Source organism: Arcobacter sp. CECT 8985 (genome assembly GCF_004116495.1).
Classification (GTDB): Bacteria; Campylobacterota; Campylobacteria; order Campylobacterales; family Arcobacteraceae; genus Malaciobacter.
Genome location: NZ_PDKC01000008.1, coordinates 1 through 57,671 on the forward strand (window position 1 = coordinate 1; position 57,671 = coordinate 57,671).

At 25.0% G+C, this 57,671-nt stretch carries 52 protein-coding genes and 1 pseudogene (1 of these 53 running past the window's edge); 40 read left to right on the forward strand and 13 right to left on the reverse strand.

Annotated elements, in window-relative coordinates; genetic code table 11:
* Window positions 1-221 precede the first annotated feature (221 nt).
* The 5 genes and pseudogenes from CRU93_RS14390 (at window position 222) to CRU93_RS05105 (ending at window position 5,780) form a co-directional block, all read left to right on the forward strand.
* Window positions 222-1,013 (forward strand): methyl-accepting chemotaxis protein, encoded by a 792-nt coding sequence (locus tag CRU93_RS14390; protein ID WP_309109275.1) that lies wholly within the window; start codon window positions 222-224, stop codon window positions 1,011-1,013.
* Window positions 1,014-1,073: 60 nt separating this feature from the next.
* Window positions 1,074-1,199 (forward strand): annotated as a pseudogene (locus tag CRU93_RS14395) (hypothetical protein); the annotation flags it as partial.
* Between the two features lie 526 nt (window positions 1,200-1,725).
* Window positions 1,726-2,265 (forward strand): hypothetical protein, encoded by a 540-nt coding sequence (locus tag CRU93_RS05095; RefSeq protein WP_129103109.1) that lies wholly within the window; start codon window positions 1,726-1,728, stop codon window positions 2,263-2,265.
* A gap of 40 nt (window positions 2,266-2,305) precedes the next feature.
* On the forward strand, window positions 2,306-3,424 hold the full coding sequence (locus CRU93_RS05100; RefSeq protein WP_129103110.1) for a DNA repair exonuclease: 1,119 nt from the start codon (window positions 2,306-2,308) through the stop codon (window positions 3,422-3,424).
* Complete coding sequence (locus CRU93_RS05105; protein ID WP_129103111.1) at window positions 3,411-5,780, forward strand: AAA family ATPase; 2,370 nt, start codon at window positions 3,411-3,413, stop codon at window positions 5,778-5,780. Before CRU93_RS05100 ends, CRU93_RS05105 begins: the two co-directional genes overlap by 14 nt.
* 14 nt (window positions 5,781-5,794) lie before the next feature.
* Here the strand turns inward: CRU93_RS05105 and CRU93_RS05110 are convergent, their stop codons facing one another.
* From CRU93_RS05110 to CRU93_RS05120, 3 genes are all read right to left on the reverse strand, one after another.
* Complete coding sequence (locus CRU93_RS05110) at window positions 5,795-6,553, reverse strand: hypothetical protein (RefSeq protein ID WP_129103112.1); 759 nt, start codon at window positions 6,551-6,553, stop codon at window positions 5,795-5,797.
* A 165-nt stretch (window positions 6,554-6,718) separates the two neighbouring features.
* On the reverse strand, window positions 6,719-7,405 hold the full coding sequence (locus tag CRU93_RS05115) for a DNA-binding response regulator (protein WP_129103113.1): 687 nt from the start codon (window positions 7,403-7,405) through the stop codon (window positions 6,719-6,721).
* Window positions 7,377-9,239 carry a 7TM diverse intracellular signaling domain-containing protein gene (locus tag CRU93_RS05120; RefSeq protein WP_129103114.1) on the reverse strand — a complete coding sequence of 621 codons (1,863 nt, stop codon included), beginning with the start codon at window positions 9,237-9,239 and terminating at the stop codon, window positions 7,377-7,379. Before CRU93_RS05120 ends, CRU93_RS05115 begins: the two co-directional genes overlap by 29 nt.
* Before the next feature lie 190 nt (window positions 9,240-9,429).
* On the opposite strand from CRU93_RS05120, the gene CRU93_RS05125 reads away from it, so the two are divergent.
* Together CRU93_RS05125 and CRU93_RS05130 are read left to right on the forward strand one after the other, a co-directional pair.
* On the forward strand, window positions 9,430-10,206 hold the full coding sequence (locus CRU93_RS05125) for a hypothetical protein (protein WP_129103115.1): 777 nt from the start codon (window positions 9,430-9,432) through the stop codon (window positions 10,204-10,206).
* A 71-nt stretch (window positions 10,207-10,277) separates the two neighbouring features.
* Window positions 10,278-10,793 carry a 3'-5' exonuclease gene (locus CRU93_RS05130; RefSeq protein ID WP_129103116.1) on the forward strand — a complete coding sequence of 172 codons (516 nt, stop codon included), beginning with the start codon at window positions 10,278-10,280 and terminating at the stop codon, window positions 10,791-10,793.
* Between the two features lie 16 nt (window positions 10,794-10,809).
* Here the strand turns inward: CRU93_RS05130 and CRU93_RS05135 are convergent, their stop codons facing one another.
* Genes CRU93_RS05135 through CRU93_RS05145 form a run of 3 tightly spaced genes read right to left on the reverse strand, consistent with a single transcriptional unit; the run spans window position 10,810 to window position 13,458 of the window.
* Window positions 10,810-11,310 carry a DUF2721 domain-containing protein gene (locus CRU93_RS05135; protein ID WP_258238838.1) on the reverse strand — a complete coding sequence of 167 codons (501 nt, stop codon included), beginning with the start codon at window positions 11,308-11,310 and terminating at the stop codon, window positions 10,810-10,812.
* Window positions 11,311-12,597 carry a DEAD/DEAH box helicase gene (locus CRU93_RS05140; protein WP_309109276.1) on the reverse strand — a complete coding sequence of 429 codons (1,287 nt, stop codon included), beginning with the start codon at window positions 12,595-12,597 and terminating at the stop codon, window positions 11,311-11,313.
* A gap of 36 nt (window positions 12,598-12,633) precedes the next feature.
* Entirely contained in the window at window positions 12,634-13,458 is an 825-nt protein-coding gene (locus CRU93_RS05145) for a LysR substrate-binding domain-containing protein (protein ID WP_129103118.1), read from the reverse strand.
* Window positions 13,459-13,550: 92 nt separating this feature from the next.
* On the opposite strand from CRU93_RS05145, the gene CRU93_RS05150 reads away from it, so the two are divergent.
* Together CRU93_RS05150 and CRU93_RS05155 are read left to right on the forward strand one after the other, a co-directional pair.
* Window positions 13,551-14,726: a YbfB/YjiJ family MFS transporter gene (locus CRU93_RS05150; RefSeq protein ID WP_129103119.1), complete on the forward strand. Its 1,176-nt coding sequence runs from the start codon at window positions 13,551-13,553 to the stop codon at window positions 14,724-14,726.
* Entirely contained in the window at window positions 14,713-14,922 is a 210-nt protein-coding gene (locus CRU93_RS05155; RefSeq protein WP_129103120.1) for a 2-hydroxymuconate tautomerase family protein, read from the forward strand. Before CRU93_RS05150 ends, CRU93_RS05155 begins: the two co-directional genes overlap by 14 nt.
* A 12-nt stretch (window positions 14,923-14,934) precedes the next feature.
* On the opposite strand, the gene CRU93_RS05160 is transcribed toward CRU93_RS05155, so the two are convergent.
* Window positions 14,935-15,258, reverse strand: a complete 324-nt coding sequence (locus CRU93_RS05160) for a hypothetical protein (RefSeq protein WP_129103121.1) — start codon at window positions 15,256-15,258, stop codon at window positions 14,935-14,937.
* Between the two features lie 79 nt (window positions 15,259-15,337).
* On the opposite strand from CRU93_RS05160, the gene dgt reads away from it, so the two are divergent.
* Window positions 15,338-16,810 (forward strand): dGTPase, encoded by a 1,473-nt coding sequence (gene dgt, locus CRU93_RS05165; protein ID WP_258238839.1) that lies wholly within the window; start codon window positions 15,338-15,340, stop codon window positions 16,808-16,810.
* Window positions 16,811-16,824: 14 nt separating this feature from the next.
* On the opposite strand, the gene CRU93_RS05170 is transcribed toward dgt, so the two are convergent.
* Window positions 16,825-17,829, reverse strand: a complete 1,005-nt coding sequence (locus CRU93_RS05170; RefSeq protein WP_129103122.1) for an adenosine deaminase — start codon at window positions 17,827-17,829, stop codon at window positions 16,825-16,827.
* Between the two features lie 453 nt (window positions 17,830-18,282).
* Between CRU93_RS05170 and CRU93_RS05175 the strand changes: the two genes are divergently transcribed.
* Together CRU93_RS05175 and CRU93_RS05180 are read left to right on the forward strand one after the other, a co-directional pair.
* On the forward strand, window positions 18,283-19,134 hold the full coding sequence (locus CRU93_RS05175; RefSeq protein WP_258238843.1) for a radical SAM/SPASM domain-containing protein: 852 nt from the start codon (window positions 18,283-18,285) through the stop codon (window positions 19,132-19,134).
* 2 nt (window positions 19,135-19,136) lie between these two features.
* Window positions 19,137-19,934 carry an EI24 domain-containing protein gene (locus CRU93_RS05180; protein WP_129103124.1) on the forward strand — a complete coding sequence of 266 codons (798 nt, stop codon included), beginning with the start codon at window positions 19,137-19,139 and terminating at the stop codon, window positions 19,932-19,934.
* On the opposite strand, the gene CRU93_RS05185 is transcribed toward CRU93_RS05180, so the two are convergent.
* Window positions 19,927-20,610 (reverse strand): response regulator transcription factor, encoded by a 684-nt coding sequence (locus tag CRU93_RS05185; RefSeq protein ID WP_129103125.1) that lies wholly within the window; start codon window positions 20,608-20,610, stop codon window positions 19,927-19,929. The genes CRU93_RS05180 and CRU93_RS05185 overlap by 8 nt on opposite strands.
* A gap of 29 nt (window positions 20,611-20,639) precedes the next feature.
* Here CRU93_RS05185 and CRU93_RS05190 point away from each other — a divergent pair, with 29 nt between their 5' ends.
* Window positions 20,640-22,250: a cache domain-containing protein gene (locus tag CRU93_RS05190; protein ID WP_258238840.1), complete on the forward strand. Its 1,611-nt coding sequence runs from the start codon at window positions 20,640-20,642 to the stop codon at window positions 22,248-22,250.
* Window positions 22,251-22,415: 165 nt separating this feature from the next.
* Here the strand turns inward: CRU93_RS05190 and CRU93_RS05195 are convergent, their stop codons facing one another.
* Window positions 22,416-22,778, reverse strand: a complete 363-nt coding sequence (locus CRU93_RS05195) for a hypothetical protein (RefSeq protein ID WP_129103126.1) — start codon at window positions 22,776-22,778, stop codon at window positions 22,416-22,418.
* Between the two features lie 206 nt (window positions 22,779-22,984).
* On the opposite strand from CRU93_RS05195, the gene CRU93_RS05200 reads away from it, so the two are divergent.
* From CRU93_RS05200 to CRU93_RS05270, 16 genes are all read left to right on the forward strand, one after another.
* Complete coding sequence (locus CRU93_RS05200) at window positions 22,985-23,674, forward strand: response regulator transcription factor (protein ID WP_129103127.1); 690 nt, start codon at window positions 22,985-22,987, stop codon at window positions 23,672-23,674.
* Complete coding sequence (locus CRU93_RS05205) at window positions 23,664-25,091, forward strand: DUF3365 domain-containing protein (RefSeq protein ID WP_129103128.1); 1,428 nt, start codon at window positions 23,664-23,666, stop codon at window positions 25,089-25,091. Before CRU93_RS05200 ends, CRU93_RS05205 begins: the two co-directional genes overlap by 11 nt.
* Window positions 25,092-25,277: 186 nt before the next feature.
* A complete protein-coding gene (locus tag CRU93_RS05210; RefSeq protein WP_129103129.1) occupies window positions 25,278-27,389 on the forward strand; it encodes a multiheme c-type cytochrome in 2,112 nt (703 codons plus the stop codon).
* Window positions 27,390-27,464: 75 nt separating this feature from the next.
* Window positions 27,465-28,262, forward strand: a complete 798-nt coding sequence (locus tag CRU93_RS05215; RefSeq protein ID WP_129103130.1) for an FKBP-type peptidyl-prolyl cis-trans isomerase — start codon at window positions 27,465-27,467, stop codon at window positions 28,260-28,262.
* Between the two features lie 17 nt (window positions 28,263-28,279).
* Window positions 28,280-28,963 (forward strand): 4Fe-4S dicluster domain-containing protein, encoded by a 684-nt coding sequence (locus CRU93_RS05220; protein ID WP_129103131.1) that lies wholly within the window; start codon window positions 28,280-28,282, stop codon window positions 28,961-28,963.
* Complete coding sequence (gene nrfD / locus CRU93_RS05225) at window positions 28,956-29,894, forward strand: NrfD/PsrC family molybdoenzyme membrane anchor subunit (protein WP_129103132.1); 939 nt, start codon at window positions 28,956-28,958, stop codon at window positions 29,892-29,894. Before CRU93_RS05220 ends, nrfD begins: the two co-directional genes overlap by 8 nt.
* Before the next feature lie 29 nt (window positions 29,895-29,923).
* Window positions 29,924-32,599, forward strand: coding sequence for a cytochrome c biogenesis protein CcsA (gene ccsA / locus CRU93_RS05230; RefSeq protein ID WP_129103133.1), 2,676 nt, complete (start codon window positions 29,924-29,926; stop codon window positions 32,597-32,599).
* A 12-nt stretch (window positions 32,600-32,611) separates the two neighbouring features.
* Entirely contained in the window at window positions 32,612-33,880 is a 1,269-nt protein-coding gene (locus tag CRU93_RS05235; RefSeq protein ID WP_129103134.1) for a coproporphyrinogen III oxidase family protein, read from the forward strand.
* Window positions 33,881-33,890: 10 nt separating this feature from the next.
* Window positions 33,891-34,727: a tetratricopeptide repeat protein gene (locus tag CRU93_RS05240; protein WP_129103135.1), complete on the forward strand. Its 837-nt coding sequence runs from the start codon at window positions 33,891-33,893 to the stop codon at window positions 34,725-34,727.
* Between the two features lie 11 nt (window positions 34,728-34,738).
* Complete coding sequence (locus CRU93_RS05245) at window positions 34,739-35,587, forward strand: SEL1-like repeat protein (RefSeq protein ID WP_129103136.1); 849 nt, start codon at window positions 34,739-34,741, stop codon at window positions 35,585-35,587.
* Window positions 35,584-36,636, forward strand: coding sequence for a nitrous oxide reductase accessory protein NosL (locus CRU93_RS05250; protein WP_129103137.1), 1,053 nt, complete (start codon window positions 35,584-35,586; stop codon window positions 36,634-36,636). Before CRU93_RS05245 ends, CRU93_RS05250 begins: the two co-directional genes overlap by 4 nt.
* Window positions 36,633-36,818 (forward strand): hypothetical protein, encoded by a 186-nt coding sequence (locus tag CRU93_RS14125; protein ID WP_164967621.1) that lies wholly within the window; start codon window positions 36,633-36,635, stop codon window positions 36,816-36,818. The genes CRU93_RS05250 and CRU93_RS14125 overlap by 4 nt, the downstream gene beginning before the upstream one ends.
* Window positions 36,808-37,908 carry an ABC transporter permease gene (locus tag CRU93_RS05255; protein WP_164967622.1) on the forward strand — a complete coding sequence of 367 codons (1,101 nt, stop codon included), beginning with the start codon at window positions 36,808-36,810 and terminating at the stop codon, window positions 37,906-37,908. Before CRU93_RS14125 ends, CRU93_RS05255 begins: the two co-directional genes overlap by 11 nt.
* Entirely contained in the window at window positions 37,905-38,582 is a 678-nt protein-coding gene (locus CRU93_RS05260; RefSeq protein WP_129103139.1) for an ABC transporter ATP-binding protein, read from the forward strand. The genes CRU93_RS05255 and CRU93_RS05260 overlap by 4 nt, the downstream gene beginning before the upstream one ends.
* Window positions 38,579-39,532: a hypothetical protein gene (locus CRU93_RS05265; protein ID WP_129103140.1), complete on the forward strand. Its 954-nt coding sequence runs from the start codon at window positions 38,579-38,581 to the stop codon at window positions 39,530-39,532. The genes CRU93_RS05260 and CRU93_RS05265 overlap by 4 nt, the downstream gene beginning before the upstream one ends.
* A complete protein-coding gene (locus CRU93_RS05270; RefSeq protein ID WP_129103141.1) occupies window positions 39,529-40,113 on the forward strand; it encodes a nitrous oxide reductase accessory protein NosL in 585 nt (194 codons plus the stop codon). Before CRU93_RS05265 ends, CRU93_RS05270 begins: the two co-directional genes overlap by 4 nt.
* A gap of 51 nt (window positions 40,114-40,164) precedes the next feature.
* Here the strand turns inward: CRU93_RS05270 and CRU93_RS05275 are convergent, their stop codons facing one another.
* Genes CRU93_RS05275 through CRU93_RS05285 form a run of 3 tightly spaced genes read right to left on the reverse strand, consistent with a single transcriptional unit; the run spans window position 40,165 to window position 43,131 of the window.
* The gene (locus CRU93_RS05275; RefSeq protein ID WP_129103142.1) at window positions 40,165-41,445 is read right to left on the reverse strand and encodes a TRAP transporter large permease; all 1,281 of its coding nucleotides are present in this window, start codon (window positions 41,443-41,445) and stop codon (window positions 40,165-40,167) included.
* On the reverse strand, window positions 41,442-42,068 hold the full coding sequence (locus CRU93_RS05280) for a TRAP transporter small permease (protein WP_129103143.1): 627 nt from the start codon (window positions 42,066-42,068) through the stop codon (window positions 41,442-41,444). Before CRU93_RS05280 ends, CRU93_RS05275 begins: the two co-directional genes overlap by 4 nt.
* Before the next feature lie 4 nt (window positions 42,069-42,072).
* On the reverse strand, window positions 42,073-43,131 hold the full coding sequence (locus tag CRU93_RS05285) for a TRAP transporter substrate-binding protein (protein WP_258238841.1): 1,059 nt from the start codon (window positions 43,129-43,131) through the stop codon (window positions 42,073-42,075).
* Window positions 43,132-43,623: 492 nt separating this feature from the next.
* Between CRU93_RS05285 and gltB the strand changes: the two genes are divergently transcribed.
* The 11 genes in view from gltB to CRU93_RS05340 are tightly spaced (at most 44 nt apart) and all read left to right on the forward strand, a layout consistent with a single transcriptional unit that may run on beyond the window.
* A complete protein-coding gene (gene gltB, locus CRU93_RS05290; protein ID WP_129103144.1) occupies window positions 43,624-48,060 on the forward strand; it encodes a glutamate synthase large subunit in 4,437 nt (1,478 codons plus the stop codon).
* 1 nt (window position 48,061) lies between these two features.
* Window positions 48,062-49,438: a glutamate synthase subunit beta gene (locus tag CRU93_RS05295; RefSeq protein WP_129103145.1), complete on the forward strand. Its 1,377-nt coding sequence runs from the start codon at window positions 48,062-48,064 to the stop codon at window positions 49,436-49,438.
* Entirely contained in the window at window positions 49,438-50,166 is a 729-nt protein-coding gene (locus tag CRU93_RS05300; protein WP_129103146.1) for an inositol monophosphatase family protein, read from the forward strand. The genes CRU93_RS05295 and CRU93_RS05300 overlap by 1 nt, the downstream gene beginning before the upstream one ends.
* A gap of 44 nt (window positions 50,167-50,210) precedes the next feature.
* Entirely contained in the window at window positions 50,211-50,468 is a 258-nt protein-coding gene (locus CRU93_RS05305; protein ID WP_129103147.1) for a YfhL family 4Fe-4S dicluster ferredoxin, read from the forward strand.
* Between the two features lies 1 nt (window position 50,469).
* On the forward strand, window positions 50,470-51,939 hold the full coding sequence (locus CRU93_RS05310) for a Ppx/GppA phosphatase family protein (protein WP_129103148.1): 1,470 nt from the start codon (window positions 50,470-50,472) through the stop codon (window positions 51,937-51,939).
* Entirely contained in the window at window positions 51,939-52,961 is a 1,023-nt protein-coding gene (waaC, locus tag CRU93_RS05315) for a lipopolysaccharide heptosyltransferase I (RefSeq protein ID WP_129103149.1), read from the forward strand. Before CRU93_RS05310 ends, waaC begins: the two co-directional genes overlap by 1 nt.
* Entirely contained in the window at window positions 52,945-53,859 is a 915-nt protein-coding gene (locus tag CRU93_RS05320) for a lipid A biosynthesis lauroyl acyltransferase (protein WP_129103150.1), read from the forward strand. The genes waaC and CRU93_RS05320 overlap by 17 nt, the downstream gene beginning before the upstream one ends.
* Before the next feature lies 1 nt (window position 53,860).
* Window positions 53,861-54,217 (forward strand): diacylglycerol kinase, encoded by a 357-nt coding sequence (locus CRU93_RS05325; protein ID WP_129103151.1) that lies wholly within the window; start codon window positions 53,861-53,863, stop codon window positions 54,215-54,217.
* On the forward strand, window positions 54,210-54,995 hold the full coding sequence (locus CRU93_RS05330; RefSeq protein ID WP_129103152.1) for a kinase: 786 nt from the start codon (window positions 54,210-54,212) through the stop codon (window positions 54,993-54,995). The genes CRU93_RS05325 and CRU93_RS05330 overlap by 8 nt, the downstream gene beginning before the upstream one ends.
* Window positions 54,992-57,001 (forward strand): LTA synthase family protein, encoded by a 2,010-nt coding sequence (locus CRU93_RS05335; RefSeq protein ID WP_129103153.1) that lies wholly within the window; start codon window positions 54,992-54,994, stop codon window positions 56,999-57,001. Before CRU93_RS05330 ends, CRU93_RS05335 begins: the two co-directional genes overlap by 4 nt.
* On the forward strand, window positions 56,998-57,671 hold the 5' portion of the coding sequence (locus tag CRU93_RS05340; RefSeq protein WP_129103154.1) for an O-antigen ligase. It continues 664 nt past the right edge of the window; only the first 674 of its 1,338 coding nucleotides appear in the window; it begins with the start codon at window positions 56,998-57,000; its stop codon lies off the right edge, out of view. The genes CRU93_RS05335 and CRU93_RS05340 overlap by 4 nt, the downstream gene beginning before the upstream one ends.

Genomic DNA, 57,671 nt, shown 5'->3' on the forward strand with positions numbered 1-57,671 from the left:
CTGATAATACTGCACCTTTCAGGTGTGGAAACGTAGGTCTCTGCCAGCTCTTGAGTTTTGTTTTTACTTTTTACTAAGCCTTTATCTATAACAACTTTTCTCTTGTTATTGATATGGGCTTTTTTTTATACCCCTTACTTATCCCCTTTTCTTTTTCCCTACTGTTTATTTTTTACTATACTTTTTAATTTGCATATTTATAATTAAATGGCGCTACTGTTATGGGGTATGAAATTATATTGATGAGTACTAACTGTAGTTGGTTATTTACCTTTATTCATATTATAGTATTTATTTTTGAAGAAATAGTTCTTGTTTATATTGTTTATTCAGTAATAAAACAGTTTATTGAAGTTAAAAAACTTCAATTAGAATCAACAGCTTCTTTTGAAAAGTTACAAAAAGAAACTTTACTAAATAAAAGTATTATAGATGTAACTATTGAAGTAGCAAATAGTGTTAATGATGGGAAACTAACAAAAAGAGTTCATTCAAATACTACAGATGAGAATATTAATTCATTAAAAGAGATTATAAATAATATGATGGATAATTTAGAAAATAAAATTGCAGATGATATTAATAAAATTTCAAGCGTATTGGAAAACTTTACAAATTATAATTTTACTACAAAAGTTGATTCTAAAGGTGAAACTGCTGAGAACTTAAATAAGTTAGCAGATGGTATTACTAAAATTCTAATAGAAGATAAACAAAATGGACTTTTTATTCAAAATAGTGCTATGGTATTATCTTCAACTGTAAACACGTTAAATGATTCCTCAAATCAAGCTGCAGCAATTGAAGAAATAACATCTATTATAAAATCAAGTAATGAAAATATAAATAAAATGTTTACTCTTGCAAATAATTTAAATACTTCTACACAAGAAGGAGAGAATTTAGCAACAAAAACAACTACAGCTATGGAAGATATAAATACACAAGTTCAAGCTATTAATGAATCAATCACAGTGATTGATCAAATTGCTTTCCAAACAAATATTCTTTAACTAAATGCTGCTGTTGAAGCTGCTACTGCAGGTGAAGCTGGTAAAGGTTTTGCAGTTGTTGCACAAGAGGTAAGAAACCTTGAATCATGTTCAGCAGAAGCAGCCAAAGAGATAAAAGATTTAGTGGAAAATGCTACAATTAAAGCAAATGAAGGTAAAATAATTGCATCTGATATGATAGGTTGATATAGTGATTTAACTAGTAAAATTACTCAAACAATTGAATTAATCACAAATGTTACAAATGTAAGTAAAGAGCAAGAAACTGGAATTGTTCAAATTAATGATGCAATTAATTTTTTAGATAAACAAACTTAGCAAAATGCTTCATTAGCAAATCAAACTCAACAAATTGCAGAGGGAATTTTAAAAAGTGCTGATGAGAAAGAGTTTATTGGTAAACAGAGTGTTCAAGTACCAAAACTTGAAAAAGTAAATAGTGTTGAACCTCAAAAGAAAAAAGAGTAAGTTAAAACAAAAACTACAGTAAATTCGAATAATGATGAATGGGAAAACTTTTAATAAAAGTTTTCTCATAAAAAAGTATTATTTAATATAATATCTTTATTTTTTTAAATGACAATTTCTGTTTTTGATTGCTCTTTTTGTAGGCTTTTTAACCTTTTATTTTACTACTTTTTTTTATCTATTTTTATTCATACTTTATTAATCTTTTACTGTTATAATTCATTACAATAAAAAAAGGAAATATATGAAAGATAGGCTACATGAAATTATTGCAGAAATTTCAATATTACATAATGAATTTATTAAAAATGATAAAATATTAGATGCAAATATTATTGTTGATGAAATATCTACTCAAAGTGAAGATTTGCAAGAACATTATTTAAAATTACTTTTGCAATATTATTTTCAACAAAATGATTTAGAAAATGTAAAAAAACTATTATTATTAGGTTATAAGTTTGATATTAGGTTTGATGATATAAAACAAGCATTTACTAAGATTGTTTCTAATAAAGAGAATGTAATAGAGTTTTTTGATGATGCAGTTGTTTTTGTAAATGATAACAATATAAAAGAGCCTTTGAATATAATGTATGATTATTATAATGCTAATGAATCTAATAAAGTTAATTTAGAGCAAGCTGTAGATATTATAAGAAAAAATAGATATATTTGTGCATTTTGTTATAAGCATATTGGTGAGTTGCCTTTTTGCGAGTTTTTTATAAATGAAGATTTATTAGAGAGTCTAAAAAGAGATTTGCCATATCTTTTAAAATAAAATTTTGTGAATAAATAAAATTAATTAAATTGGAAATGATTTGAAAATAGTACATTTTAGTGATACACACTTGGGGTTTAGTGATCTAGATATTATAAATGATGAGGGTATTAATCAAAGAGAAGCAGATTTTTATAAAGCATTTGATGATATTATCGATGAAATAATTAATTTAAATCCTGATTATATTATACATACGGGTGATTTATTTCATAGGAGTAGTCCTTCTAATAGAGCAATATCATATGCATTGAAAAAATTTACAATATTAAATGATCTTAATATTCCAATTATTTTAATTGCGGGAAACCATTCAACACCTAGAACTAATTACTCTTTGCCTATTTTATCTATATTTGATAATTTTAAAAATGTATATTGTGCTTATAGTAGTAAATATGAAATGTTTGAATTTGATAATATTATTTTTCATGCATTGCCACATTTAAATGATGAAAATAAAATATATGAAGAATTAGAAAAAATTGAAAAGAATATAAATAAAAATAAAAAAAACATTATGATGCTTCATTGTAGTGTAGGAGCTTCTTATTTGATGAGCGAGTTTGGAGAGTTTGTTTACCCTCATGACAAAGAATATTTATTTGATAAAATGGATTATGTGGCATTAGGTCATTGGCATGGTTTTTCTAGTGTTAAAAGTTATGAAAATGTATTTTATAGTGGAAGTAGTGAACGTACATCTTTAAATGATAAAAGAAGTAATAAAGGGTTTATATATTTTGATTTATCAAAGGATGATTTGATAGTTGATTTTAAACAAATTAAAATAAGAGACTTTGTAAGTTATGAAATTGATGCAAACGAATTATTTATTAAATTAGAAGAGTTAAGTTATTTAAACTTAAAAGATTCAATTGTACAAATTACTATTAAAAATTTAAATGCACTTGATTCTATAAATATTTCAAATAAACAAATTAAAAGTTATTTTTCATCTTCTTTATATGTTGTTGTTAAAAGAGAGTTTATTTCTACAAATTCTACAACAATAGAAGATATTCAAGCTGTTTCTTTAAAAGAATATTTTACAGACTTTTTGAAGGACAATTCATTGGAAGATGAATTTTCAAGATTAAAATTGAAAAGTGATGAGTTATTTGATAAATATGAGGATAATATTGATGATACTATCTAAATTATATTTAAAAAATTTTAAAAAATATGAAGAGTTTGCAATTGAATTTTTTGATGGCTTAACAGGAATTATTGGTAAAAATGGAAGTGGGAAATCTACTATTTTTGAAGCTATTTTATTTGCTTTATATGGAGAATTAAGAATTAAAGGTTCAAAAGAGTTAATTAAAAATATAAATGCAGATGAAAAAGATGAACTAAGAGTTGAGCTTACTTTTGAATTTGATTCTTTTGAATATAAAGTTGTAAGAGAATTTAGAGGAAAAAATTTAACTGCAAGTGCAAAAATTTTTAAAAATGAACAATTACTTTGTAATGGTTCAAAAGAAGTGACAAAAGAGATAATAAAACTTACTAAAATGAATAAAGAAGCATTCTTAAGTACACTTTTTGCATCTCAAAAGCAGTTAACTAAATTGAGTAGTTTAGACAAAGAAGAACGAAAAAAAATGATAAGAAGGCTACTTGGTTTAGAAAAAATTGATTTTATTGAAAATTATTTAATATTACAAATAAGAGAATTAAATAGAGATATAAAAAACTTTTCTTCTTATTTATTGAATATTGAAGATATTGATGAGTTTTCAAAAAAGTTAAAAAATCATAATGATAATTTAAAACTAATAAACATTCAAATTGTAAATGAACAAAATAATAAAGAGAAATTATTAAGTGAAGAGAGTGGTAAAAAAACTCAACTTGAAACTTTTAATAAAGTTAAAGAACAAAAACAAAATTTAGAACATAATATAAAACTTGAAGAGTCAAATTTTAAGTTAGTATCTGAAAATATAAATAAATTAAATGAAGAATTAAAACAGTTAGAATTAAAAAAAATAGAGTTTGATAATATAAAAGATATAAAAGATAAATATGAAGGACTTTTATCGTCAATAAAAGAACAAGATTTTTTAAAAGAGAAGTATTTAAAAAAACAAGCTTTGATTAAAGAAAGAGATGAATTAAGATTATCATATAAAAAACAAAAAGAGGATATTTCTAATATTCAAGAGCAATTAAAAGATGAAAAGAGTGTAGAAAAACAGCATTTACAATTAAAACATGATATTTCTGATTTACAAAAACAACTTCAAGATAAAAAGATTACAGATAGAGAATTAAGAGATAAAATTGCTGGACAAGAAAATCTAATTATAGATACAAAAAATAAAATTGATACTATTCAAAGTTTAGGACGAAATTCAAAATGTCCAACTTGTACTAGAGATTTGCTTGATGATTATGACATGGTTTTAGAAAATTTATATAATTTAGTTGAATCAAATTATCAAAAAAATATTGATAATTATAAAATAGAGTTAGAAGAGCTAACTAAAAAAATAGAAATAAAACAAGAAAATCTTGAAAAAGTAATAAAAGAAGAAAAACAATTACATACTCAAATTTATCTGTTTGAGGAAAAGAAAAAGGATTTAGCAAATAGCTTAAATTATTTACAAGACATAGAGTTAAGAGGAAAAAGTAATAATGAGCAAATTGAGAAACTAAATTCTTATGTTTATAATGAAAAGAAACATTTACAAATAAAAGAAGAGTTAGAATTAATAAGAAAAGATTATGATAAATTTTTGTCTTTACAAACTCAGTTAAAAAGAGAAAATATAATTTTACAAAATATTAAAGAGTTAAATAAAAATAAAGAAATTTATGAAATAAATATTAAATTAAGAAAAGATCAATTATTAACAATAAATTATGATGAAAATAAACATATCTCTTTGGAAAAACAAATTGATGATATACAAAAAAGAAAAGATGAATTATCAGAAATAATTCATAATAAAAGATTGGAAGAGTCAAGAATAAAAGGTGAAATAAAAAATATTAATAGACAGCTTGAAGAGAATGAACAGAAAAATAAAAAATTACAGACTAAAATTGATGATTTAAATGATTATACAAAAATTAAAATCGCACTACAAGAATTTAAAACAACAATAAATTCTAAAATTGCTCCAAGGATTTCACAAATTGCTTCAAATATGTATGCAAAAATTACAAAAGGAAAGTATCAATTAATTGAAGTTTCAAATGATTTTGATTTTTTTATTTTTGATGAAAATAAAAAATACCCAATTGAAAGATTTAGTGGAGGAGAGATTGATTTGGCAAATTTAGTATTAAGAATTGCAATCTCAAAAACACTTCAAGAATTAAGTGGAAATGCTCAGATATCTTTTCTTGCTTTTGATGAAATATTTGGAAGCCAAGATGAAAATAGAAGATTAGAAATACTTGAAGCTTTTAGTACAATAAAAGAGCAATATAGACAAATATTTTTAATTAGTCATGAATCTGAAATTAAAGAGATGTTTGAACGTGTTATTGAGCTTTAAAGTAGTCTAGAAGACTACCTTAAAAAAGCTTTTTGGAAAAATTTTGAGATTTTTGAAATATCCCATGATGTAATTATAAATATTTTATTTAATTCTCCATATGAAGTTAATTCTTTTTCAATATTAAAACCACCAAATTTTGAATATAATTTGTAATGCTCTTTACTTATTACTGAAATTGTCCCATTTATATTATTTTGTTTTATTATTAAATAAATTCCTTGTGTTAGATTTTTGAAATCAAGGTTAAGACTATTTTTATTATGTTTTATTGTAAGTCTTGAAACTTCAGCAATATTTTTGTATTGTTTTCTAATATAATCTAAATCTATCTTTTCTTCTATTGGGAGTTTTCTTTCAGAATCAAAGATTAGTCTACAAGTACTTGTTATTGTATTTTCTGTTTTAGTATATATTATTGCAGAATTTTTATCATAATTATCAAAGTTAAGCCCTTCAATTATTTCTGGAAATTCTTTATTATAATTTAATTTAGTATATATCTCACTTCTTAGTTTGTATACATTAATTAAATCTTCAACACTTTTTATAATAAACAAGTTTTTGTTGTTATTCTCAAAATTTAGATCTTTATTAAACTTAACTGTCTTCTCTACAACTTCTTCAAGGAAAAGCCTATTATTAAATAGTTCAAGTGCTTTTAATTGCTGTTCATTAAAGCTTTTTGGCATGTACTCTAAAGAGTTATTTATTTTACTTTGGATAAGCAACTGCAATTGTTCAATTGATTCGTTTTTGTTTATGTTAAACATATTCTACCCTTTTTTTTAAGATAAAATATAATAAACAAATGTTGTCAAATAAATCGTCACATTTAATATTTATAAAAAATTAGAATGATTTTAAAAGTATAAAAAGAGAATAAAATTAGATGTTTTTATATATGTAAAATTTTAAGTGCAAAAGTTGTAGGTAAATTATTTTATATTTAGTCTACAACCAAAAGATTGTATAGTTTCAATTAACTCAGGGTCAATTTTATTTCTTAGTCTGTAAAGTAAAGTTCGAAGAGAACTATCTGAAACAGTGCTATTTGGCCATATTTCATACTCGATATCCGCAAATTCAATAATATTTCCTTTTGCTGCAATTAGTAATGAAAATAGTTTTGTTTCTTGTTTGCTGAGTTTTATAAACTTTTCGTTGTAATAGAGGGTATTATTTTTTGTATCGTATTTATAACCATTTTTTAATAACACTATATTATTATCTAATTCATTTAAATTATTTAATCTGTTTTTTGCCACTAATAATGCAGGTGCAATGGATTCTCTATTATATGGTTTTGTCAGATAAGTTGCAACAAAATTTCCATCTATTGCTTTTTGCATTGTTTGTTCATCAGAAAAAGCTGTTAGAAATATTACAGGAGTATATTTTATCTTTTGAATATCTTTTGCTGCTTCAATTCCATCCTTACTATATTTTCCTAAATCAATGTCCATGATTGCAATATCAGCAGGGTTGTCCTTTTGTGATTTTATAGTTTCTTCATAATTTGTAACACATTTAGTAACTTCATATCCAAGTGCTTGAACACTTCTTTTTATATCAAACCCAACTATTGTATTATCTTCAAGTATTAATACTTTTGTATTCTTCATTGTCCCTCCAAATTATTTTAACAGAAACACTATTCTCACTTTCAATAGTTATATTTCCTTTTAATTGATCACAAGCTAAAGTATTTATTAACATTAATCCAAGTGAGTTAGTTGGTTTTGTTGAATCATATCCTTTTCCATTATCTTCTACAATCAATATATATTTATTATTAACTTTTTTTAATTTTATATCTATTTGTCCATTCATTTTATCATCAAATGCATATTTAAATGAATTGGATATAAGTTCATTTATAATTAATCCACAATATATTGCTTCTTCTATTTTTAAGTTTGTTTCGATTTGGAAATTGATTTTAACATTTTCACAATTATAGCTTTGCATTACTTCATTTACTAAGATTTTAAAATATTTAACAGTATTTACATTTGTTAAATTATCTTGCTTATATAATAGTTCATGAAGATGTCCCATTGCATTAATTCTATTTTGTATAGTTGTTAATACATCTTTTAATTTTTCATCTATAATATCATCACTTTGAAGTCTAATTAATGAAACTATAGTTTGCATATTATTTTTTACTCTATGATTTAATTCTTTTAATAATAGTCCTTTTTCATCTAATGCATTTTTTAGATCTTTTGTTTTTTCCTCCACTTTCAATTTCAAACGAGCTTTCTCATCTTTTTGTTGTAAAATAAGTTTTTCTTGTGCTTCTTGTTTATCTTTTTCAAGTATCTTAATTCTATCTGCAAGGGCGATTGAAAAAACTATTGCTTCTATCAATAATGAAATTTCTATATAATAAGGAAAATTTATGAAGACATTATACATACCAATACTAGATAAATACATAAACATTCCAGCAGTTAAAAATATTGACCATCCAAATAAAACAAAATAAGCTTGTCTATTTCTTTTTATACTTGTATATATAGTTATTATAACTAGATATATTAATAAAATAACAGAAAAAATATTTCTATATTTGTTAAAACTATCAGTAATAAAAAATATACTTAATAAAAAAGGAAATAAAATAAGATAAATAGTTAATGTTTTATTTATTATTTTATATTTTTTTATATTTAAGAAACTTTTTGTAAATAATGCTAGTGCAAGAGCAGGGAATCCCACAATATATGTCGCATAATGAATAAAAGGCATTACCCAGTTATGTGGTAAAAAATAGATATTAGTAACACCTGAATACATAAGATGATGAATTAAAATACCAAATATATATAATACATAATATAAATAACTTCTATCTTTTGTAAAGAAAAAGATAAATAAATTATAAAAACCAAGAATAGACATACCACCAAAAAATAAAGCTAAAATAACTTGATGTTGCATCTCTTTTATGTAGAAGTTTTCACTATTAAATAAGTTTAATTTTATTATTAACGTAGTTATATAAGATGAGGCTTTAATATAATAAGTTTTTTTTTCTTTTGGTTTTAATAAAATATTAAATATAGGATTAATTGTTTTTCTATTTTCACTTAAATGTGCAAGTCCTTCTTTTTTTAATAGTTTATTATTACTATATAGATATACATTTGTTGTTAGTGCATTATCATATTCCAAAATTTTATTTATTGTGTTTTTTGTATTATTTTTTAGTGTAAATTTAATCCATACATTAAAATTAGGAGAATAACCAAAACCAATAGATTTACTATTTATTTTTTTAAATTTAACTTTTTTAACATTTTTAATTGTTAATTTTTTTGTTTTATCAATAAATATTTCACTTTGAGGAAAAATATTATAAAAATTAGTTTTTTTATTAATTGAGATTATATTCGCAAGTAAATTTAAATTAAGTATTACAAGTAATAAAATAAGTTTTCGTATAAACATTTAATAATTAACCTAGAAGAATTTAATTCTATTGTACAAAAAAAATACTAATTTTTTAGTAAATCATTAAAAGTGTGACGCAAAGTGTGACACCGAAGTGTTATTATATAATAATTAAATGTCAATTAGTATACTGGATGTATAGATAGACTTGGTCTATCCTTTATTGTCTTTGATATTAAGGAATATTATGAGTTTAAATGAAATAATAGAAAATTGTATTAAAATTTTTAATTTTAATGTTAAAAGTGAATTTCAAAAATTATTAGAAGTTCAAGTTGTGTCAGTTAAAAAAGATAATTTCTTTAATAAAAACAATAATTTAATAGTAAAGCATTCTTCAGAAGGGTCTATATATATTAGTGAATGTAAAATTGAATTGACAAAAATAGATGATTTTGAAAAATCTTCTATAATAAATATTTTAGATATATCAAAAGTTATTAAATTGAAAAATGACTTTTTACAACTAAAAAAAATGGTTCCAGTTTTAATTCCAATAAATTTATGTGTTGCAAGAGTTTATGAATCTAATCCTCATAATTCTTCTTTGGCAGATATTTTAATTGTTGATACAATCTCTTTATTATCATATCTTGAAAAAAATATTATTGATGAAGATTTAATTATTACGACTGATTTTTTGGATAAAAATAATATTTCTTATAAATATTTTAAAACAGGAAATCAAAAAGAAAAAATGCTTTTAGAAAATACTTTTATTTTATATGAAAGTCAAAATAAAAATGAAAGTGAAATTTCTCAAATGCAAAATTTTATAATTGATGCAGAACTTTCAAATTTAGGTAATTTTGTTGAAATGTTATATTATAATTCTGAAAATAATTATTGTATATTGGAAATTTGTGACAATTATGATAAACAAATATTGAATCAAATAAAACAAATTGCAAAAAAGAATATCAATAGATATTTTATTTTAAATAATGGATCAGAAGTAGCATAATATTAGTTCATTTTTTATTTTAATTGTGTAAAATTATGAAAACATTATATTAAAATAAAATAGTGAGAAAAATGATAATACTTGATTTTGAAACAAATAGTAAAAGTGTAGGCGATGTAATAGAGGTTGCAGCAGTAAAAATTGACAACCAATTTAATATTTTAGATAAATTTCATAGATACTATTTATCTAGATATCCTTTAAATCCTTACTCTTTTGCAGTTCATAGATTAACCCCAGAGATGATTATGGAATATAGAAAAGACAAATCCTACTCTTCTTATTTTACAGAAGATGAAGATTTTTTTGACTTTTGTAAAAGTAGTGATACTTTAGTTGCTCATAATATATCTTTTGAGTTAAGACATTTAAATAAAAAAGTCTATTTTAAAAATCATATATGTACTATGAAAGAGAATAAACATTATGTTTGTGCAAAAAATAAAAATGGAAATATTAAAAATCCTAAATTAGATGAGACCTGTGCTTTTTATGGTATAGAGTTTGATGAAAACAGACATCATACAGCTACTTATGATGTTACAAAAACTTATGAAATATTAAAGTGTATGCCTAATATTTTTTAATTTAAAGTAAAGATGATTATTTATTAACCTCATCTTCACTTAAAATTTCTTCTTGTTCTTCTTCATTGTTATGTTGTTGTTCATTTAAATTTTCATGCTCTTTTTTATATGATTTACTATATTTTTTTATACCTTCAAGTTCATAATTAATTGCATCTACAGAAATAAATATTTCATAAAGTGCTATTATTAAAGATAGAGTCATTGCAAGAAGACTTAATCCAAATAATATTTCTCCTGATAAGTTTTTTTCTAAAAATATTAAAAACATAGAAATTGTACATAAAATTAGTGATGATACACCATACAATTGCATAGCTTTTATTAATGAAACTCTTTTTTTCAAGTTTTTTATTTGCTTAGATGCTTTAGGAACTTTTCCATCCCTTGCATTTGCACTAAGACCTCTTATTAACTGACCTGTTGTTAAAAACCTATTAGTATATGCTAATAAAAGTAGTGAAATAGCAGGAAATAGCAGTGCAGGTGTTGTTATTGCAATACTTATTGATTCCATTTATTTTCTCCTAAAATTTCTATTCTCATCTCTTTTTGTTGTTTTTTTAGATTTAATTTTTTTTTCTGGCTTATCACTTCTTTTTTTATCAACTTTTTTCTTTTCTAATAATTTTTTCTTTTTATGTTTATAAAGTCTAGGTTGCTTTTCAGTAAGTTCATATCCTTGCAAAACTAATCTTTTTATAGTAATCATTAAATCTTTTTCAATTTCTTCAAGAGCTTTGTACTCTTTTGCAGATATTAAAGTAATTGCATTACCTTTTTTATTAGCTCTTCCTGTTCTTCCTACTCTATGTGTAAAATCATCAGTTGATTGTGGTAATTCAAAGTTAACAACATATTCTAAATCTTCAATATCTATACCTCTTGCAGCAATATCTGTTGCAACAAGTACTCTTATTTGTCCAGCTTTAAAATCTTTTATGGCTTTATTTCTTGCAGACTGTTTAATATCACCATGCATACAAAGTGTTTTTAATCCATCTAAATTAAAGTGTTCAGTTATTTCATCAGCAGTTTTTTTTGTATTTACAAAAACTAATACTCTTTCAAAGTTTTTTGAACCAATTAGATATGATAACATTTCTATTTTTTTGAAGCTATCAACTTTATAAGCAGTATGCTCAATAATATTAACTCTTTGTCTTACATCTGTTAATTCAAATACTGTTGGATTATTTAAATACTCTTTTGCAAGTTTTTTTACATTTTGAGATATAGTTGCAGAAAACATCATGATTTGTCTATATGAACTAGTTTGAGAAAGTATTGTTTCAATCTCTTTTACAAATCCCATATCAAGCATTGTATCTGCTTCATCTAATACAATTTGATTTACACTTGAAACATTTACTGCATTATTTTGAATATGGTCAATTAATCTTCCTGGCGTTGCAACGATAATATCTGTTCCATTTTTTATTTTTTCAGCTTGAACTTTATTATTTACTCCACCAAATGCAACGCTATGTTTTATATCTAAATATTTAGAATAATCTTTAATATTTGAAGATATTTGTTTTACTAACTCTCTTGTTGGAACAATTATAAGAACTCTAGGTACTCTTTTTTTACTAAGATCAATCTCATCTTTTAATTTTTCAAGTATTGGTAGTAAAAATGCAGCAGTTTTCCCTGTTCCACTCTTTGCTGATGCAATAATATCTTTTTGATTTAAAATTGCAGGAATAGCATTTTTTTGTACATCAGTTGGGCTTTCATACCCTTTTTCTTCTAGTGCTTTTATAATCTCTTTTGATAGTTTAATTGAACCAAAATTTTCGATAAGAAGTCCTTTTTTATTATTTGGCGAATTATAACATTATAAATCTTGTTTTTTTAAATAATTAGATATTAAAGGATCATCATTTATTCTACAAATCATATATGTATGAATATTTTTTAGATAATCTGGTAATTTTTCTATAAATAAATCTTCCTCAAGATTTAATTTTTGCACAACACTTAATGGTAAAATTGTAATCCCCATTCCTAATTTTACACATCCTAATATTGTTTCTAAGCTTCCAAATTCAATATTTTTATACTTAATTTTTTGCTGTTTTAAATAATCTTCCATATATTGTCTATATGTACAACCTTTTTTAAAAGATAAAATATTATTTGAGTGTTTATTTTTTTTTGATTTTAATAAAACTAATTCTTCTTTATACTCTTTTAATATCTTAAACTCTTTTTCTTTTGGTTTTCCACTTATAAATGCAATATCTATTTTATATTCTAGTAATAACTCTTTTAAATCTTTAGTTGGCGAAGTTGTTAATTCTAAGTCCATTTTTGGATATTTTTTATGAATTTTATTTAATAATGTAACTACTTTTGTTACTGCACTTGATTCAGTTGTTCCAATTTTTAGTGTTTCTTCATGTTCTATATGTTTCAAAAAATCTTCTGCTTTATTTATACTATTTACGACTTCATTTGCATAAGGTAGTAGTTTTTTTGCAATATCTGTTAATATAATTCCTTTTGTATTTCTATAAAAAAGTATTTTATCAATACTCTTTTCTAACTGTTTTATTCTTGCAGTAACATTTGATTGTGCACAATTTAATTCAACTGATGCTTTAGAAAAGCTACGGTTGTTTGCTACACTTAAAAAAACTTTTAAAAGGTTTGAATCCATCACTAATCCTTATATCACTTATAGTGATAAGTTATTTGACAAAATATAATTTTTAGTGATATTATACCAAAATTTAAAAAATGAGAAATAAAATGAGAGAGATATTTAATAAAAAAAGTAATACAAATATAATAATAGCTGGAATATTTGCATTAATAGTAGGAATGGGTGTTGCAAGATTTGCATTTACTTCTTTACTTCCTTCAATGCTAGAAAACAGGATTGATATTAGTTTTGCAGGGGTATTAGCCTCAATTAACTACTTTGGATATTTGCTTGGTGCAATTTTTGCAATATTTTTAAAAACAGTAAAACAAAAAGTTTTATTTTTTAGAATTGGTCTTTTTTTAAGTATATCTACTACTATTATTTTAGGTCTTAATACAAATGATTTTTTATGGATTAGTTCAAGGTTTATTGCGGGATTTGGTTCTGCAATGCTTATGGTAATTGGTTCATCATTGGTTATGAGTAGATTAGATTTTAAAGATAAAACAAAAGCTATGGGAATTCATTTCTCTGGAATTGGTTTTTCTATGGTTGTAACTGATATTGTTAGTAGAAGTGTTTTAAACTATTTTGATTGGCAAAGTTCATGGATAATACTTACTGTTTTAGCAGTATTTTTATCATCATACTCATTTTATATTTTAGATGAAGAGAAAAGTATTAATTTTGTAAAGATAAAAACAAAAGCTTTTAAATTTGATTCTTTTGTTTTTGTTTTAATTTTTTCATATTTTACTGTTGGTGTAGGTTTTGTTGTACAAGCAACTTTTTTACCTGATATTATAAATAGTATTAAAGGTTTGGAAGGGTTTGGTTCAAATTCATGGCTATTAGCTGGAATTGCTGGAATACCTTCTTGTATTATTTGGATGAGGTTAGCTTATAAATTTGGAAGTTCAAATATAATTTTGGTTTGTATGTTTTTATTGATAATAAGTATTTTAATACCTACTTTTACAAATAGTTTATATTTAAATCTATTAAGTGCTTTTTTATATGGAGCTACTTTTATTGCATTAGTTGCACTTTTTTTAAATTTGGGTGGAAAAATTGCAAGTTCAAACCCTGTATTTTTAATGGGAGCATTAACTAGTTCGTATGGGATTGGACAAATTAGTGCACCTTTATATTCAGTTGCATTAATAGATAAATATAAAAATTATGATATGAGTTTATATATAACAGCATTTATACTTTTTTTAGGAGCAGTAGTATTGTATTTTAATAAAAATAAGGAGAAAAAATATGCCAGTAATTAATGTAAAAATGACCCACGAGGATGGTGGAGCAACAAAAGAACAAAAAGAAGAATTTGCAAAAAAAGTAGCTGATGATTTTGAAAAAGTTTTCAAAAGAAGTTCAAAAAGTGCAGTTGTAATAATAGAAGAAATTAATACAGATAATTATTCTATTGGCGGTGAAACTATTACTAATATTAGAAAAAATAAAGCTTAGAATTTCTAAGCTTTAGATGATTTGACCTAAACCATCATCAATATATTCATTGATCTTTTTTAAAAACGTTTCATTTGAAACTTTACCTACTTTATTAAAAATAACTATTTGTTCACCAAATTCATCATGTATAAAATGCTCTTTTTTTATAACGTCTTTATATAGTTTTTTTGATTCTTCATCACTATCTATTTCATTAAATAAAAACCAGTTTGCAGTTGAGTCTTCAATTCTAATCAATCCATATGTATTTTTATCATCTATATAATCTTGAATTGTGCCATTATCAAATTTTGCACCAACTACCATATCATAATCGTTTAAAAGCATTTCCATTAATTATTCCTTTTTTTTAAAAATGCAATTATAACTGCAAATAAGTTATAATTAGTTTTAAAAATAAAAAAAGAGCTTTATGATGATAGATTATAAGAAAAAATTAAATACAAGTAGAGAAGTTTATCCTATTAATGATATAGATAATTCAGTTGAAAGTGATAGAGGTAGAATAATTTCAACTCCAGCATTTAGAAGATTACAAAAAAGAACACAAGTATTTCCTTTGGAGTTAAATGCAGCAGTAAGAAGTAGATTAACACATTCAATTGAAGTTCAACAAAATTCAAGATATATCGCAAAAACTATTTTAGATGAAATTAAAAAGCAAGGTAATTTAGAAAAATATAATTTAGACTCTTTAGAAAATGCTTTTGTATCAATATCTGAAATGTCAAGTTTATTACATGATATAGGCAATCCTCCATTTGGACATTTTGCAGAATTATCTATTAATAATTGGATGAAAAATGATGGAATCGCTTGTTTAGAAAAGTTATATCCAAATATAAATGAAGATAATATTGAAATAAAAAAAGAATTAGTAAGAGATATAACAAATTTTGATGGAAATGCACAAGCTATTAGAATTATAAAATATTTACAAAGATTAAACTTATCTTACTCTCAAATCGCTTCAGTTTTAAAATATACAAGAGGAGCTTTTGAAGAAAAACCAGAAAGTTCTGATAACTTAAACTATTTAAAAAAGAAACCAGGATTTTATTATTCTGAAAAAGATTTTGTTAAAAAAGTATGTGAATCCCTTGAAATAGAAAAAGGGTGTAGATTCCCTCTTACATATATTATGGAAGCTGCAGATGATATTTCATATTTAACAGCAGATATAGAAGATGCAGTTGATAAAGGTGTATTTACTTTAGATGATTTATATATATATGTTTTAAAAGAGTGTAAACAAGTAAATGAAAAATATGAAAAAGACGAAACATTTTTATTAGATCTTATTAAAAGATATTATAATAAAGCAAAAGAGCAAGAAGATGAACCTTATCAATTTAATCTTTTCTTGACTTTAACAAGAGCAAGTTTAATAAATAATTTAGTTAAATATGTTGCAAAAGTATATTTAACTAATCATCAAGAGATATTTGATGGGACATTTAATAAAGCATTATTAGATTTTGATAAAACAAATAAATATTCTTTAGCAATTGAAGTTTTACAAAATATTTCTATTAAATATATTTATAATAACAAAGAAAAGCAAGCATTAGAGTTAAAAGGTCATGCAATATTACATGGACTTTTAAATTGCTATAAACCTATATTAGAGCTTTCAAGTGAAGATTTTTTAAAACTTGTATGCAAAAAAAGAATTGATTGCTTTGTATCTGCAAGATTAATAGGACGATTATCTTCAAAACATATAGTTGCATATAGTAAGGCAATTGAAGAGTTGAATAAAGATGATGAACAAAGATTTAATTTACTTGAATGGTATTATAGAGCAAGATTAATTGTTGATTATATATCTGGAATGACAGATGATTTTGCTTTAGATGAATATCGCACTTTATCAGCAATTTAAGAGGAATACTCCTCTTAATTATTTTTTATAAATTCATCTACAATATTAATAAATTTTGCTTTTTGTTCATTTGATATAAAAGATGAATTAAAAGAGTTTTTTACAAGTTTTATAATATTTTCTTTTGATAAATTTAAATTATTAGAAATTGCATGAAAATTATCATTTAAATATCCACCAAAATATGATGGGTCATCTGAGTTTACAGTTACATTTAATCCATATTCTAACATCTGTTTTATATTGTGTTCTTTCATATCTTCAAAGACTTTTAATTTTGTATTTGACAAAGGGCATACTGTTAATGCAATTTGATTATCTTTTAATCTTTGCATTAGTTTATTGTTGTTTATTGCTTGAACTCCATGGTCAATTCTGTCTACATTTAATAAATCAAGAGCATCATTTATATATTCAAAGCCTGCTTCTTCACCTGCATGTGCAACTAATTTAAATCCAAGGTTTTTTGCTTTTGAAAATACATTTTTAAACTTACTTGGAGGATTTCCTATTTCTGATGAATCAAGCCCAATTCCTATGATTTTGTCTTTAAATTTTATTGCTTCTTTTAAAGTATCAAATGCTTCTTCTTCACTTAAGTGTCTTAAGAAGCACATGATTAATTTAGAACTTATTGAAAACTCATTTTTTGCATCTTCTAAAGCTTTTGAAATTCCATTTATAACTGTTTCAAATTTAATACCTCTTGCTGTATGTGTTTGAGGGTCAAAGAAAATTTCAGTGTGAATAATATTATTTTGTTTACATTTTTTTAAATAATCAAATGTTAAATCATAAAAATCTTCTTCATTTATTAATACTTTTGCACCACTATAATAAATATCTAAAAATGACTGTAAATTGGTAAAGTTATATGCTTTTTTAATATCTTCAATTGTTTTATAATTAAGTTTAATATTATTTTTTGTCGCAAGTTTAAACATTAGTTCTGGTTCTAATGTTCCTTCAATATGTAAATGTAATTCTGCTTTTGGAATATCATTTATAAAGTTTTTCATTTAAATCCTTTTATTAAATGAATTTATATCTAAAAAAAACTAAAAAATATTTGAACTTTAATTTTAGTAATTAATTGAAAATGTACTATTTTTTTTAATCTTTTAAGGTATAAAATTTTCTCAATATAAATTTACAAGGAGGTGTAATATTGAAATATAATAATTACGAAGCTGTTTGTAAAACTAAGTCAAAAGGTATTTGAAATAGTAGTTGATGTTGTATAGTATACAACCAACACCGCCATTATTATGGCTTATATATGTAATCTTTTGAATATAGTTTACATAAGCTATTGGTGCTATATAGCAAATTTACGGTTAAACACTATATATACTTATTTTCTTAAACCCTTCACATATTTATGTGGAGGGTTTTCTTTAGTCTTTATTTGATACAATCATAAAAAAACAAAAGGTATATTTATAAAAAAGTTTAGAAAAGTTCATATTGAAATAACTAATATTTGCAATTTAAAATGCACATTTTGTCCTCCCAAAATTATGCCAAATGCAACTATGAGTTTAGAAAAATTTGATGAATTAAATTTACAATTAAAAGAGCATACTAAAGAGTTGGCTTATCATATAGTTGGAGATCCTTTAGTTCTTTCAAATTTAAATGACTATTTAAATATTAGTAAAAAACATAATTTAAAAGTAAATATTACAACAACTGCAAATAATATTAATCAAAAACATTATAAAGCATTAATAAATGAAACAATTAAACAGATTAATTTTTCTATTAATTCATATAATGCAAATTCTCATAAAAAAAGTCTTGATGAATATTTGGATCCTATTTTGGCTTTTATAAAGTATGCACAGGAAAACAATCATGAATATTTTATTAATTTAAGAATTTGGAATTTAGATGATAATAAGAGTGCAAAAGTATTTAATGAAAAAGTATTTAATAAGATTAATAAGACTTTTAATACACAAATTAATATTGATGAGGTTTATAAAAATAGACCAAAAAATATAAGAATAGATAGAAAAATATTTTTTAATTTTGATGAATATTTTAATTGGCCAAATTTAAAAAATGACTTTGTATCAAAAAATGGATTTTGTTATGGATTAGATTCTCATTTTGGTATATTAAGTGATGGAAGTGTAGTTCCTTGTTGTTTAGATCAAAATGCATGTATTAATCTTGGAAATATAAATAAACAATCTATAAAAGATATTTTGAGATCAAAAAGAGTAAAAAATATTCAAGATGGTTTTAGAAAAAATATACTAGTTGAAGAACTATGTCAAAAATGTGAATATAGAACTAGATTTGATAAAAAGGATTAGAATTGAATGAAATTGATTTAGTAAGAGTTAGTTTAAGGGATTTTTTAACTAAACAAATGTTGAAATACTCGATTGTTCCTTTACTTGTAACATTAATTATTATGTTTGCTATATTTTTTAGTACAGCAAGTTATGGTATGGATTCTTTATCAATAATGATCACTCAAGTACAAAATGGACAGGATGTTGTAGTTTCTCCTGATGCACCCTTTTATTATTCATGGATGAATTTTTTACTACAATACTCAGTTACAGCTTGGATAGTTAGTTTTTTAGTTTATACTATAGGTATAGTTTTTATTATGATGTTTTCTGTATTTATTACACTTGCAATTATTGGTTTTTTAACTCCATTTATATTAAATACTTTACATAAAAGACATTATAGTGATTTACCAATGCAAGGATATGGAAGTTTAATGTCTCCACTATTTGTACTTATAAAAAGTACATTATTTATGATATTGCTTTTTTTTATTTTAATTCCCTTATATTTTATTCCCATATTAAATATAATTGCATTTAACTTGCCATTGTATTATTTTTTTCATAAGTTGTTAAATCATGATGTATCATCAACAATATTAAATGAACAAGATTATAAAATAATTCATAAAAGTGAAAAAAATAGTTTTAGAATAAGAACATTTTTACTTTATATGTTATCGATGGTTCCTTTTATTACTCTATTTTCAGCAGTATTTTTTATAATATATTTAGGTCATGGATATTTTATTGAGTTAAGAAAATTAAAACAAGGAGAAGCTTGCGCTATAGATAAGTTCTTAGAACTTAAATAACTAATCTATAGCCTGTACCTTGGATATTTTTTAATATACCATTTGGAAGTTTTTTTCTAAAATTTTTAATAAATAGTCTCATTGCATTTGGAGTCATGATATTAGTATCATCCCAAATCTGAGTCTCTAATTCTTGATATGTAATAATTCTATTTTTATTTATAAGAAGTTTTAAAAATGCATTTTCTTTTTTAGTTAAAATATATTCAACATCAGGACCGATTACGCAAGATTTACTTTCATCATAAATCCATTTAGGAATAAGGTTGTAAACTGGTGCAGTTGCATAACTTTTAATAAAAGCCTCAAGTGCTTCTGTTAATTTCGCTTCAGTTATTGGTTTTATAATATATTTTACTAAATGTAATTCAGTTGCTTCTAACATATACTCTAAATCAGTATGTGCTGAAGTAATAATAACTCTAACTTTTGAGTCAGTTTTTCTAACTCTTTTTATTAAATCAATACCTGTTTCTTTTGGCATTCTTATATCTGTGATTATTAAATCTGGTTTTTTTTCTTGATAAATTTTAAATGCATCTTTTGCATTTTTTGCTAAATATAAATTTTTGAACATATGTTTTAGAATTTCATAGATATTATTCCTAATCCCATCTTCATCTTCAACATATAATAAATTGAAACTACTTAATTGTTTAATTAAGTCTTGATTCATAGTAAAATCCTTATTAGAAAAGATATGGTATGATACCAAAAAATAACCTAAGCAAAGATAAACAATTTAAAGGCTGGATAAGTAAATTGCAATTAATAACAGAAAAAAACATTTCAAAAATGATTATTTATATTTTTATTATTATTATGTCTTCAATGATTTTTATGATTTCATATTTTTATGTTCAAAACACAAATAATAATTTTGAAAAAGAGATGCAAAAATATATTCATGAATATTACAATAATCAAAGAGCTATATTAAAAAAAGAGGTTGATACTGTTATTGATATTTTAAATTATAATCTTACAAAAGATAATATGACTCAGCATGAGCTAAAAGAAGATGCAATTAGATTATTAAATAACATCTCATTTCAAGCAAAAAAAAGTGATTATTTTTTTGTTTATGAGATTAAAAAAATGCAGGGTGGAAAAGATTTTGCAAGACTAGTAGTAAATCCAAACCGTCCAGATTTATTAGGTAAATTAATCTCAACAGATTATAAAGATCAAAATGGAAAAAAATTTCGTGAAGAGTTTATGAAAGATATAAGAAAAAAAGGTGAATCTTTTAAATTGTATGCATATAAAAAACCAAATTCAGATGATGTAAAAGAAAAATTATCTTTTTTTAAATATTATAAACATTGGAATTGGGTTATTTCAATTGGTGTTTATACAGATGATATAGAAAAACAAATTGCTTTAAAACAAAATACTTTGAAACAAAGAGTAAAAAAACAAGTTATTCAAAATATTTTACTTTTTTTACTTTTTTTAACAATAGCAATTGTTATTTCTATTTTAATATCTGAGAAAATAGATAATGTATTACAAACATATCAAGCAAAAGTAAAAGCAAAATCTGATGAACTTATGCTGTTAAATGAGAATCTAGAAAAGAGAGTCTCTTTAGAAATTGATAAAAATAGAGAACAAGAACAGTTACTTGTTCAAAAATCTAGGTTTATAGCCTTAGGGGAAATGATATCAAATATAGCACATCAATGGAGACAACCTCTTTCTGAACTTTCATCTATTTTTATGTTTATCAAATTTAAATATAATTTAAATGCCTTAGATAAAGAAACAATGGATCAAAAATCATTAGAAGCTGAGAAAGTATTGGAGTATATGTCACATACTATTGATGATTTTAGAAATTTCTTTATGCCTAAAAAGGATAAAGAGAAATTTAAGTTAAATCAAGCAATTGAATCAGTAATGACTATATTATCAAGTGCATTAAAAAATAATTATATAAAAATAGATATAAATATTGATGAAAATATTGAAGTTGATACTTATTTAAATGAGTTTGAACAAGTTGTCTTAAATATCATTTCAAATGCAAAAGATGTATTAATTTATAATCAAATAAAAAAACCATTTATAAAAATTTATGCAAAAAATAATAAAAATAGTGTAAATTTATATATTGAAGATAATGGAAGTGGAATAGAAGCTAAACCTATTGAGAAAATATTTGAGCCATACTTTACAACAAAAAATGATAGTGATGGTACAGGTATTGGACTTTATATGTCAAAGATTATTGTAGAAAAGAATATGAAGGGTAAATTGAAAGTTGAAAATACGATTAATGGGGCAAGATTTGAGATAGTTATTCCAATATAACTATCTTAATCTTTTTTGTTTCTAAATTGATCTTCTTTCTTTTTAGTTAAAAAAGCAAGAAGCAGAACTACAACTATTATTATTGAGAAACTAATAATCTCATTGGTAAAATTTTCACTCATTTTATTTCCTATTAAAAGGAAATTGTATTAAAATTGCTTTAAATTAATATAAAATTTCGTTTAGATTATCATCATATTTTTTTAATAAAATAATATGAAAAAATCTACCTATCCAATACAAACTAATTGCAAATGCAAAAAATAGTATATAATAATTTATTGTATTTGAATATATAGACAAAATACAAAGTAGAATTACTGTTGATATTTTTGTTAAAAATATCCTTTGTCTAGACTCTTTTGCAAAATTGACATAAAAAAGTAAAAATATAATTAAAAATGATAAAATTCTAAAGTTATCATCCAAAATATGATTAGAGGTTGATACACCAAAAGCATATAAACCAATCAACACTACGCTTACTAGACTTAATAGCAAACTATTATCTTTCAATATTATTCTCATAATAACTCCTTTCTTTAATATTCGAACATAAGCCTGACATAATTGACATATAAATGACAATTCCAATTTAATTATAATATTTTTAATATTAAAAAAAACAATTAATTTGTATATTTTTTATAAAATTAAGAATATTATAAAGAATTTAAATATATTTTATTAAACAAGTTATATGATATATAAAATAAAAATAAAGAAGTACAATAATGAGTAATTATTCTAACTTAGATATTTTGTCTGATAAAAAAGCACTTTGTGTTGATGATGATGAAGGTATTTTAAAAGAGATAAAAGAGACATTAGAGATATTCTTTTTCGAAGTGGTTGGATTGAGTGATGGTCAAAAAGCACTTAATGAAATAAATGAAAATCATTATGATGCTTTATTTTTTGATATTTCTATGCCTAATATGGATGGATTAGAAGCTATCAAAAATATTAGAAAAACAAATAAAAAAATTCCAATAATAATAATTTCTGCTCATACAGATCAAGAATATTTATGGAGAGCAGTTGATTTGAAAATTACAAAATATCTTACAAAACCTTTAATAAAAAATAATCTTTTAACTGCTTTAGAAGTAGTTTCTTTGGAGTTAGTAGATTATAATCCAATTTTTAAATTAAATGATAAAATAGTATATAATTTTTATACAAAACAATTACAGACTAATAATAAAATGATCCAACTTTCAAAAAGTGAAAGTAAATTATTAGAATATTTTCTTAAAAACATAAACCAAGTTGTTACATATGATTTAATAATGGATTATTTATGGGATTTTGATAAATCAAGTAAAGAAGCTGTAAAAGCAATTGTAAAAGAACTAAGAAAAAAAATAGGCTCAGACTTAATAAAAAATATCTATGGATTAGGGTATAAGTGTGAAGTTTAATTTTAGATTTATAATAAGTATTTTTATATTACTCTATGCAGTAATAACACTTCTTTTTTTTAATTTTTATAAAGAATTAGCAATAAAAGATACAAAAAAAGAAGCAAACTCAATTTTAAATAATATGAATGCAATAAGAACTTATATTGAAGAAGTTCAAAGACCTATGATTTATAAACTTATGGGAAATCGAGAAACTTTTGATAAAAATTTTGATGCAAGAATTTTATCTTCAACTTACATCTCACAATACATATATGAAAAGCAATTAGAAAAGAAACAATTAAATTATAGGTATAAACTGGTTGCTACAAATCCTTTAAATCCTATTCATAAAGCAAATGAGTTTGAAACTACAATTTTAAATAGGTTTAGGAAAAATAATATTAAACACTATTTTTCAATATTAGAAGAAAATGGAAAGTCATATTTTTTTATAGCAAAACCAATTAGTAGAAATACAACAAAATGTCTTATGTGTCATGGAGATCCTAAATATGCACCAAAAAAATTAGTCATGGATTATGGAAATGATAGTGGTTTTTTTGAAAAAGTTGGTGATTTAAGAGCTATGATATATTTAAAAATTGCAATTACTGATATTATTTCTTATCATAAAAGTTCGTTTATAACTGGTGGAATAGCTATGTTTTTTGTATTTATTATTTTTATAATTCTTATATATATAATTTATAAAAAAGATAAAAAACTTGAAGATAGAAAAGAGTTATTATTTGAGCACCAAAATAGGTTAGCTGTTATGGGAAGTATGATAGGAAATATTTCCCATCAATGGAAACAACCATTATCTCATCTTAGTTCAATTTTAATTAATATGGAACTTTTAAGTGAAAGGGGTAAATTATCTGTAGATAAAGTAACATCAAAAATTAATGATGCAAATGAACAAATTTATTTCATGTCTAATACAATAGATGATTTTAAAAACTTTTTTTCTCCAAAAGATAATAATGATAAATTTTATATAGAAGAGATTATAAATCAATCAATTAGATTACTTCAAGCATCATTAGATAGATATAATATTAAAGTTAGTATAAATATAAATGAAAATTTTATATTTTTTGGTTCAAGAAATGAACTTGTTCAAGTTTTTGTAAATATTATTAATAATGCAAAAGATGCTTTTATTGCAAATGAAATTGAAAAAAGAATAATTGTTATTAGAACATATAAAAATTTAGATAAAACTATTATTTCTATTCAAAATAATGCGGGTCAGATTTCAAATCAGGTTTTAGGAAAAATATTTAAGCCATATTTTTCTACAAAAGATTTAAGTGTTGCAACTGGAATTGGTCTTTATATATGCAAAGTAATTGTAGAAAGATATAATGGTTCTATTTGTGCAAAGAACTTAGATGATGGAATGAAATTTCAAATAATTTTTAATTAAAATAATTAAAAATTTAAAAAATATAAACTTCTAAATTTACTAAAAATATCAAAAATAATCATATTTATTTATTTTCTCCCTTTTCTCACCTTTTTTATTGTTACCATTTTAATCGGTGTACAAAGAATAACTTTTAATATAACTTAAAATTTATTATTAGTATATCAACACAAGAAAGGAGAAGTAATGAGAAGTATAAATAAAAGACTATTCGTTTGTTTGTTTATATGTATTGGCATTATGATTAATTATGCATTTGCAAATGATTATAATAATGGCTCACCACAGATGAGCAAGGAAGCTAGAAAAATCATTGCTGAAAATGAAGGCACAAAAGATACTAGAGGTGTTGTTACACTAAAAGATTATGTGATTCAAGAAAAAGCAAGATATGACTGGATTTTTAAAAATCACCCAATTTTTAAAACATACTTACCAAAAGGTAATGTTGTTGGTAAATTAAAAGTTGTGGATAGAGGTGAAGAATTTGTAGAGGGTGGTCATGGAAATGATTTTCAAAAATACAGTAAAAGAAAAGGTATTACATCTACAATGTATAGATTACCTGCTACTGAGCCTTTAGTATTCCCTAATAAATTTGTAGGGCCAAAAAAATGTGGTGAGTGTCATGCTGCACAATATGAAAAATGGAGTCGGTCAAGACATTCAACTACAGTAAGATTCCCAGGAGAACACCCAGAGGTTAATAATGAGCTAACTAAATCAGTTTTCGGGCCTGATACAGCTTCAATTTTGCCTAAAGGAATTACTCCTGATGTAATCTATTGTACTATAGGTCACCTTAGAACTAAAATGGGATATTTTGATGCTTGGCTATTAAGAGGTACATACCACGTTGTAGGTGGACTTTTAAAAGATGGAACTGGAAAAATTGTTGCTGGTTCAAACCAATTTCAAAGAACATGGGCAAATGATTTAACACCAGAAGTTGCTAAAAAAATTAGAAAATATATTCCTGATTTCCCTGTAACATTAGAAGAACATGGAGAAAATTCAGGTTATGTAAGAGGTTTAGCTTCTTATGCAGCAAGATATAAAAAAGTAATGGCAGTTCAAGCTGCATCCTCATATTGTGCTGTTTGCCATCCTTGGAAATTTGATTATAAAACAACAAAAGAGTTTTATTCTGATTTAGGAAATGCTAAAGAGTTACAAAAACATACAATATCTAAAGGTGTTTCATGTGAAGAGTGTCACGGTGCGGGTGGACACTTAGAAGGTGGAAAAGGTCTTAGAACTTCAAACTGCGAAAGATGTCACCAAAGATTTAGTTTTAGACCATTCTTAGCTGAAAAATTTAGAGATTCTAAAAATCCAAAATTAAAAAATAGAGCTGCAGAACTTGGTTTAACTTCTAAATTCAAATCTGCTGGTCCTGGATGTGGTACTGAAGGTTCACAATCATATTTTACAGCACACTATGAAGCAGGTATGAGATGTACTACTTGTCATGATCCTCATGATGTTACTGGTTATGTTGTTACTAAAAGTGCTAAAAAAGGTGGCGTATATGAAGATACAGGTGATTATTTAAGTTCATTTTATACTAAACCAGCAATTAGAAAATCATGTGCAAGTTGTCACAAAGAAGCTGCTTATATTGCAAGAAATACAAAAGATACTCATAGTAATGTTAAATGTCAATCATGCCATATGCCATTTTTAATGAGTTGTGAAAACTTCTATGCTATTCAATATCAAGATCATGCAGGTTTTGATACTCAAAGAAGATCACATATTTGGAAAATCAATGTAAGTCCGGACAAAAAAACTCTTAATCCCCCTCCAGGTCAACCAAGAGTTCAAACAGTACCTAAAAAATACAAAGATTGGTACATTGCTAAAAATAAAGATGGGCATACATTTGTTGATTTGATGTGGGCTTGTGGTAAAACTTCATGGGCAGATAAAGATATGGTTGATAATAAAGGTTGTCACAGTATCGTTCAGTCTAAATTGAAAAAAACATTACACTTCAAAAATCAAAGAAGAGTTTATGATGAAGTTGTAGGTTGGCAAAAACCAATCAAAAAAATCTATGCTGAAGTTACAGTTGCTATAAAAGGTATTTATGAAATGCTAGATGTGACTAAGTTAAGTGTAGAAGATAGATCAAGAGTTAATGAATTAATTGAAAAGGCTCAAGATACTATGGATTTAATCAAAAAAGATGCTTCATGGGGAGTTCATGGATTTAAATATACAAAAAGAAGAGCAAAAGCTGCACAAGCATATGTTCAAGAAGCACAAAATATTTTATCAAAAGCTTCAAAATAAAATTTAAATTCAAATAAAAGGGGATTACACTTTTGTGTAGTTCCTTTTTGAAAAAAAGTTACCAAGGATTAATTAATGAACTTAACAAAAATAAAATTAAGTTATATAGCACCAATTGTTTTAAGTATTGTAGTACAAAGTTTTGCAACTACAAGTTTAAAAACTGATGTTCAAAAACAATCTTATAGCTTAGGTGCTTCAACAGGTGGTTATATAAGTAATCAAATTTATGCTCAGATTCAATTAGGAGCAAAAGTAGATGTTGATTTAGTTGTTAAAGGCTTTGAAGATGCCCTAAAACAAAAGTTAAAAATTAGTGAAGCAGAAGTTATTGAAAATCTAAATAAAAGAGCTGATCTATTAAATAAAGTACAAAAACAGAAAATTAAAAAACTTCAAATAGAAAATGCAAAAAAACAAAAAGCTTTTCTTGTAAAGAATGCAAAAAGACCAGGAGTTAAAGTTACAAAATCAGGATTACAATATGAAGTAATAAAAGATTCTTCAAAAGGTGAAAAACCAAAAGCAGAAAGCATCGTAATTATGAATTATAAAGCTTCATTAATAAATGGACACGAATTTGATAATACATATAAAAGAAAAGCACCTGCACACTTGTCTATGATTAATATAATAGATGGATTAAAAGAAGGACTGATGTTAATGCATATAGGATCAAAATATAAATTTTATATTCCAAGTAAATTAGCATATAAAAATGTACAAATGAGAGATATACCACCTAATTCAATTTTAATATTTGAAGTAGAGTTATCAAAGGTTTTAAAACCTGGTGCAATGAAATTAAAAAGTAATTTTAGTATGACTGGTCATGGTACTACAAAACAAGGAAATCCAAAAGTTTCTAAATAAGTAAAGAGGATACGATGATGAGTAGTAAAGAAAATAATAGAAGAAATTTTATTAAGAGTATAGGCTTAGGGTCGATTTTTTTTGGAAGTGTTCAATATGGATTTAGTTCTATTGAAAAAAAAGAAAAGAAAAAAACTCACTATGCAATGATATATGACCAAAATAAATGTGTTGGATGTGGAGATTGTGAAACAGCTTGTAAAAAAGTAAATCATGTTCCAAAAAATCAACATAGATTATATGTTGAAGATCAGACAAAACCTGATGATTATTCACATAAAAAATATATGAGAGTTTCTTGTCAACAATGTGTTGATTCTCCATGTACTCAAGTTTGTCCCACTGGTGCATGCCATAAAGATTCAATTACAAATATTGTGACTATGAATGTAGATAAATGTATTGGATGTAAATATTGTATCGTTGCTTGTCCTTACGATGTAAGATTTATAAATGAACAAACAAATGCAGCAGAAAATTGTAATTTTTGTTCAAATACTAATTTTGCAAAAGGTAAAGATCCTGCATGTGTTGAGTCTTGCAAATATGATGCATTGGTTTTTGGTGATTTAAATGATGAAACTGCATATATAAACAAAATATTAGATGTAAAAGATGCAGTAAGGTTAAAACCAGGATTTGGGACAAAACCAAGTCTTAGATATATACCTAAACTGAAAACAGGAGTTTATGATGACTGAATTAATCACTTATAGCTCAGGTTTTACTGAAGAAATAGGTTGGGAATGGCCAATATCTGTATATTTACTTTTAGCAGGTATTTCAGGTGGTGCAATTATTGTAGCATTATTGATTAGATTTTACAAAAATCAAACACAGACTACACCAATATATAAATCAGCATCACTTGTGGCATTTATAACTATTTTAATGGGAATGGTTTGTTTAGTTGGTGATTTAACAAGACCTTTATTGTTTTGGCAAATTTTAATAAATTATAATTTTAATTCTGTAATGTCAATCGGTGTTGCAGCACTTATGATTTATATACCTTTAACTTTTGTAGCAGTTGTTTTTTCTTTTGAAGAATTTATTAAAGAAAAATTTGCATTTTTAACAAAAATTATTGATTTATTAAAAAAATTTAGAGTTGCAATAGAAGGAATACTTTTCTTATTTGGTGTTGTAATTTGTGCATATACAGGGTTTTTAATATCAGTGTTAGTACGGTTTCCCTTATTAAATACTTCAATTTTACCAGCACTTTTTGTTATTTCAGGTTTATCAGCAGGAACAGCAGCACTTTGTATTATGGCAAAAAGAGTTTTTAATGAAAATACTCATTCAAGTGATATGAAAATATTACATAAAATTGAGTGGCCAATAATGGCAATTGAGATTTTATTTTTGGCAATGTTATATATTTCATTAGCAACAGGAAATGAAGCAGGGAAAATAGCAGTTGCTGGATTTCATGAAGGAATGTGGTCAAATATTTTTTGGATAGGAGTAGTTTTTATAGGTTTTGTATTACCTATTATTTTAAATTTTATTCCAACTAAAGAACATACTACAAATAAAATATTTTATATTTCTGCAATGTGTAGTATCGTGGGTGTTTTATGCTTACGGCTATTTATAATTTATGCAGGTCAAACTTTTAATGTATAGGTAAATACAAGTTTTGTTTAGGGGTTATTATGTATTTTTTTAAAAAAGTGTTACTTTCATATAAATTTATTATATTATTACTATTTTTATTAGCCTTAGGTGCAGCAATAGCTACATTTATTGAAAATGATTATGATGCACAAACAGCAAAAGTTTTAGTTTATAATGCAGTATGGTATGAATCTATAATGGTATTACTTGCTATATCTTTAATAGGAATAATTATTAAACAAAAAATGTATAAAAAAATGGGTGCGTTTTTGTTTCATTTAGGTTTTGTTTTTGTTTTAATTGGTGCAGGAGTTACAAGATATTTTGGATATGAAGGTGTAATTCATATCAGAGAACATACAGCTGAAAATAGAGTAATTTCTGAAAAATCATATTTTCAAATTAAAGTGAATAATAAGACATTTTCGCATCCATTATCCCTTGGAAAAATAGGTGATAATAGTTTTGAATATTTGTATAAAATCAATAACAAAAATTTAAAAATAAAATTTAAAGATTATAAAACACACAAAAATACAAATGTAGAAAATCTTTTTGTTATTGCTAGTTATGATAATAAAAAAGAAGAGTTAAAAATAAATGGAGGACATGGTAATTTAGAACCACCCACTATTTTTAGTGTTGATGGAATGAATATTGAATTATCTTGGGGTTCTAAGATAATTAGATTACCTTTTAAAATAGAATTAAGGGATTTTCAAATTGAAAGATATCCTGGATCTCAAAGTCCATCATCTTATGCCAGTGAAGTTTCATTGATAGATAAAAATTCTAGTTTTAATTATAGAATATTTATGAATAATCCTCTTAGTTATAAAGGCTTTAAGTTTTTTCAATCTTCTTATGACAAAGATGAAATGGGAACTGTTTTATCTGTAAATAAAGACCCTGGAAAATGGCCAACATATTTTGCTTATTTTCTTTTATCATTAGGGTTTATTTTGAATTTTTTTACCAAAAAGAGTAGATTCGAAAGACTTAGAATTTTTTTAATAAAAAATAATTTATGTTTAATTTTACCAATAATTTTTATATTCTCTTCAATTGTAAAAGCTGATAATGTCCAGTACTTAAATGACTTTAGACAAAATACAAATGAACATGCAAAATCTTTTGCACAAATATATGTTCAAGATTTTAACGGGCGTATAAAACCAATGGGAACTCAATCACTTGAGGTGTTGCATAAAATGTCATTAAAAGATTCTATGTTTGGTTTAAGTGCAACGCAAGTAATGCTTGGAATCTTTTCTGAACCTACACGTTGGGAAAGAATGAATCTAATAAGAATTAAAAATAGTAAAATTAAAAAGATTTTAAAAATAAAAAAAGATATAAAGTATATCTCTTTTTCTTCAGTATTTACACCTGATGGAGAGTATAAACTTGATAAATATATTAATGATGCAAATGAAAAAATGCCTTCAAAAAGAGGTACTTTTGATAAAGATTTAATAAAATTAGATGAAAGATTAAATATCTATTATTTGTCTACAATTGGAATATTCTCTAAATTTATTCCCAATGCTTCTGATAATTCACACAAATGGTATAGTCCACAAGAAGCAATTACCAAATATTGGTTGGATGATAAAATTAGAAGTACTTTATATAAATATAAAAATGCTTTAATAAAAGGTATTTTTAAAAATGATTGGAAACAAGCAGATGAGTCTTTAAGTATATTAAAAAAATATCAAAGAGAACAAGATTCAGAGATATTACCTTCTTTTTATCAAACAAAAGTTGAATTATTATCAAATAAGTTAGAGATATTTCCAAATTTAATAAAAGTATATTTTTTAATAGGATTTATTGCTTTAGTTTTTTCAATAATCTCAATTTTTTTAAAAAAAGATTTTCCTAGATTTAAAAAGATTTTTTTTACCTTATTATTTGTAGGTTTTGTTTTTCATACTTTAGGATTAGCAATGAGATGGTATATATCAGGTCATGCACCTTGGAGTAATACATATGAATCACTAATTTATATTGGTTGGTCATCTATTTTAGCTGGCTTAGTTGTATTTAGAAAATCGTTATTATCATTAGCATGTTCATCTATTTTTGGTGCAATAACTATGTTAGTTGCACATTTAAATTTTATTAGCCCTCAAATTACTCCTCTTGTTCCTGTACTTAAATCTTATTGGTTAAGTATTCATGTATCAATTATTACAGCAAGTTATGGTTTCTTAGGTTTTGGAGCAATTTTGTCTTTTCTTGCATTGTTACTTATGATATTTAAATCAACAAAAAATAAAAAAGATATTGATTTGCAAATAAGACAACTAGCAGCGATTACTGAAATTAGCTTAATTGTTGGAATATCTCTTTTAACAGTTGGTAATTTTGTTGGAGGAATTTGGGCAAATGAGAGTTGGGGACGATATTGGGGTTGGGATCCTAAAGAGACATGGTCTTTTATCTCTATTGTTATTTACACAATAGTTTTACATTTAAGATTTATTCCAAAAATGAATAAAGTATATGTATTTTTAATAGCCTCAGTATTATCTTTCTTTTCAATAATAATGACATATTTTGGGGTTAATTTTTATTTATCTGGAATGCATTCATATGCTTCAGGAGATAAAGTACCTATTCCAAGTTTTGTTTATTATATAGTAGCTATTGTTTTTGTAGTTATATTATTGGCATTTCCTAAAAGAGATGTAAAAGTTATTAAATAAAGAGAAAATATTATGAATAAATCTATACAATTATTAAGTTTTTTTGCAAGCTCAAAATTAATACAAACATCTATGAATGAATGTATGAAAATAAAATATATAAATAAAGAAATATCATATGAATTTGATAAAAATAAAAAATATTTTTTATATATTCATATACCATTTTGTGAAGAATTTTGCAGCTTTTGTTCTTTTCATAAATTTAAATATAATAAAAATGACTGTAAAAGATATTTTAAAAATTTGAGATTAGAATTATTAAAAATGAAAGAAAAAAGTCTTGATTTTGATACTTTATATATTGGAGGAGGGACACCTTTAATTGATGAGGTTGAATTATTAAATACAATAGAGTATGCAAAAACCCTTTTTAATATAAATGAAATTTCTTGTGAAACAACTCCTAATCATATAAATGCAGATATTTTGAATAATTTTAAAGGGCTAATAAATAGATTATCAATTGGAGTACAAACTTTTGATAATAAAATTTTGAAATCAACTGCTAGATATGAAAAATATGGTTCTTCAGAACAATTACAAGAAAAAATATCTAAAGTTGTAGGAGTTTTACCTATAACAAGTTTAGATTTAATTTTCAATTTTCCTTCTCAAACTAAACAGATGTTAATTACTGATTTAAATATTGCAAAAAATTTAAATGTAGAACAAATAATCACATATCCTTTGATGTCTTCAAAGTTAAAAAATTATCCAACATTAAAGAAATTAAAATTATTAAAAAATAGCAAAGAATTTAATCTTTACTCAATAATAAAAGAAGAATTGTCAAATTATATACAAAATAATGCATGGGCTTTTTCTAAAAATAATATTACTTTAAAAGATGAATATATTGCTGAAAATAATGAGTATATAGGTATAGGAAGTGGAGCTTTTTCTCATATAAATAAAAAACTATTTGTTAATGCTTATGATTTAAATTTATACGAAAAATTAATAAAAAAACAATCAAATACAATTATTGCATATACTGAAGAGTTTAAAATGAAAAAATATTTACAATACCAATTTTTAGTGCATCTTTTTAATGGATATATACATATTGATAGATTTAATAAATTATTTAATACTTCAGTTGAAAAAACATTAAATTTTGAGTTATCAATGTTGAAATTAATAGATGCAATTTATATTAAAAATAGAAAAATTATTCCTACAAGCTTTGGTCAATATCTAAGTGTAATAATGATGAAAGAGTTTTATATGGGAATGGATGATATTAGAACACAATTAAGAAAAACAATAAAATCTTAGGAGAAAAGTCATGAAAAATTTTTTATTATTTATGTTATTGACAGTTACATATATTTACGCAAATAGCATTGATAAAGCTGATTCATTTTATGCAAATGCAGAATATAAAAAAGCATTTAAAGAGTATGAAATAACATGTAAAAAAGCAAATAGTGAAGGGTGTTATAAAGTTGGATTTATGTATGAAAATAAGCAAAGTGTAAAGCAAGACTTTAAAAAAGCATTTTTATTCTATGAAAAAGCTTGTAATTTAGGAAATAAAAGAGCATGTTATAAGGTTGGCGTTTGTTATGACAAAGGTGGAATTTTGAAACTTAAAACAGATTATAAAAAAGCACAAGAGTATTATACTAAATCGTGTAAAAAGGGTTTTGGTCTTTCATGTTATAACTTAGGTTCTATTTATCAATACTACTTAAATCCAAAAAAGAATAAACAAAAAAGCATAGATATGTTCAAAAAAGCATGTAATAATGGTTTTTTATTAGGTTGTTATAAAGTAGGAAATATCTTAAATAAAAATAAAGATATTAAAAATGCAGTCAAATGGTATAAAAAAGGTTGTGATAATAATGATTCAGAATCTTGTTTTAGATTAGTAGATATTTATATTAAAGATATAGCACAAATGAATCCAAATAATTTTAAACAACTATTTAATAAGTACAAATCTGGATGTGAAAGGGAAGATACCATTATGTGTTATAAGTTAGCAATCTTTTATGCTACAGGCCGAGGTACAAGACAAAATTATATAAAAGCAAAACAAGTTTATGAAAGAGGATGTAATCTTGGAGACAATGCAAGTTGTATAGAGTATTTAATGCTAAATGATATGGGATTTTAAAGGATTTAATTATGAAAAAGTATATATTTTTATTAATAGTTATATTTTCAGCTTTACAAGCTGGATATATAAAAGAGAGTGTAAAAGCACATAAAGCTGGTGATCATAAAAAAGTTGCATCTATTTATGAGAAAGCTTGTTTGAAAGATAATAAAGCTTCTGCTTGTTATAACTTAGGTGTTCTTTATATGGGCTCAGAGGGTATAAAAAAAGATGTTGATAAAGCAATAAAATATTATAAAAAAGCTTGCAATAAAAATTTTATTTCTGCATGTTATAACTTGGCATTACTTTATTCAAATTCAAAAGAAGTAAAAAAAGATATTAATAAATCTATTAAATTATATACAAAAGCATGTAAGCAAAATCATGCTGCAAGTTGTAATAATTTAGCAAGAATATATGATTTAGGTAAAAGTACAAAACAGGATTTAAAAAAAGCATTTTCTTTTTATAAAAAATCTTGCAATAGTTATGATGAATTGGGTTGTAGTAACCTTGCATTTATGTATGAAAATGCAAGAGGTGTAAGTAGAAATTATAATGTTGCAATTGAATTATATAAAAAATCTTGTAAAGCAGGTGTTGCTATAGCTTGTGAAAACTTAGGGCATATGTATGAACATGCAAAAGGTGTAAAAAAAGATTATAAAAAAGCATTTTCTTTATATGAACAAGCTTGTAAGAATAAAGATGGAGTAAAGGGATGTAATAATCTTGCTGTTTTATATATTAATGGTTTTGGTGTAAAACAAGATTTTCTAAAAGCAAAAGATTTATTTAAAAAATCTTGCGATAAAGGCTTGAAGTTAGCTTGTGATAATTATGCGTTATTAAAAGATTATAAGGAAGAAAAATGAAAAAGTTAATTTATGTTTTATTTATTTTTGTATCTTGTTTAAATGCGCAGATTTTTCAATCAATAGCAAAAGATAAAGGTGTATTTGAAAATAAAAATGTTAATAGATTTTATTGTGATAATTGTGCAATGAGCTTAGCAAAATATTATAAGACAAACTACCTTTATAAAGGACATCAATATGCATCACTTCATTGTTTATATGAAGTATCTAAGGGTAACATTGAAGGTGAGGTTAAAGTTGTAGATGCAAAAACGATGAAATTTATTGATGCAAAAAAAGCATATTTTGTTGTTGGAAGTTCAAAAAGAGGAACAATGAGTATGACAAGTAAATATGCTTTTAAAAATAAAAAAGATGCATTGGAGTTTAAAAGTAAATACTCTGGAAATATAATGAATTTTGAAGATGCATATATAACAGCACGAAATGATTTTCAAAATGATTTATCAATGATAAATACAAAAAAAGAGAAGAAAATATATAAAATAGGTAAAAAGATGTATGAAAAAAAATGTGAGCAAGTTAATGTAAACAATTTCAAATCATTACCTGAATTAAAAACAAAACTAGAAAAAGTTTGTAAAGTACATATAGATAAAAAGTTACAAGCAATTGCTATTTATCTTTGGGACATAAAAAAGAAAAACAAACATATGCGAAAAATAGTATCTATTAAAGTTCCAAAAGATGCAAAATGTCCAATTTGTGGAATGTTTGTATATAAATATCCAAAATGGGCTTGTATGGTTGTTTATAAAAATAAAAAATATTATTTTGATGGACCAAAAGATATGTTGAAATTTATATTTCAAAAAGGCAAAGATAATATTACTGAAATGTATGTGAGTGATTATTTTACAACTAAAAAAATTGATGCGAAAAAAGCCTATTTTGTAATTGGTTCTGATGTTTATGGACCTATGGGAAAAGAGCTTCCTGCTTTTGAATCAGATGAAGCTGCATATAACTTTAAAAATGATCATTTTGGTAAAAAAGTTCTTTTTTATAGTGAAATTACAGATGAGGTTTTAGAGTATTTAAAATGAGTTTTATATATAAAATCAGTTTATTTATTTTAAGTTTATTTATTATTATTTCTGTTCATTACAGAAGTTTTGATTTTAAAAACAGATTTGAAAATTTAAAAGATTTTTCTTCAAAAACTTATGTTAGAGCTTCTTTTATTTTTAAATCAAATGATTATAAAGAGTTTGTATATGTTAAATAGAAATTTTGTTGATTACTCCATAAAACTACTATTAAAAGATAAAACTGAACACTTTTTTAGTTTTGTAATTTTTACATTTATAATTTTTATTTTGAGTTCAGTTTTATTTGTTTCTGATTCTATAAAATATGATTTACTTTCAACACTTGGAGCAAAAGATCAAATAATAGTAACCAACACAAAATCTGGTAAATATTTTCCTTTAAATGAAAAACATTTAGACTTAATAATCCAGTTAAATGGAGTTGAGGATGTTGTAGGAAAAATTGATGGATATTATAATTTTGCACAAAATGCAAGATATATTCATATTATTGGTGATGATTCTTTATCTGATGATGATATTGTAGTTTCAAAAGATGTAAAAGATTTATTTATGAAGTATGGCTATAAAAAAGAGTTTAATTTTTTAACTATTAATGGAACAATTACAAAGAATATTAAAAAAGTTATAGATTCAAATATTCTTTCAAACAATACAATCTTTGCAAATAATTATATTGCAAGAAAAATCTTAGATATAAATGATGACCAATACTCTTATTTTAGTGTAAATGTTCCTAATAGTAGTGAAGTTGATTTTTTAGCTAGAAAAATAATGGATACTTTTCCAAATTGTAAAGCAGTTACAAATGATGAGATTCAATCAGACTACCGAGAAATATTTTATTATAAAGGTGGAATCTTTATGATTTTATATATTGTAACAATGTTGGCTTTTTTTATTCTTCTTAAAAATCAAGTATCCTCTGTACTAGGAGATAAGAAAAAACAGATTGCTATTTTGAGAAGTATTGGCTATTCAATTAAAGATATTATTTTATTAAAGTTTATTCAAAATATTGTTGTTTCTATAAGTTCATATTTTATTGGAGTATGTCTATCTTATATATTTGTATTTATTTTTAATGCACCTTTGATAAAAAATATATTTTTAGGTCAAGGAATGGAAAACTTAATTTTTACTCCAGTTATAAATTTTAGAATGTTGTTCTTAATATTTATGTTTACGGTAGTTCCTTTTTTGGCTTTTATTATTATACCTTCTTGGAAAGTTGCCATTGATGATATTAGTGAGGTAATGAAATGATAGAAATAGAAGTTAAGAATTTATATAAAATATATAATGAAAATAGACAAAATGAATTTACTGCACTAAAAAATATTAATTTACAGATAAAAAGTGGTGAAATTGTAGTAATTAAAGGGAAAAGTGGAAGTGGCAAAAGTACATTGCTTTCTATTCTTGGAGGAATAAGTAAACCAACAAAAGGTGATGTAATAATTGAAAATGAAAATATTGCAAAGCTTCCTGATATTTATATCTCAAATTTTAGAAATGAGAAAATAGGTTTTATTTTTCAGTCTTTTAATCTTATAAATGGACTTACAACATATGATAATGTTAAAGCTCCTTTAGTTTTAAAAAAGCTAAAGAAACAAGAGTTTGAAACAAAAATAAAAAAAGCTTTACAAATTGCAAATATTCAACATAAATCAGATCAAAATGTTGAAAACTTAAGTGGTGGAGAAAAGCAAAGATGTGCAATTGCAAGAGCTTTAGTAATGAATCCTTCAATTATTTTAGCAGATGAGCCAACTGCAAATTTAGATAAACATAACTCATTAATTTTTATTGATATGTTAAAAAAACTTAAAAAGTTAAATAAAACAGTAATAGTTGCAACTCATGACTCTTTATTTGAGCATTTAGAGTTTGTTAATAGATATATTAATATAAATGACGCAGAGATTATAACGTGAATATTTTTTTATTAAATGATACAATAGCTTTTCTATTTTTAGAAATAATTTTAGTTATTCTAATGCTTATTAGTGAGTATTCAGTTATTAAAATTCTTAAAAATTGGAATTTTGATTTAACTACTTCAAAACAGTATTCTTTGGAAAAAAGAAATTACTTAGTAAATACAATTATAAGTTTTACAATAATGGGAAAAATTGTACTGTTTTTCTTTTTTATAAAAACATTATCTGAATTATCACATGTTGTTCCAGGAGCTATGTGTATAGCTGGAGTAATTGGTGCAAATGATTATGGAGAAGGAGTTTTACTTCTAAAAATCTTTATAGTGTTTATGTTAGGAGTTTGGCTAATTGTCAATAAACTTGATATTAAATCAAAGAAATTTATATTTATAAAACCAAAATACTATTTTTTTAATTTCATACTATTTTTGATGATTTTTGAATTGATTTTTGAAATCTTTTATTTTATTAATGTTCCTTTATCTGTATCTGTTTTTTGTTGTTCAACTTTGTTTAAAGCAGATGCTTTGCCTTTTGGATTACAGCAAGCTTCATTAGTTGGTATTTACTTTATTATTTATATTTTTGCTGTGATTTTTTCTTTGCTAAAAAAAATAGTATTGAGTTTTGTTTTTAATGTATTTTTTTTATTTATTGGATACTTTGCAGTAACATACTTTTTTAGTATATATATTTATATATTGCCAAATCATCAGTGTCCTTTTTGTATTTTGCAAAAAGAGTATTATTATATTGGTTACTTTATTTGGATATCTCTTTTTCTTGGAGTGTTTTTTGGGATTTCTCCTTATGTTATAGAATCACTTATAAAAAAAAGAGATTACACTGTTTTAAAATATAGTACTATTTTTAATACAATATTTGTGTTGATTTGTTCATATTATGTAGTTATTTATTATTTTAAAAATGGAGTTTTCTTGTGAGAAGAGTATTGCCATATTTTGTATTGATTATCCTTGCTTTTTTTTTATATGATTATTCAAATAAAACTAGAGAAGATATAACTGTTATACATAATTACAAAGGTGAAGGACCTTATAGAATTATTTTAGGTACATATAAAAATAGATATATTTGTAGTGATTGTGGAATGATGATAAAAAGATATTTAAATTCAGCACAAGTTATCACACCAAATCATGATGTATATTTTTTTGATGATATTGGATGTATGTTAAATTGGCTTAATAGACAAGATTTTAAAAATAAAGCCAAAATATATGTTTTTAGTACTGATACAAGAGCTTATATAGATGCAAAATTAGCTTGGTATATAAGAGATGCAAATACTCCATTAGGATATGGTTTTGGAGCATATGAAACATCAATTGGTGCAATTACAAGTGCTATTACAAGATCAAGAATTGATGAACAAGTTGGTGTATTTAATGTAAAAAGAGAATCAAAACAGATTTATGAGTTCGATGAAATAAAAAAATTTGCTTTAAGAGGTGAAACTTTACTTAATCCTATGATAAAAAAAGAGTTATTACAAAGAAGATAGATTTATCAAATAAGAGTGTAGGGCAAGGCCCCACTCTTGAATTTATTATTTTTATCCAAACATTAGATTTGGTAAGAATAGAGTAATTTCTGGAATATAAGTAATAGCTATTAATCCAGCTAAAATTGTCATTGTCCACGGGAATGTGGCAACAATAACATCTTTTATACTCATACCTGTAAGTCCAGAAGTTACAAAGAGGTTAAGCCCAACTGGTGGGGACACCATCCCTAATTCCATATTTACCGTAATTACAATACCAAAATGAATTGGATCAATTCCTAGTGCAGTTGCAACAGGAAGTAATAATGGTACTAAAATCATAATAATTGCACTTGGTTCCATAAATGAACCAGCTAATATAAGTAATAAGTTCACCATTAATAGGAACATATATTTATTTACATTTGCTTCAACCAATGCATTTGTTATCATTTGAGGAATATTCTCAATTGTTAAGAAGTGTGCAAAAATCATTGCATTTGCAATAATAAACATAATCATTGCAGTTGTTTTTGCAGACTCTAATGCAGTTGCATATAGTTCATTAAATTTAATATCTTTATAAATAAATACAGATACAAAAAATGCCCAAGTACAAGCAACAGCTGCAGCTTCAGTTGGTGTAAATATACCACCATAAATACCACCAATAACAATTACAATTGTCATAAGACCCCATGCAGCGTCTTTCATTTTTCTAAGTCTTACTTTAAAAGGTTGTGGTTCAGTTCTTTCAAACCCTAATCTTTTTGCACCAATGTAAGTAACAACAATTAACATAAAACCAAGTAAAATACCTGGTACAACACCAGCCATAAATAACTTACCAATTGAAACTTCTGCTGTTACACCATAAACAATAAGTACAATAGAAGGTGGGATTAAAATACCTAAAGAACCTGCTGTTGCAATTGTACCAACAGCATATTTTTTAGGATAACCAGCTTGCATAATTGCACCAAACATAATAGATCCAATAGCAACAACAGTTGCAGGAGAACTTCCTGATACAGCAGCAAAGATAATTGAAGCAAAAATAGCTGAAATTGGAAGACCACCTGGTAAGTGACCAACTATAGATTTTGCAAATTCAATAATTCTTTGCGCAGCACTACCTTTACTAAGTAAGTTACCAGCAAAAATAAACATTGGAATAGCCATTAATGAATAATGGTGAACTTTTTCAAATATCATTGAAGATATTTCAATTGGTGAAATTGGAGTAAATAATAATAATGTAACAAATGTTGCTCCACCTAAACAAATAGCAATAGGTGTTCCAATAATAACTAGGAAGAAAAATATACCAAATAATACAGCTATACTCATAGCATTCCTCCTGTTTTCTTCTCTACATCTTTAACCATTTTACTTAAATTTTGCAAATTCTCATTATCCTTATACTCTCTTGAATTCATTCCCATTTCTGCCAAAACATGTTCTGCTTCTGATTCTTTGATAATTTTATCATGACTTGTACTTAAAATACCGTGAATTCTTTCTGCTACTCTATATGCACCAAATGCAAAAGATATAGGAACAACAGAATATACTATCCACATTGGCATACCCCACATGTCAATTGATCTTTCATCTAAATCAATAACTAATAGTAAATATTTATATCCAAAATATGAAACTGCTACTAAAAAGACTAAAGTAATCAAATGTGAAAGTACTAACATTACTTTTGCAACTCTTGTTGGCATTGCATCTAAAACAATTGTAACTGCTATATGTGCATCTTTTTTAAAACAGTATGCTGCAGCAAAAAATACACTCCATAAAAATAGAGTTACTGATAATTCACTTGCCCATGTAAATGATGCATCAAAAAGATATCTAGCTACAACATTTATAAAAGCAACAGCAACCCCAGCAGTGATTCCCACTACTGCGATTTTCTGATTAATATGACCTATAGTCTTACTAATATTTCTTAAAATTGACATTTAATTATTCCGTTTTTAAAGTTTTCTCAATTAAATCTTTACCAATTACATCTTTATCATAAAAATCTGGATAAATTTTACTTGTAGCTTTTTTCCAAGCTGCTCTTTGCTCGTCATTTAAAGTAAAGATTTTTAATTTACCAGTCTCTTTTGCATATTGTTTGATTAAATCGAATTGTTTAGTATTTAATTCTTCTGCGTATTCTCTTTCTTTTTGAGTAGCTTCATTCATAGCTTGTTGAACATCTTTTTGTAATTCAGGTGTTAATGAATTCCAGAATTTTTCACTCATAACAACTAAGTATCCTAAATAACCATGGTTAGAAATAGTTAAATATTTTTGAACTTCATGGAATTTTTTAGTATAAATATTTGAAATTGGATTTTCTGCTGCATCAATTACACCTTGTTGTAACGCTGAATAAACTTCAGAGAAAGGCATCATTTGTGGATTTGCTCCAACTGCTTTGAATTGTTCTTCAAGTACTTTTGAAGACATGATTCTAAATTTTTGTCCTGCCGCATCTTCTGGCATTAAAATAGGTTTTTTAGAAGATGAGAATTGTTTGAAGTTGTTGTCCCAAAAAGATAATGCTTTATAACCTTTCGCAGTTACCATACCTTTTAGTTCTTGACCTACTTCACCATCTTGAACTCTATGTAACTGATCTATATCTTTAAATAAAAATGGTAAATCAAATAGCGCTAATTGAGGAACGATTTTACCAAATTTTGAAAAACTTGGTGCTGCCATTTGCACAGAATCTAATTTTAAAGCTTTTAATACTGCACTGTCTTTATATAATTGAGAAGAAGGATAAACTTGAACATCAATTTGTCCATTTGATAATTCTTCTAATCTTTTTTCAAAATAGTCTGCAGCTTTCCCTTTAGGTGTATTTGCACTTACAACATGTGAGAACTTAAGTACATAAGTTTTCTTTCCATTGTCAGCAGAAGCTTTTGCTTCATTCGAGTCACCTTTATTGTCACCACATCCAGTAAAAAATAATGCTGAAGCAACTACAGCACTAGATACTATACCTTTCATGATTTTTGTCATTTTCACTCCTTGTTTTTTGATCACAAGAAAATTATAATCTAATATTATGTAATAATTATGTAAAAAAATGCAAATTTAAAAATTTATTACTGTTGTGTTACAAAAGTACCTAAAAATCGATAATTGAGCATATGCTAATTATAGCAATTTGATCAAAAAGTAGCAATAGAATAGCATTTTTAGTAAAAAATATCACATTGATAAAATAATGCTTAAAAATACAAATTAATAACTAAAATATATGTACGTAATGATGCTATAAAAATAACAAAATTCTATTTTTAAAAAAAATTATTCAGCTATAATTTTTTTTAAAAGTTAAAAGAAAAAATCGAGGTTACCGTCTTGTAACCACAACTTTATGAAACAAATTTTACCTTAGTAGTTGCTTATACAAGTCAAATTAAACATTTTTTAATGAAAATTTAGATACACTGTAATACTTTTATTAAGGGATATAATAATTATACTATATTAACAAAAAGGAAAATAATGGGTTCTAACTTAGACTTATTAACATCTTTTAAAGACAATTGTGGTTTTGGTTTATTGGCAAATTTAAAAAATAGACCAAGTCATAAAAATTTAGAAGATGCTATTACATCGCTGGAAAGAATGATGCACAGAGGTGCAGTTGCAGCGGATGGAAAAACGGGAGACGGGTCTGGTTTATTGCTTTCAATGCCAGATTATTTTATGAGAAAAGTTACACGTGAGAATGGTATTGATTTACCTCAAACTTATGCTGTGGCAATGATTTTCACAAAAGATACAAAAGATTTAGATATTTTCAAAGAATACTGTGAAAATAATGATTTAAAAGTATTAATGACTAGAGATGTTCCAGTAGATAAAGATGCATTGGGACAACAAGCACTAGATACATTACCACATATTATTCAAGTTTTTGTAACACCTAGTACTTTAATGTCATCAAAAAGATTTGATGCAATGCTTTATTTAACAAGAAAAGAGTGTGAACATAAACTACAAGACAAAGAAGATTTTTATATTCCTACATTTTCATCAAAAGTAATTGCATATAAAGGGCTTGTTATGCCTACTCATATTAAGCACTTTTTCTTAGATTTAAGAGATGAAGATTTTCAAATCTCATTTGCTTTATTTCATCAAAGATTTTCAACAAATACACTTCCTAAATGGAAATTAGCACAACCATTTAGAACAATTGCACATAATGGAGAAATTAATTCAGTTGAAGCAAATAGATTTAGTGTAGAAGTAAAATCTGAAAAAATTGAATCAGATATTTTTACTGATGAAGAATTAAAAAGAATATTACCTATTTTACAACAAGGTAGTTCAGATTCTGCATCACTAGATAATATGTTTGAGTTTATGTTAGTAAATGGAGTTGATTTTTTTAAAGCTGCAAGAAGTTTAGTTCCTGCACCTTGGCAAAATGCTCCACATATGGATTCTGATTTAAGAGCATTTTATGAATATACAGCAGCTAGTATGGAAGCTTGGGATGGTCCTGCAGCAGTTTCATTAACTGATGGTAGACACATTGGATGTTTAATAGATAGAAATGGTTTAAGACCATCAAAATATATTATTACAAAAGATAAAAATATTTATATTACATCAGAGTATGGTACATTGTTAATAGATGATGATAATATTTTAGAAAGAGGGAGACTTCAATCAGGACAAATGATTGGACTTGATTTAAAATATGGAAAAATTTTGAAAGAAGATGATATTAATGATTATTTAAAATCTTCTCAAAATTACGCGAAATGGCTTAATAATGGCATGAAATATTTGCAAGAGTATATTGATGAGTCATTTTTAGAATTAGATGATTATAAATTAGATGAAATAGAAAAAAGACAAAAATATTTTAATATTACTTATGAAACAATTGATCAAGTAATTGACCCAATGGCTAAAGATGGTAAAGAACCAGTTGGTTCTATGGGAGATGATACACCATTAGCAGCATTTTCAAAAGCAAATAGGAATTTTACAGATTTTTTTAGACAAAAGTTTGCGCAAGTTACAAATCCTCCAATCGATCCATATAGAGAAAAAGTTGTAATGTCTTTAGAAACAGGATTTGGGAGATTACAAAATATTTTATCTGAAAAAGAGATTTATTCAAAAAGACTAAAAGTTGCAAGTCCAATTTTAATGAAAGAGAAATATGATGTTTTATTATCATTTGGTAATCAAACATCTCCAAGATATGATGAATATTATAAAAATCAAAGTTTTTCTACATCATTTGAAGATGATTTAGAAGCTAGTTTAAAACAACTTGGTAAAGATGTTATAGATTCTGTTAAAAAAGATAATCTTACAGTAGTTATTTTAGATGATAGAGAAGTTGGAAAATCTAAGAAAATTATACCAATGGCTATGGCAGTAGGTTATATTAATCAGTTATTATTAAAAGAAGGAATTAGACATTGTGTTTGTTTAGTTTGTGTAACTGGTGAAGTATATGATCCACATATGGCTGCTGTTTTATTAGCATTTGGTGCTGCTGCAATTTATCCATATTTAATGTATGCAACTGTTGTTAAACTTTATGAGAGAAAAGAAGTTGCAAAATATGAGATGCAAAGACTTCTTAAAAATACACAAAAATCATTAAATGCTGGTTTATTAAAAATTATGTCAAAAATGGGAATTTCTACAGTTGCAAGTTATAGAAACTCAGGACTTTTTGATATTATTGGATTATCAGATAAGATAGTTTCTGACTGTTTTTGTAATGCACATAGTGAATTGTCTGGACTTGGATATTTAGAAATTGAAAAAAGAATTGAAAAATCTCATTTCAATGCATATTATGATAATAATCATATGTTCCCTCTTGATTTAGGTGGTTTTTATAAATATATTGATGGTGGTGAATATCACGATTACGGACCAAAAACAACAATTGCAATGCATAATAAAAGTGCAACAAAAAAAGAAGATATATCTGATTTTGAAGGTTTAAAACAGTTAGTAAGAAATAGAGATAAAAAATTTATTCGTGATTTCTTAGAGTTTAAATCAGATAAAGAACAGATTGATATTTCAGAAGTTGAATCAAAAGAGAGTATTTTTACTAGATTTTCTACTGCAGCAATGTCATGTGGTTCAATCTCACCAGAAGCTCATGAAGCTTTAGCAATGGCAATGAATACAATTGGTGGATCTTCAAACTCAGGTGAAGGTGGAGAAGATAAAGCAAGATTTAATACTCTTAAAAACTCTAAAATTAAACAAATTGCATCAGGTAGATTTGGTGTAACTCCAGGATATTTAAGAAGTGCACAAGAGTTACAAATTAAAGTTGCTCAAGGTGCAAAACCAGGTGAAGGTGGACAATTACCTGGACATAAAGTAACTCCATTAATTGCAACATTAAGACACACTGTTGCTGGTGTAACATTGATTTCTCCACCACCACACCATGATATTTATTCAATTGAAGATTTAGCTCAATTAATTTTTGATTTAAAACAAGTTAATCCAGATGCTAAAATTACTGTAAAATTAGTTTCTTCAATTGGAGTTGGAACAATTGCAGCTGGTGTAGCAAAAGCATATGCTGATAAAATTATTATCTCAGGTGGAGATGGTGGAACAGGTGCAGCTCCTTTAAGTTCAATTAAACACGCAGGTAATCCATGGGAAATTGGACTATCAGAAGCGCATAATGCACTTAAAGCAAACCATTTAAGAGAATCAGTACATGTACAAACAGATGGTGGACTTAAAACAGGTCTTGATATTGTAAAAGCAGCGATGTTAGGTGCAGAGTCTTATGCATTTGGTACAGCAGCACTTACACTACTTGGTTGTAAAATTTTAAGAATTTGTCATACAAATAAATGTTCAGTTGGTGTTGCAACACAAGATGAAGATTTAAGAGATCAATTTAAAGGAACTGTTGAAAGATTAATTTCATACTTTACTTTCTTAGCTGAAGAAGTAAGAGAAATTCTTGCAAGCCTTGGATATAAAACTATAGAAGAGATTGTAGGTAGAAGTGATTTATTAAAAGTAATTGATGATGAATTTGCTAAAAAGTTTGATTTCCAAAATATTCTAAGAAGAGTTGATGGTATTGATACTTGTCAAAAAGAATCAAATGAACCTTTTGATAAAAATAGATTTGAAAAAGACATCTTAAAAAAAGTATATAGAACAATTGAAAAACCAACTTTAAAAGTTAAAGTAAATGAAGAGATTTCTAACCTTAACAGAAGTTTTGGAGCATTAATTTCTGGTGAAATTGCTAAATTTTACGGAGATGAAGGTTTACCTGATAATACAATTAATATTAATTTAAAAGGTGTAGCTGGGCAATCTTTTGGAGCATTTTTAAGTAAAGGTATGACTTTAAATTTAGAAGGTGTTGCAAATGATTATGTTGGTAAAGGTATGAATGGAGGTAAAATTGTAATTAATCCATTTAATCAAGGTAAAGAATTTGCTGGTATTGGTAATACTTGTTTATATGGTGCTACAGGTGGTATTTTATATGTAAAAGCAACTGCAGGTGAAAGATTTGCAGTAAGAAACTCTGGTTGTACAGCAGTTGTTGAAGGAACAGGAGATAATGCTTGTGAATATATGACTGGTGGTATTGTTGTTATTTTAGGACAAACTGGAATTAACTTTGGTGCTGGTATGACAGGTGGTTTAGCATTTATTTATGATGATGAAAAAGTATTTGTTGATAATATGAATCAAGAGTTAATTGAAGCAGTTAGAATTGATACTGATGATACAGAAAGAGAAAGATTATATTTAAAAAGATTATTGATTAACTATTTAAATGAAACTGGTAGTGAAAAAGCAGAGTCTGTTTTAGATAACTTTAGAGCAGAAATTAGAAATTTCTGGATGGTAAAACCAAAAGATATGAAAGTATTACCACTAGACCCTGAGAATGGAGATTAGAATGTTAAATTTTACAAAGTTTGAAAGAATAAATCCAAATAAAAGAGATGTATTACAAAGATTAAAAGATTTTAATGAAGTTTATGAAGTATTTGGACAAAATAAGGCAAAAGAGCAAGCAGATAGATGTATGCAGTGTGGTGATCCATACTGCCACTCTAAATGCCCATTGCATAACTTTATTCCAGCATGGCTTAAACAAACAGCTGAAAAAGATTTAGATTTAGCATTTGCATTATCTAATGAAACTTCACCATTTCCTGAAATTTTAGGAAAAATTTGTCCTCATGATGTTTTATGTGAAGGTGACTGTTCTTTAAATACAGGACATGGCGCTGTATCAATTGGTGCTATTGAAACTCATATTAATGAGAAAGGTTTTGAAAAAGGTTTAAAACCTAAATTTTCACCTATTAGCTTAAATAAAAAAGTTGCAATTATTGGTTCTGGTCCTGCAGGAATTTCTGCAGCTACTTTTCTACTTAGAAAAGGAATTGCTGTTGAAATGTTTGAAAGAGATGATAGAGCTGGTGGACTTTTAACTTATGGAATCCCAGGATTTAAGTTAGATAAAAATGTAGTTGAAAGAAGAATTAACTGGCTACTAGAAGCTGGTATGAGACTACATATAAATTGTGAGATTGGAAAAGATAAATCAATTGATGATTTAGAAAAAGAGTTTGATGCAATATTTTTAGGAATTGGTGCTACTTTAGGTAGAACTGCTAGAGTTCCAGGTGAAGATGCTGCTAATGTACACTTAGCAATTGATTTTCTAAAAAGAATTCAAAAAAGAAATTTTGGTCAAAAAGTTGACGATTTTATAGATGTAAAAAATAAAAATGTAGTTGTTATTGGTGGTGGAGATACTGCTATGGATTGTGTTAGAACATCTGTAAGAGAAAAAGCAAAATCGGTTAAGTGCTTATATAGAAGAGATGAAGCAAATATGCCAGGAAGTAAAAAAGAAGTAGTTAATGCAAAAGAAGAGGGTGTTGAATATATTTTCAATGTTTCTCCAAAATCTGTAAAAGTTGAAAATGGAAAAGCAGTTGCAATTGAACTTCAAAAAACAACTTTAAGTGATCCAGATGAATCAGGAAGACAAAAAGTTCAAATTATTGAAGGAAGCGAATATTTTGAAGAAGCTGATGTTATTATTATGGCATTAGGTTTTTCTCCTGAAGCTCCTGCATTTTTAAATCACATGAATATAGAAACTAATTCATGGGGTGGAATCGTAATTGATGATAACTTTAAAACATCAAATGATAAATATTATGCAGGTGGAGATTGTAGAAGAGGTGCTCATCTTGCAGTAACAGCTGCAGCAGATGGTAGAGATGCCGCAAAAGAGATAATTAAAGCACTTTCTTAATGACTGATTTCATTAAAGATTGTATTGATGCAAATAAAAGTATATATGAGTATGTAAATACTCATATATGCAGTGATGATCTTTTGTATAGTGGAGAAGTTGGTTTTGGTGGTGATTACACTTTAAAAATTGATTTAAAAGCAGAAGAGATATTTATTTTATATTTGAAAAAGTATGGTTCCATATTTTCTGAAGAGACTGGACATATTTCTTCAAATATAAATAAAAGAATAATAATTGATCCTATTGATGGAAGTGATAATTTAGCTACTAATTTGCCTTACTATGGAACTTCTGTTGCACTAGAAGAAAATGGAAAAATTGTAGCTGGTGTTGTATGTAATCTTGCTACAGGCATATTAACTTATAAAACACAAGAAGAAAAACTTACAAAAATTGATTTAAAAACTAACAAAAAAATAGAAGAACCAAAAATAGAAAAACCAAAAGTATCTATAGTTGAAAGAGCTTATCAAAATCCCAAAATCTGTAAAGAATTGTATAAAAATAAGATAAAATTCAGAAGTTTAGGTGCAATTGCATTAAGTTTATGTGATGCAAGAAATTACAATTTTGTTTTATTTTTAGGTAAAATTAGAGAATTTGATATTGCTGCTGGATTATATTTAAGTAGTGACTTGAATGTGTATAAAAATGATAAATTCTTAATTGTTGCTAAAAATATCCATACTTTTAATCTAGTTAAAGATACTATTAATAAACTTTAGGTTATAAATCCAAGATAATATTTCAACTTAGGGTTAGGTAGTAAATGTCTTTAATAATAGTAGATGAATGTATAGCATGTGATGCATGTAGAGAAGAGTGTCCAAATTATGCGATTGAAGAAGGTGATCCAATATATCTAATTGATTCTGACAGATGTACAGAGTGTGTTGGACATTATGAAGAACCAGCATGTGTTGAAGTTTGTCCAGTTGACTGTATTATTGTTGATCCTGATAATCAAGAAACAATGGAAGAGTTAAATTTCAAATACGAAAAATTACAAGAAGAAGAAGAAGCTTAAAATGGCAAAAACTACAACTATTATAGACATTGGGTCAAACTCAATGCGAATGGTTGTATTACAAAAAAGTAGTAGATTTGCATTTCATTTAGTAAATGAAACAAAAAGTAGAGTTAAAATTTCTGAAGGTTGCTATGAAAATGGTGGTAATCTTCAGGAAATTCCAATGAATAGAGCTTTTAATTCATTGAAATCTTTTTTAAATATTTCAAAATCACTAAAATCTAGAAAAGTGATTTGTGTTGCTACATCTGCACTTCGTGATGCACCAAATTCAAAAGTCTTTTTATCAAGAGTAAGTAAAGAACTAGGGCTAAATGTTAAAATTATTGATGGTGAAAAAGAAGCATATTATGGTGGAGTGGCTGCATTAAATTTACTTCACAATAATGAATTTGTTACTATTGATATTGGTGGAGGTTCAACTGAATTTTGTTTTATCAAAAATGGAATTATTGAAAAAACTATCTCTTTAGATTTAGGTACTGTAAGATTAAATGAATTATTTTTTCATAAAGGCAATATTGAAGAAGCTAAAAAATATATAAAACAAAATATTAAAAAAATTTTTGAATTGGGTGTTGACATTCCAAAAGTTGCAGTGGGAATAGGTGGAAGTATCAGAGCAATAACAAAAGTTATTATGAAAAATAATTCTTATTGTTTAGATGTTTTGCATGGTTATACGTATGATGTATCAGAACAAAAAATTTTAATTAACAAAATTATTGATGCAAAATCTAGTGATAAATTAAAATCACTAGGAATAAAAAAAGATAGATTTGACACCATACAAGAGGGTACTTTTATATTTAATACAATTTTAGAAGAGTTAAATATAAATAGAGTTATAACTTCTGGAGTGGGTGTTCGAGAAGGAGTTTATCTTTGTGATTTATTAAGAAACTCTAATCATAAATTTCCATCAAATTTCAATGTAAGTGTAAGATCTCTTCTTGATAGATTTGAAGTTGATAATAAGCAAAGCTCATACTTAGGAAATAATGCTGCAAAAATATTTGAAGTTTTAAAACCTATTCATAACTTAGAGGATAAGTTTAAAACTTTTTTAGTTGTCTCTTCAAAATTACAATCAATTGGTACAACATTGAATTTTTATAAAGTTAATGATAATACTTTTAACTTTATATTAAATGGTTTAAATTACGATTTTCTACATACTTCAAGAGTCATAGTTGCACATACAATAAAGTTTTCTAAAAAATCATTGCCAACAAAAAAAGATTTAGTTGATTATAAAGAGTTATTGCCAAGTTTAGAAACAATGCAATGGATGTCTTTTATGATATCTTTAAATCTAATGATAAATCAAGATTTTTCAAGACCAAAAGTTGAGTATGAATTAAAAGATAATACTTTATATATAAAACTTCCAGAGTACTCTTTTTTAGTTGATTCTTCATTAGATAAACTAGAAAAGCCAAATGATTTAAATATAGAAATTTTATAATGAAAGAATTTAAAAGAATAGCTATTGTAAAGTTATCTGCAATGGGTGATATTATTCATGCAATGGTAGCTTTACAATTTATAAAAAAAAAGTATCCTTCTTTAAAAATAGATTGGTTTGTTGAAAAAGCATTTTCACAAATACTACAAAATAATCCTCATATTGATAATATATATGAATTAAATCTAAAAAAGATAAAAGATAATAAAAAAGAGATTTTCAATCAGATAAAATTAGCTAAAAACTATTCTAAAAATAATTATGATTTAATTATTGATGCGCAAGGCTTGATGAAATCAGCAATAGTATCTAAATTAATAGGGAAAAATGTAGCTGGATATTCAAAAAACTCTACAAGAGAAAAAATAGCAGCTTTTTTTTATAATCAAAAAATTGAAATTGCATATGATAAAAATGCAATAGAAAGAAATACAAAAATATTATCATCACCTTTAAGGTTTGAAATTTCTAAAGAGAATATTTTAAATAAAGATCCTTTTTTATTTTATAAAGAAGAGAATAAAAAGATTTATGAATATTTAACTAATAGTAAAAAAAATATTCTTTTTATTGTTGGTGCAAGTTGGCCAAGTAAGATGTACTCTAAAGAAAAATTTGCTAAAATAGTAAATTATATAGATGAAAATTTTTTAATAGCTTGGGGAAGTGAAACTGAAAAAGATATAGCAGATTTTGTAGAAAAAAATTCTAAAAATGCAAAAGCTTTACCTAAATTGGATTTAAATAGTTTAAAAGCACTTGTTTCAAAAGTTGATTTAGTTATTGGAAATGATACAGGACCAACTCATATGGCATGGGCTTTAAATATACCTTCTATAACACTATTTGGTAATACACCTGGATATAGAAATACGTATATAACAAAAATAAATAAGATAATTGAGTCAAATTCAAAGGTTAATCCATTTAAATTGGATAAAAATGATTTCTCAATTAAAAATATAGATGAAAAAAATATTGTTAAAGTGGCGAAGGAAATTCTTTATGAAGAGAAAAATTAAGGATTATTATAGATATATATTATATAACATTTTTAAATTTATTATATTAATAACTCCTAAATTTATTACAAAACAGATATTAATATTTATTGCACATTTAGCTAATAAATTTAATAAAGAGCATTTACATATTGCAAATGTAAATTTAGATTTAGTATATGGTGATTCAATAACTAAGAAAGAAAAACAACAGATTATTTTTACTTCATATAAATCTTTATTATTTAATTTATATGAGTTTGTTGAAAATCAACATATATCAAAAGAAAAACTAATTAGTAAAGCAAATATAGAAAATGAAGAAGTTATTTTAAATGCAATTAAGCAAAATAGAAAAATAATTTATATAACTGCACATTATGGTGGTTGGGAAATTGCACTACCTTATGTTGCTTTAAAGTATGGGAAACTTGCAGTTGTAAATAGAAAAATGGATAATCCATATATAAATGATATGTATGAAAAAGCAAGAGATAGAAATAATATTACAATGCTAGAAAAAAAATCTGCTGCAAAAGGAATGTTAAAGGCTTTTAAAGAAAAAAAAGCAGTTGCATTGGTAATTGATCAACATATGAAAAATGGTATTGAAATCGATTTTTTTAATAAGAAAGTAATGGCAACTGATGCTACAGCAAGATTAGGTTTAAAACTTGATGCTGTGATTATTCCAATTTTTTGTGTGATGAATGATTTTAGAGATTATACCTTAAAAGTTGGAGATATGATTGATTGTAAAAATTTAGAGTTTAAAACCGATGATAAAATAAAAGAATTAACTCAAATGCAATCAAATATAATTGAAAAACAGATTTTAGAATACCCACATTTGTGGTTTTGGCAACATAAAAGATGGAAGAAATATTATAAAAATTTATACAATAGAAATAAAAGTTAATATGAATAATAAACCAAAATATCATTTACTGAAAAATACTAAATATGCTTTAAGTGGATTAAAACATGTATTAAAAACAGAAAGTTCTTTTAAGTTAGAACTTATTTGTGCAATTTTTATAATTGCTGCAATTTTTTTTATAGATACTACACTAACAAATAAGTTGATTTTATTAACAACAGGAATTTTAGTTTTAATAGTAGAATTACTTAACTCTGCAGTTGAGAATGTAGTTGATTTAGTAACTAAAGAGTTTGCTCCATTAGCTAAAACTGCAAAAGATATTGGATCAACTGCAGTTATGTTTTCAATCTGTTTACATATAATTTGTTGGATATTGGTGTTAGTATATGCATAAAAAGTTTCAAGATTATATTTTAAATGAGTATAAAAATAGTAACTGTGATATTCATTCTTTTTTTTATGAAGATAAAAAGTATTGGTTAAAAAAAGCAAGAGCAACAAAATCATCTTTTTCCCATAAGTTTTATTATAAGCTTTTTAATTTAGAACTTATAACACCAGTTGAAGAAAAAAGTGCTAAAGAAGCCTTAAATTTTGAATGCAATAAGTTGGAAAAATTTAAAAGTTTAAGTATAAATGTTCCTAATGTTATATTTAAAAATGAAGATTTTTTTGTATTAGATGATAGTGGAAAAAGTATTAATTCTTTTATTAGAAAAAAAGATGCAAAGCAATCTATTATTGATTTTTATATAAATGAATCAATTGATGCAATATCAGAAATACATAATAAAAAACAATATCATGGTGGAGCACAAGCTAGAAATTTAACTTTTAAAAATAATAAAGTTTATGTAATTGATCTAGAAGATAGTTTTGATGATTCTATTGATTTAAAAACTTTACAATTTAGAGATTTTTTACTTTTTTTATTGTCTTTAACAAAAATTAGAGCTAAAGTTGAAATAAATTATATAAAAATTATTGATAAATATATTGAAAATACAAAAAATTATGATTTTAAAAATAGACTTCAAAAACTTGCAAGTAAATTCTCTTTTTTAATTAAATTAAGTAAAAACAAATTTATAAAAAAAATTCTTGGTAATGATGTGATTTTATTTTTTAAACTTTTTGATATTTTGTATAATTTACAGGAAACAGATAAATGAATCAAAATATAATGTCAAGTGTACTTAATATATTCAAAAAACTTTTATTTGTGCACGTTGTTTTTTTAGGTTTTATGTCTATATTTAGAATAGTATTTTTTAATTATTATTCGCCATTGGATAGCTTAAGTGGCTATTATATTGATATCTTAAAAGCTTTTTTTCTTGGTTTTAGAATTGATTTAACTGTTATTGGTTATATTCAAGCAATCCCTACATTAATTTTAATAGTATTGTATTATCTTAAAAATAGTACTTTAATAAAATATTTTGAAAAATTTCTAATTTTATATGTATTTATATGCTATTTAATTGTAAGTTTATTATTATGTTCTGATTTTGGATTTTATTCATATTTTAAAGAGCATATTAATATTATATTTTTTGGTCTTATGGATGATGATACAGGTGCTTTAATGCAAACTTTTTGGCAAAATTATAATGTAGTATTGATATTGTCAATATTTTTTGTCTATGTACTTTTTCTTTTCTTGATTATAAAAAAAATCTTTTTACTTAAAAATAAACAATATAAATCATTTTTTGGTATAAAGTATTCAGTAGGTATATTTTTAATTTTATTTGTATTAAATTTCTTTGTAATTAGAGGAACAATAGGTATGTATCCCCTTGGTAAAATGATACCTAATGTATCAAGAAATGATTTTGTAAATAAAGTATCTCAAAATGGTGTTAGGGCTTTTACTAATGCTTTACATGCAAGAAAAAAATTTTTAAGTAGAGAATATGATTTAATAGAAGCAACTGGATATAAAGATAATATTGAAAAAGCATTTGAATTGTATAAAGGTACTTCAAATATAAATAAAAAAGATCTTTTATCTAATATTACAAGAAAAACTGTAAAATTAGATAATAAAGATTATAATGTTATTGTTATTATGGTTGAGAGTTTTGGTAAGCCAATATTAAAGTATCAAAGTGATAAATTTAATATTTTAGGATCATTAAAAAAACATTTTGATGAAGATATCTTATTTGATAATTTCATCTCTGCTGGTGATGGAACAATTTCAAGTTTAGAATCACTTCTTTTAAATATTCCTCATAGACCACTATCTTTTGCTTTTTCTCAATCAATTTATAAAGAAACACCTTTTACTTATACCCCTGCATTTTTATATAAAAAAAATGGATATGAAACCAGCTTTATTTATGGAGGAGATTTGACATGGAGAGATATAGAAGATTTTTTAAAATATCAAAGTTATGATCATATTGATGGGAAAATTAATATATATAATAGTTTACATAATAAATCAAAAGCTAATGATTTGTATTTTCATCCTTGGGGAATTTATGATCAGTATTTGATGTCATATATACTTAAAAAACTTGAAAATTCTAAGAAAAAACAATTTATTGTTGCATTAACAACAAATAATCATCCACCTTATAATATTCCAGCTGATTATAAAAGAAATAGCTTAATATTTAGTGATAATTTAAAAAAACACATTACTGGTAATATGGATTTGGCAAAGAAAAGATTTGCATCTTATGCATATGCAATTGATCAAATTGGTATCTTTTTAGATAAATTTAAAAAGACAAAATTCAAAGATAATACTATTATTGCAATTACTGCTGATAATAATACAATTGATGGAATAATGAAATATGATGATCATAAAGTTTTAAATTCAAAAAATATTCCTTTATATTTTTATATTCCAAAAGAGTTAAGAAAAAAATTAAAAATCGATACTACTATTGCAGGTTCCCATAAAGATATCTTCCCAACTTTATATAACCTTACTCTTAAAAACCAGAAATATATATCAATAGGACATAATTTATTTAATGAAAATCTTAAACATTATGGATTAAATGGTTCATTAGTAGTAAATAAAAAAGATAAAGCTATAAAATTTAATGATTTAAAACAAAAAGGGGAACCAATGCTAGATTATTATAAAGCATGTTTAGCAATATCTCAATACTTAATTAATAATGAATATAATAAAACAAAAGGAAATAAATGATTAATATATTTAAATCACCCTCTCAAAATATAAAAGATAAAATTACTTTATGGCTTAACCATCTTTTAGTTTTATATGCGTTTTTAATTCCCATTAATAATAATGCAAAAAGTTCTTTATTTTTTACCATGTTAGTTCTTTTTTTATATAGAAGAGATTATTGGTTTTATTTAAAAGATGCTTTTTCAAATAAAATAGTTCAAGCTTTTTTAATTTTTTATTTGCTTAATGCACTTGGAATGTTATATACTGATAATATTTCGTATGGTAAATCACATATGGATAAAATTAAATATTTACTTTTACCTTTAATGTTTTTATCTTTTCTTGATATTAGATATGTTTGGAGAATTGTAGCAGCATTTGTTTTTGGTATGTTAACAGCAGAAATCTTTTCATATTTAATTCATTTTGGTGCATTGCCTTATGAATTTGATATTGGAAAATATGAAATCTGGAAAACTAAAATTTTTAGTCCTGCTCCTTTTATGCATCACAGTGCACATAATGTTGGATTAGCATTAGTTATTGCAATATTACTTTATAATTTACTAAATAAAAAAAATATTTCAACTTTAGTTAAAGTATTTAGTTTAATTTTTATGACAACTGCAACTATAAATATGTCTTTTATTGCAAGTAGAACGGGATATATTTTATATATATTTAT

Bases quoted from the DNA above. Each gene is read 5' to 3' on its own strand.
- CRU93_RS14390 (WP_309109275.1), top strand. From the start codon at position 222: ATGGGGTATGAAATTATATTGATGAGTACTAACTGTAGTTGGTTATTT.
- CRU93_RS05095 (WP_129103109.1), top strand. From the start codon at position 1,726: ATGAAAGATAGGCTACATGAAATTATTGCAGAAATTTCAATATTACAT.
- CRU93_RS05105 (WP_129103111.1), top strand. From the start codon at position 3,411: ATGATACTATCTAAATTATATTTAAAAAATTTTAAAAAATATGAAGAG.
- CRU93_RS05110 (WP_129103112.1), bottom strand. From the start codon at position 6,553: ATGTTTAACATAAACAAAAACGAATCAATTGAACAATTGCAGTTGCTT.
- CRU93_RS05115 (WP_129103113.1), bottom strand. From the start codon at position 7,405: ATGAAGAATACAAAAGTATTAATACTTGAAGATAATACAATAGTTGGG.
- CRU93_RS05120 (WP_129103114.1), bottom strand. From the start codon at position 9,239: ATGTTTATACGAAAACTTATTTTATTACTTGTAATACTTAATTTAAAT.
- CRU93_RS05125 (WP_129103115.1), top strand. From the start codon at position 9,430: ATGAGTTTAAATGAAATAATAGAAAATTGTATTAAAATTTTTAATTTT.
- CRU93_RS05130 (WP_129103116.1), top strand. From the start codon at position 10,278: ATGATAATACTTGATTTTGAAACAAATAGTAAAAGTGTAGGCGATGTA.
- CRU93_RS05135 (WP_258238838.1), bottom strand. From the start codon at position 11,310: ATGGAATCAATAAGTATTGCAATAACAACACCTGCACTGCTATTTCCT.
- CRU93_RS05145 (WP_129103118.1), bottom strand. From the start codon at position 13,458: ATGGATTCAAACCTTTTAAAAGTTTTTTTAAGTGTAGCAAACAACCGT.
- CRU93_RS05150 (WP_129103119.1), top strand. From the start codon at position 13,551: ATGAGAGAGATATTTAATAAAAAAAGTAATACAAATATAATAATAGCT.
- CRU93_RS05155 (WP_129103120.1), top strand. From the start codon at position 14,713: ATGCCAGTAATTAATGTAAAAATGACCCACGAGGATGGTGGAGCAACA.
- CRU93_RS05160 (WP_129103121.1), bottom strand. From the start codon at position 15,258: ATGGAAATGCTTTTAAACGATTATGATATGGTAGTTGGTGCAAAATTT.
- dgt (WP_258238839.1), top strand. From the start codon at position 15,338: ATGATGATAGATTATAAGAAAAAATTAAATACAAGTAGAGAAGTTTAT.
- CRU93_RS05170 (WP_129103122.1), bottom strand. From the start codon at position 17,829: ATGAAAAACTTTATAAATGATATTCCAAAAGCAGAATTACATTTACAT.
- CRU93_RS05185 (WP_129103125.1), bottom strand. From the start codon at position 20,610: ATGAATCAAGACTTAATTAAACAATTAAGTAGTTTCAATTTATTATAT.
- CRU93_RS05190 (WP_258238840.1), top strand. From the start codon at position 20,640: ATGATACCAAAAAATAACCTAAGCAAAGATAAACAATTTAAAGGCTGG.
- CRU93_RS05195 (WP_129103126.1), bottom strand. From the start codon at position 22,778: ATGAGAATAATATTGAAAGATAATAGTTTGCTATTAAGTCTAGTAAGC.
- CRU93_RS05200 (WP_129103127.1), top strand. From the start codon at position 22,985: ATGAGTAATTATTCTAACTTAGATATTTTGTCTGATAAAAAAGCACTT.
- CRU93_RS05210 (WP_129103129.1), top strand. From the start codon at position 25,278: ATGAGAAGTATAAATAAAAGACTATTCGTTTGTTTGTTTATATGTATT.
- CRU93_RS05215 (WP_129103130.1), top strand. From the start codon at position 27,465: ATGAACTTAACAAAAATAAAATTAAGTTATATAGCACCAATTGTTTTA.
- CRU93_RS05220 (WP_129103131.1), top strand. From the start codon at position 28,280: ATGAGTAGTAAAGAAAATAATAGAAGAAATTTTATTAAGAGTATAGGC.
- nrfD (WP_129103132.1), top strand. From the start codon at position 28,956: ATGACTGAATTAATCACTTATAGCTCAGGTTTTACTGAAGAAATAGGT.
- ccsA (WP_129103133.1), top strand. From the start codon at position 29,924: ATGTATTTTTTTAAAAAAGTGTTACTTTCATATAAATTTATTATATTA.
- CRU93_RS05235 (WP_129103134.1), top strand. From the start codon at position 32,612: ATGAATAAATCTATACAATTATTAAGTTTTTTTGCAAGCTCAAAATTA.
- CRU93_RS05240 (WP_129103135.1), top strand. From the start codon at position 33,891: ATGAAAAATTTTTTATTATTTATGTTATTGACAGTTACATATATTTAC.
- CRU93_RS05245 (WP_129103136.1), top strand. From the start codon at position 34,739: ATGAAAAAGTATATATTTTTATTAATAGTTATATTTTCAGCTTTACAA.
- CRU93_RS05250 (WP_129103137.1), top strand. From the start codon at position 35,584: ATGAAAAAGTTAATTTATGTTTTATTTATTTTTGTATCTTGTTTAAAT.
- CRU93_RS14125 (WP_164967621.1), top strand. From the start codon at position 36,633: ATGAGTTTTATATATAAAATCAGTTTATTTATTTTAAGTTTATTTATT.
- CRU93_RS05255 (WP_164967622.1), top strand. From the start codon at position 36,808: ATGTTAAATAGAAATTTTGTTGATTACTCCATAAAACTACTATTAAAA.
- CRU93_RS05260 (WP_129103139.1), top strand. From the start codon at position 37,905: ATGATAGAAATAGAAGTTAAGAATTTATATAAAATATATAATGAAAAT.
- CRU93_RS05275 (WP_129103142.1), bottom strand. From the start codon at position 41,445: ATGAGTATAGCTGTATTATTTGGTATATTTTTCTTCCTAGTTATTATT.
- CRU93_RS05280 (WP_129103143.1), bottom strand. From the start codon at position 42,068: ATGTCAATTTTAAGAAATATTAGTAAGACTATAGGTCATATTAATCAG.
- CRU93_RS05285 (WP_258238841.1), bottom strand. From the start codon at position 43,131: ATGACAAAAATCATGAAAGGTATAGTATCTAGTGCTGTAGTTGCTTCA.
- gltB (WP_129103144.1), top strand. From the start codon at position 43,624: ATGGGTTCTAACTTAGACTTATTAACATCTTTTAAAGACAATTGTGGT.
- CRU93_RS05295 (WP_129103145.1), top strand. From the start codon at position 48,062: ATGTTAAATTTTACAAAGTTTGAAAGAATAAATCCAAATAAAAGAGAT.
- CRU93_RS05300 (WP_129103146.1), top strand. From the start codon at position 49,438: ATGACTGATTTCATTAAAGATTGTATTGATGCAAATAAAAGTATATAT.
- CRU93_RS05305 (WP_129103147.1), top strand. From the start codon at position 50,211: ATGTCTTTAATAATAGTAGATGAATGTATAGCATGTGATGCATGTAGA.
- CRU93_RS05310 (WP_129103148.1), top strand. From the start codon at position 50,470: ATGGCAAAAACTACAACTATTATAGACATTGGGTCAAACTCAATGCGA.
- waaC (WP_129103149.1), top strand. From the start codon at position 51,939: ATGAAAGAATTTAAAAGAATAGCTATTGTAAAGTTATCTGCAATGGGT.
- CRU93_RS05320 (WP_129103150.1), top strand. From the start codon at position 52,945: ATGAAGAGAAAAATTAAGGATTATTATAGATATATATTATATAACATT.
- CRU93_RS05325 (WP_129103151.1), top strand. From the start codon at position 53,861: ATGAATAATAAACCAAAATATCATTTACTGAAAAATACTAAATATGCT.
- CRU93_RS05330 (WP_129103152.1), top strand. From the start codon at position 54,210: ATGCATAAAAAGTTTCAAGATTATATTTTAAATGAGTATAAAAATAGT.
- CRU93_RS05335 (WP_129103153.1), top strand. From the start codon at position 54,992: ATGAATCAAAATATAATGTCAAGTGTACTTAATATATTCAAAAAACTT.